Consider the following 43,364-nt stretch of genomic DNA (forward strand, 5'->3'; position numbering starts at 1 on the left):
CCGGCTAGTGCCCCGAATCCCTTACCCGAAGTCCGCTGACCAGCAGCGATGAATGCCGCTGGCCCCGAAACCCCATCAAGAGGTCCAACTCAGGTCTGGGTTGGACTGGCGAAACCCGACTGGAGACCTCCAGCCGCTGCCGCCGACGTGGTCGACGAAGGTGTCGCCGAAGATCGTGATCGTGTACCCGTGGTTGGTGATCGCCGGGAACCCGAGATCGGTTGCTGAGGCGCCCCAACGCCCAGTTTCGTTCGGGCCTGTCAGCTCTTTGACCAGTCGTGCCATCGTCATGCCTCCTGTGTCGAGAAGTCGCCTTGGCGACGAAGTGAGCAACGTCAGTTTGCGTCGTTCACATCCACCGTGCCATGCGGGTACGACACGAAACTGAACGATTAGTTCACGAAGGAGGTGAATCTCGTTAGAGTCCGGGGATCATGCCCGGGTACAGGAAGACGTTGGACGCTGGAGTAGACGATCCAAGGCCCAGAATGGGGCGCAGCTTGTGTGGGTTCCCGGCTTGGTCGGCCTGCCAGCAGTTGTCGTACCCGCGGAACCCGGTACACACGATCTTCGTGGTCGTGCCAAACGGCGAGATGATTCTCGGCAGGCCGATGAAGGGATTGTAGAACTCCAGACGGTCAGGGGTGAGCGCAAAGCTGGTCACGTCGACTGGCCGGACGGGAGATCCCTGCCCGGGATCAACGGGCCAGGCGTCCTGAGCGTTCGCTTGTCCCACACCGACAAGCATTGATGCAGTGGCCAATGTGACGGCGGCGAGCGTGGCAAGGGTGCGGCGCATAATCAATTCCTTGCTGGGAGGGACGGTCTCAACCCGGTTATCGTCGCAGAAGTCGTATGCGTTAACAACGGAGCAAGCTGGCGTTCTCAGGCGCTCAGCGCTACTGGGAACTTGAGGGTGCACCCATCCAGGTGAACCGGTGACCGGTCGGATGGCCAGTTGCACCGCCTCAGGCCTGAAAGCGTAGGTGCCACTCGATGGCGTCGCCCACCACCAGAGTCGTGACGTGGCCGTCCTCGGCCACGAACCGGACGCTGACTCGGGAAAGTGGAGCATCGGACATGCGCCGAGCGTAGCCGCGCCAACGTGCACTTCTCGAAGAGAGCCGTGCCCCCAACATCTCCACCGGCGGGCGTCTCCTCTCTCTCCCCCGCCCCCGATTCCTAAGAACTGCGTAGGCCGTCCCAGTTCCTTGGTTGTGGGACGGCGTCAATCGACCCGCTGTTTCAGGTTGTGAGTCGAAACGCACTACACATCGTGCTTGTTCACGAAGACCAGGTGCGCCGCCGAGAATGAAGGTCAGGGTTGATGACGCGGGCCGCTTGAATCAGTGCGATGGCCAGTAGTCCGTAGATCCACACCGAGTACGACCACGGGCTGTGGGTAACCACGCTGACGCGGGGGTCGTCTCTGGTCCAGTAGGTGCAGCGAACCCCGGCGGGGAGCAGTTCGTACCCGTGGGACCAGTGGAGGTTGGTATGGAATGTGCTGGTCTGTTCCTGCGGGGGAAGCCGTTCGGGAGGAAAGCCGTCCGGCACGTGACCGTCACGAAGGGCGCAGGTATAGCCGGGGTAGTCGTTGTAGTCGTCACTGCCGGCGAAGCCGAGGAACGCGATCGCTCCGCAGATCGATAACACTGCCGAGACCGCGGCCGCGGTTCGTCTGGCGCCTTGCCCGGTCGCCTTGAAGGAAACCCAGACGATGAATGCCCAGAGCGCGAGCGACAGGGCTACCGGGGGCAACAGCGGAATCAGGAATGCCTCCACGGGTGCCTCCTGGACGTCGTCACGCAGTGCGTGGGCGGGACAGGGACAAGGGCGTCAGCTCTTGATGGCTACCGATGAGCCCGCTCATCTCGAGACCTCTCGATTGCAGCGCCATGCGACACATTTCTGCCACAACTGTCTGGCAGCCCGGTGTAGAGCTGCAGTGCCTACCGCGAGCGGGGATCGCGGTAGGCACCGTCGCTACGACTGCGGGAGGTCGCGGACCAGCGGGACCACTTCCCACTGGGTTTCGCTTCGCACCCCCTCGACCAGATCCGGCCTTGTCGAGTAGACCTCAATCCATCCTGTCTCGGGTTGGACCTCGACGAACAGTGTCTCGTCGTCGGACCACAGGAAGGACGGTTCGGGATAGAGCGACGGGTCCGTGAGATCAGTGGGCGAGGCCGCCACCAGCTGGTAGTCGTAGTCGCTGCCGTAAGAACTGTCGTCCACGATATTGATGATGCGCGTGTCCTCGGAGTCTCCGATTGGATCACCCCACACCGTCCAGATCGCCGCCTTCCACTGCTGGACAGACGCGGTGCGAGAAAAGCGCTGCGCGATCTCGATGGCAGGACGCGCACTGCACCCAACCAGACGGTCCACATCCGTCGCCAAGTCCGGGGAGGTGGCGCTGTCGATCATCGCCGTCAAGCCGCGACGGGGCGGATACTGCGCACCCACCCGCTCAGCAACCTCACGCCATGAACACCACCCGGCCTCGTCACGGCCCGCACGGAGCGTGATCGGACACAGGATCCGCACCCCGTGCGAAAAGAGTTCTCGAACCGCGCTCACGGTCCGGGCCTCGAGCAACGCTGCGATGCGCCCCTCGACTCCGCATGGCACCCATCCAGTCACGCCGACAGTCCCCCTCCGGGCGACCGTGCGCCAGTGAGCGCCGATCCGTACTTACGCAGGACAACCGGCGTCGCGATGCTCACCGCGAGGCCGCCCGCCTGGCGTCGACTGCCCGGTAGAGCGCCCAGATGATCAGCCCCACGACGGGCAGGAGGAACGCCACCATGAACCATAGGAACGTCTCGGGCCACGGCGCTGCACGGCGCCGTTCAGCGACGACGATCGCGACCGGGATCAGCAACCACACCAGGCCGGCGAGGAGCCATACGACGTCAAAGGCCAGCGGAATCACTGCATCCGCACTGCTTGCGGCGAAAGTAGTCATGTCGAGTCAGAGCCCCGTGATGCAGTAGTCGCGTTCAATACCAGCTGTCACTATCCCCCACTCACTGCCGCGAACCCGCTCCTGATGCCTGCGGAACGAAGCGGCGTCGTCGAAGACCTCCTCGACGCGCCACACCAGACGATCCTCGGTCCGGGTCACCGAGAACGACCTGCAGCCCTGCTCAGCTCGCGTCAACTCAACATGACATGGCAAGTGGGTGTCGACAAGAGCGGCTTCGCGTTCGTCGCGACACACCCATCGACCCTTCAGATGAACTTCGGTCACAAGTCCAGTATCGGCTGCCCCTCAAGCAGCACGCCCTTGAACAGCGCAACGGGCCGACCATCTGCGGTTACTGTGCGCGGTGCTGGAGGGCGCGATACAGGGTGGAGCGGCCTACTCCGAAATCTCGAGCGATCGCTGACGGCCCCTCCCCCGCCTCGATGCGGGCCCGGGCCTTGTCGACCTGCTCGTCAGTCAGGACGCGTTTGCGTCCCTTGTACTTGCCTTTCGCCTTGGCGATGGCGATGCCTTCGGCTTGGCGTTCTCGGATGATGGCCCGCTCGAACTCGGCGAACGCCCCGAGTAGCGAGAGCATCAGATCGGCGCGAGGATCCTGGACATCAGCAGCGTAGGTGGCCCGTTCGTGGACGAACTCCACACTCGCGCCCTTCGCGGTGACCTCGCCGACGATCTGCTTGAGATCAACCAGCGAACGAGCGAGACGGTCCATCGACGCAACAACCAGCTCGTCACCATCTCGCAGGTATCCGATGCACTCTTCGAGCTCTACCCGATCGGCACGCGAGCGGGCGGACTGTTTCTCGATATAGACCCGGTCGCACTCCCCCACCGCCTCGAGCTGACGCGCCTCGTTCTGATCCGCGGCCGACACCCGCACGTACGCCACCCGCTGCCCGCGAGGACGCGAGGCTCGGCGAGCCGACTTCGAATCCGGCTGTGGCTTCGGCTGGGGCTTCGGCTGGGGCTTACGCTCGATGATGTTCTCCGAGTCCGTCGACTCCACCCGAAAGTTCCAACCCAACTCGTCCCGGCGACGGAACCGAGTCCGCACGCTCCCGCGGCTGACGATGAGCACCTCCTCGCCACCATCACCCGAACGGTTCAGCAACGTCCCGATCCGATCAGCCATCGGAAGACCCTTTCGTCCGGAATCTGTATCAATAGATCCTGGACCCGACGGGCAGACGTTTCATAAAAGCCAAAACGGACCCTGTGACACAGCAGCGATGGTCGGCGGCATATCGTCCCTCACGGGTGTACCCCAGATGGACAGCCTGCTCTCCCTGTAAGGCTGCGGGCAGCTCGGGCCAGGGATTCTGTAGGGAACACCGCCCTATCGGGGCGCTAGGGGTCATGGCGGGGCCGTCAGGAGGGCCCGCCGGGGATGCCTCGACCACGATGACGGCGAACCTCGACGCCGCGAACGAGCGGGCCGAGCGGATCATCGCCGCGACAGCGAAGGTTGAGGCGCGCCAGCTCTGGAGCGCCGCCGCCGCGATGCTCCTCGCGCTCGTGCCGCTCGCGATGCTGGTCGCGGGCGTCTGGATGGCCGCAGCGGGCCTCATCACGGGTGCTCAGTGGGCGCTGGACGTGGACGGGAGCGTGTGGCTCGGCATCGGGCGGTGGCTCGTAGTCGGCGCTGGCCTCGCCGGGGCCGGCTACGCCCTCTTCGCCTCCGCCCGCTGGGTCGTCGGCCTCGCGGAGACGTGGAAGGGCCGCGGGATGCCGTCATGGCCCCGCTGGCGGAGGTGACCCCAGCTCCCGAGGGCAAGCGCGCGGAGCGCGTGCGGCAGAACTCCCCAGAGTGACAATAGGTCAGCCACTACTGTATAGTTCAGTGCATGCTGACTATTGCTTCTCGCCTCGACGTCATGAACCGGCTGGGCCGGGCCATGGCGGACCCGACGCGCTCCCGGATCCTGATGACCCTGCTGGACGGGCCGAGCTACCCGGCCGTGCTCTCGCGCGAGCTGGAGCTGACGCGCTCGAACGTGTCGAACCACCTGACGTGCCTGCGCGACTGCGGGATCGTGGTCGCCGAGCCCGAGGGTCGGCAGACGCGCTACGAGATCGCCGACCCGCACCTCGCGGCGGCGCTCACGGCGCTGGTGGACGTGACGCTGGCCGTGGACGAGCACGCGCCGTGCGTGGACGCCGAGTGCACTGTGCCGGGCTGCTGCGGGACGGGAGCGGGCGCGTGAGCGCGGCGTGCGGCTGCGACGAGCCGGAGACCCGGGTCGGCGAGGAGGCCGAGGAGGAGCGGGAGCGTCCGTGGTGGCGTGACCGCGGGATCATGGTCCCGGTGCTCTCCGGCGTCGCCTTCGGCACGGGCCTGGTCCTGGAATGGACAGGGGCAGAGGTCCCGGCGCTGGTGGCGTTCTGGATCGGCCTGCTGCTGGGCGCGTCGACGTTCACGCCCGGCGCGATCCGCAAGCTGTTCAAGGGCAAGCTGGGCATCGGCCTGCTGATGACGATCAGCGCGGTCGGCGCGGTGATTCTCGGCTACGTCGAGGAGGCCGCCGCCTTGGCGTTCCTGTACTCCATCGCCGAAGCGCTGGAGGACAAGGCCATGGACCGCGCCCGCGGCGGGCTGAGGGCTCTCCTCAAGCTCGTCCCGGAGACCGCGACCATCCGGCGGGACGGCGCGCCCGCGGAGGTCGCCGCGAAGGACCTCCAGGTCGGGCTGCTCATGCTGGTGCGCCCCGGTGAGCGGATCGCGACCGACGGCATCGTCCGCACGGGCCGGTCGAGCCTGGACACCTCCGCGATCACCGGCGAGTCGATCCCGGTCGAGGTCGAGCCCGGCGACGCGGTGTCGGCCGGGGCGATCAACACCGCCGGTGCCCTGGAGGTCGAGACGACCGCGGCGGGCACGGACAACTCGCTGACCACGATCGTGGAGCTGGTCGAGCAGGCGCAGGCCGAGAAGGGCGACCGCGCCCGCCTGGCCGACCGCATCGCCCGGCCGCTCGTGCCTGGCGTGCTGATCCTCGCCGCTCTTGTCGCGGTCATCGGCTCGCTGCTGGGCGACCCCGAGCTGTGGATCACCCGCGCCCTCGTGGTGCTCGTCGCCGCGTCGCCGTGCGCGCTGGCGATCTCGGTCCCGCTGACCGTCGTCGCCGCGATCGGCTCGGCGAGCAGATTCGGCGTGATCATCAAGTCCGGCGCGGTCTTCGAACGGTTCGGCGTGATCCGCCACGTCGCCGTCGACAAGACCGGCACCCTCACCCGCAACGAGCCCGCCGTCACCGCCGTGCTCACCACGGACGGCGTGGACGAGGCGCAGGCGTTGGCGTGGGCGGCGTCGCTGGAGCAGCACAGCACCCACCCGCTGGCCGCCGCGATCACCGCCGCCTCGCCCGGAGCTCCCGCCGCCCTGGAGGTCACCGAGCAGGCCGGGCACGGCATCGAAGGCACCCTCGACGGGGCCCGGGTCACCGTCGGCAGCCCTCGCTGGCTGGACGCGGGGACGCTTAAGGACCAGGTCGCGGGACTGGAGGAGCAGGGCATGACCGTCGTGATCGTGCACCGCGACGGGGTCCCGGTCGCCGCGATCGGGGTCCGTGACGAGCTGCGCCCCGAGGTTCCCGAGGTCGTGCGCACCCTCGCGGCCCAGGGCGTCGGGGTGACCATGCTCACCGGCGACAACGCCCGCACCGCCCGCGCGCTGGCCGCGCAGGCAGGGATCGAAAACGTGCGCGCGGAGCTGCGTCCCGAGGACAAGGCCGCCGCCATCAGCGAGCTGAGCAGGCACGGCTCGGTCGCGATGATCGGCGACGGCATCAACGACGCCCCCGCCCTGGCCGCCGCGGACATCGGCATCGCCATGGGCGCGACCGGCTCCGACGCCGCGATCGAGTCCGCCGACGTCGCCTTCACCGGCCACGACCTGCGACTCCTCCCGCGCGCGTTCGACCACGCCCGCCGCGGCAGGCACATCATCAACCAGAACATCATCCTGTCCCTGCTGATCATTACCGCGCTGCTGCCGCTGGCCCTGTTCGGCGTACTCGGCCTCGCAGCGGTGGTGCTCGTGCACGAGATCGCCGAGGTGATAGTGATCCTCAACGGGCTCCGCGCCGCCAGGACGAGGAAGTAGGAGGGATCATCGAGTGCTATAACTCCGACATGTGCTATGGCGATCCGGTAGGCGCCGCGGGCGCCCCAGTCGGGTTCGCCGAGGCCGGCGACGACGCGGTGCCAGCGCAGCAGCTCGAGGAAGTGCGCCTCGCCTGTCTGGTCGGCCGCGTGTCGGATTCGGTCCACCAGCTCGTCCACGCCGGCACCGTAGCCGGGGCCTCCGACACCGGTTGTCAGTGCAGGTCGCGGGCGGCGATGAGACCGGAGATGAAGTCGGCGGCCCTGTCTGCTTCGGCGTCGGTGAGGTCGTATGCGATCCCCGCAACGAGAGTGCGGGAGGGGCCGAGCGGTTGAAGGCCGAGACTCACTCGAGTGGTGGCCGACAGGGCTGCGCGGTCGGCGATGTACGCAGCGGTGCAACCCAGAGCATCGGCGATGGCTGCGAACTGCTCGCGGTTCATTGTCGGAGGGTGAGCCGGACGGCCTCGGGCGGCGGGGACCTGGCCCCGTTCACAAATGCTCATGTGGCTCCCGCTTACGCCGACGGCGAGCGCCAGCCTGAGCTGCGTCAGCCCGGCTTCCAGACGAACGGTGCGGATGGCCCGCCCCAGTGACCTCGCCTCAGTTGGCGTCATTGCCCCTCCCCCTCCGTGTCGGGTCGGATCTCAGCTACGACCGACCAGTGCCCGTCCTCCTGGGCGGCCGACACCACGGACGCCTCGGCCCCGTCGAGGAATCCGAGGTTTTGCAGGCGACGGTCGAGGTCGATGTGAGCGTGCAACTCACTCGGCCCGGTCCCGATGAGGTACATGGTCGCCATCGTGCCCGGTGCTACGACTGTGCGGGCACCGCTCCTGCCGGGTACGCAGATCTGCAAGCACCCAACAGTTCTAAAATAGTCACATAACGCTACTCGCGGCGGCTGGCACGATCGAAGAACGAGCGGGGACGGTCATGCTGTCCCGTCTCATCGCCTCCGCAACCAGCACCGACGCGGACGCCTCCACCTTCTCCGAGGTGGCCCGGGTGTTTGGTATCGACTGGATACCGGCCGCACGGCTGCCAGAGGGTCTCGACTAGGGGAAGCTCCGGTCAAGCCACAACCTTGCGACCTGACCGTGGGCCCTACTCCAGCCCAGGCACCAGGCCTCGCAGATCGATGATGTCGATGTGGGCAGCGGGCCCGGCGCGGAACTCCGCAACGGACATCGTCGAATCCTCTCCGTACTTATCGGCGAACCGCTGGCGGAGCCGTACTGATGAGCGGCCGAGCATCCAGGCTACTGTGGAAGTGGAACTAACCAGGAACCGATTGGGCAGCTCGCCAACGATGTAGAGCTGCGCCCGGCGGCCGGAGTCATCCAGAGACAGATGAACCAGGTCTGCGACGACGCCTCGCTTGCGCATCGTGTCGGCACCTTTCCACTGGGCGACCTTGAACTCGGCGATGCGCCGATCGGTCTCCAGGTCGTACGGCCTGGTGGGGTCATTGCCGGCACCCAGGGAGGGCCGGTTCACAACCCGTTCGTCGGGCTCGAGGATGTGCGGCAGCGCCAGGGCGATGGTCGTCGCGTGGACGACGTCGTTGAGACGTCCAACTTTCGACCGGACCAGAAGGGTGGCGTCCAGCAACTCCTGGGTGAACCCGTGTTGGGCGGCGACTGCGCCGGCATCATCGGCCGTGGTCCGCACAAGCTCCGACTCGGCCTGCGCCAACTGGGTCGTCAGATTGGCGGTTCCCAGGAACTCCGACAACCATGAACGCTGTCGCAATGTCGTTCGCGGTGCGCGGGGACTCAGCCGTCATGCGCAAATCATGACACCCGACCACGTTGCGAGGGCGGCGGGGTCTTGTCGTTGTCGCTCCTCACCCACCCGCGATCCGGCGCGGCCACCGCCTATTCGCCTCAGCCCCCGAACCACGCCCGGCCGAGCTCCGCGTAGCGGCCAGCGGCCCGCTGGAGCTCCTCGTGCGTGCCGGCCTCCACGATCCGCCCGCGCTCCATCACCAGGACGCGGTCCGCGGTGACCGCCTGGCTCAGCCGGTGCGCCACCACCAGCCCGGCGCGCCCCTTCAAGACTGCAGCGGCCGCGGTGTCGAGCCGCCGGGCCCCGGCGGAGCCGGCTTCGGCAGTGGCCTCGTCGAGGATCACCACGTCCGGGTCGGCCAGCTCCACGCGGGCCAGGGCGATCATCTGGGCCTGCATCGGATCGAGCGGATGCCCGCCCTCGCCCACCACGGTGTCGATCCCGTCGGGCAGGTCGTCCACCCAGTCGGCGCCGACTGTCCGCAGGGCTGCGCGCACGTCGTCGTCGCCGGCCTCGGGGCGGGGCGCCCGCACGTTCTCGGCCACGGTCGTGGCAAAGGTGTGCACCTCCTGCGAGACCATCGTGATGTGCTCGCGCAGCGCGACCGGGTCGACATCGGCGATCGGCACCCCGCCCAGGCTGACGGCGCCGCGGGACGGCACCACCGACCCCGCGGCGACCAGAGCGAGCGTGCTCTTGCCGGCGCCGGTGGAGCCGACCACGGCCACCACCTCGCCGGGAGCGAGCGAGAAGTCGATGTCCACCAGCGCGGGGATGTCCCCGCCATAGGAATGCGAGACTCCGGACAGTTCCAGCGGGCCGGGCTTCGGAACGGCGGTCCGCTCGGGCACCGGCATGGTGATCACCCCGACCATCCGCACCAGCGAGGCGCCGGCGGACTGGACCTGATCGGCCATCCCCACCAGCGCACCGATCGGGTTGAACAGCCGGTGGAACAGCAGCGCGGCGGTGGTCACGGCGCCGGCGGTGATCATGCCCGCATCCACGAGGAAGAACCCCACGACCAGTAGCAACGCCAGCACCGTCGCCTCGGCGCGGTTGTTCCGACTGAAGGCCCGGGTGACGAAGTAGAACACCCGGATCGACAGGTCACGGGCCAGCCCCGAGGCGGCGGTGATCCGTTCGAGCTCGGAGTCCTGAGCGTCGTAGGCGTGCAGGGTCCGCGAGCCGGAGATCCCGCCGAGGAGACGGCTGGCCCGCGTGCCGAACGCGGCCCGCTCCTCCGCGTAGATCGGACCGGATCGCGGCAGGTACCAGCGCAGCGTCGTCCAGTACATGGGCAGCGCCACCAACCCCACCAGCCCGAGCCGCCAGTCCACGGCGACAAGCCCCACGCCGGAGACCACCACCGTGAACAGCGACTGCACCACCAGCGGGATCACCGTGGTGGCGGCCTGGCTGATCTCGCGCGCGTCCTCCGCCACGCGGGAGACCAGGTCGCCGGTCTCGGTGCGCTCCATCTGCGCCGCCCCGAGTCGCAGCGACCGGTCCATCACCATCTCGCGCAGCCGGGCCACCGTCGGCTCGGTCAGCCGCGCGAGCCAGGTCTGTCCGGCCCACGTACACAGCGCGCCAACGACGCCGGCCGCCGCGATCGCCCCGGAGCCCACCAGCACCACGACGCCGTCCCCGGCGTCGGGAAGGACGTCGACCAGCCAGCCGATCACCCACGGCGCCACCAAACCTGCGACCGAGCCGACCAGCCCGGCCAGGCCCACGAGCAGAAGGAAACCGCGGCGTTCCCGCAGCAGCGGCCAGAGCACGGCCAGTGATTCGCGCGCGGTGGCCAGGGGCAGCGCCTCGGCGGCGGCCGGGGTCTCCTGTACAGATGTAGTGGTCATCGATCGACCGCCGTCCGGTAGGTTTTCGAGCTGGCGCGCAGCCCGGCGTGGGTGCCCGATCGCGGCTCACCGTGGGCGGGCAGGTGAACCACCCTGTCGGCCGTCGCGAGGAGAGGGGGCGACGACGACACGATCAACGTGGCCTGCCCCGACCGGCGTGTCCGCATCTCCCGCACGGCCTGCGCGATCTCCCACTCGGTCACGGCATCCACCGCACTGGTCGGCTCGTGCAGCACCAGCACGTCCGGGTCCGCGTGCAGGGCCCGGGCCAGCGCGATCCGCTGCCGCTGACCACCCGACAGATTGCGCCCACCCTCCTGCACTACATGGTCCAGCCCGTCCGGCAAATGCTCCACGATCTCGGCGACCGCGGACGCGTGCACGACGTCGTCGTCGACCTCTACCCCGTCGTCGGCCCCGACCTTCCCATGCCGCAGGGCGATGTTGGACCGGATCGTCCCCACGAACAGATCAACGCGGTGCGGCGCCACCACCAGGTGGCCCGCCAGCTCCGGTACCAGGGCGCTGCGGCGGTGCCCGCCGACCAGGACCGCGTCGGTGTGGTCGCCGTGGCCGGCGATCGCCAGGGTCACCGCGTCGGCGGCGGCCGGTTGCTCGGCCACCAGGGCCATCACCTCGCCGCGCGCCACCTCCAGGTCCAGCGCGCGGCCGTCGGGCAGCGGGAGGTCACGCAGTTCCAGGCGGGATCCCTCGGGAACTTCGGTACCCGACTCGTCGACCGGCGCCGACCCCCGCAGGTCCACAAGGCGCTGCGCGGCGCCGTGGGAGCGCGCGAACACGCTGACCATCATGGTGATCATCCGCACCGGCTCCTCGAAGAACACCGCCACGCCCACCACCGAGACAAGCGTGCCGATCTCCATCTCGCCGGCCACGACGCGGTACCCGGCGGCCACCAGGACCATCACCAGCACCGCGGCCATACCGAGCGACCCGATCCCCGCGACCCGCCCCGACCGCTCCGCGGTGACGATGCCGGCCTCGGCCGCGCCCTGCGAGGCCACGCGGTACTGCTCGGCCGCCCAGCGCTCGCCGCCGCCGGCCTTGAGGACGCGCAGCCCGGTCATGATGTCGGTCGCGCGGCTGCTCGCCTCGCCGATCGCGGCCTGCTGCGCGGTGCTGTGGCGCGAGATCGCCCGGCTCGGCAACGCGACCAGCACCAGGCTCAGCGGCACCCCGACCACCACGATCAGCCCCACGATCAGATCGGTCCACAGCAGGTAGACCGAGATCCCCACGATGCTGATCACCGCCGACCCGCCCAGCGCGACCTGCCGGAAGATCAGCGCGGCCACGTCGGCGTCGGCCGAACACACCGACAGCACCCCGCCCGATCTCGCCCCCTCCATCGCGCGGCGCCGGGCCAGCGGGACGCGCGTGGCCTCGACGCGCAGGTCGTGGGCCTCCTCGTTCAACGCCCGGTTGCTCATCCGCGCGCCGAAGCGGTAACTGAAGCTGAGCACCGTGAACAGCACGACGAGCCCCACCACAGACCACAGCATCGCCCGCCGGTCGAGTGGGATGATCGCGGCGTCGACGATCCAGCCGATCGCGATCGGCACCAGCGCCTCGGACAGCTGCCACAGGGTCATGAGGAGCAGGCCGGGGACCACGAGGCGCCAGCGCCGGGAGATCGCACGCCACAGGAGCCCGTTCGCCGTGGCGGGCGCGGGCGCGGTGTCGTGCGCCGTCGCCTCGCGCGTCACTGTGGGTACCGCCATGTGTGTCAGCTCCCGCCGCCGGTGGTGTCGGCGACCGGGCGTCGCCGCCCCAGTAGGTTAGTGTGACCTAATCTCGCGGCGCCATACCGGGCTTGCCACAGCGCACCCTGGGGATCATCGGGGACGGCGAATCGGCGACGTCACGCGGACCGTCGGGACCGGTGCTCGGGCGCTCAGCGGGGCTGTCGACCGAGAAAGGCGATGAGTCGCTCACCGGTGGTGGCGTCGGCCGGGGCGGGGACCTCCGGGCCGCAGACCCCGTCCATCCGCAGCGCGTCGCCGTTGGAGCGCGCGACCTCCAGATAGTGGGCGGCATCGGCGTCGTCCAGGGCCTCGTGTTCGGTCGCGCCGGCGGCGCGGGCGATGTCCCAGCGGTGCACGAGGAGGTCCGTGCCGTAGAAGCGGTCGATCACCTCGGCGATGGTGGTCGGCCCGAAGTAGCCCTCGAACTGCGTCTCGCCACGCCCGTCGTCCAGGACCTCCTGGGTGAGCGTGCGCACGGACTCCCAGTCGGCACGCAGATCGCCGGTCGCGGGATCGAGCTCGACGTGGCGGCCCAGGAAGTCGCGGTTCGTGTCCACGACGTGCCGCAGCACATCCCGCACGTCCCAGCCCGCGCACGGCGTGGGCGCGGACCACGCGTCATCAGGGACATCGTCGAGCATCTCGGAGAACTGGCGGGAGAGGCGTCGGTAGCGCTCACTGGTTGTGTCGTTCATGGCCTCATCGAAGCACCGAACCGCCGTCCGCTCTTGTACGGATCGGACATGTCCGGAAACGTCGAGAAGTACTCGGACAGCAGCGCGGCCGGGGCCCTCCCCGAGATCCGGCGGCACTCGCGGCCGAGGTGGGCCTGGTCGACGTAGCCCGAGTCCGCCGCCAGCCCGGCGAGCGTCGGCCGTTCCTCTGTGGCCGCCAGCGCGAGGAACCGCTGCAGCCGGAGCAGGCGCGCCAGGGTGGACGGTGCGTAGCCGAACAGGCGCAGGCATCGCCGGTGCAGGGTCCGGGGGTGGGTGGACAGGGCCGCCGCCAACTCGGTGACGTCGTCGTGGGGCGCAGCGGCCAGTCGGGCGAGAATCGCCTCGGCGAACGGATCGGGGCGCTCTGCGGCGTACCGGTCGGACACGAGGCCGCACAGCGCGTTTCGCCTCGAGCCGAGGTCGCCCGCGGCGGCGATCCGCCCGGACCAGCCCGCCGCGGTCTCCTCGCCGAGAATCTCCGCGGCCTCCACGCGCACCTCGCGGTAGCGCGACAGATCGAGTCCGAACAGGGCAGCCGGAACGCCCGGGCGGAAGCGGATGCCGACCGCGGTGGTTCCCGGCGGCAGTTCGAACGACCACGCCGTGGTCTCCGGGCCGCAGAACAGCAGTCGCCCCGACGACAGCCACAGCAGGTCGCAGCACGCGTCGGGGACCAGCAGGTGACGCCCGACGGGGGCGGCCGTCCACGCGCACAACAGCAGGTGCCCGCACTCGTCGGGGGGTTCGACCGGGACGTACCAGCTGGTGCGCAGCATGAGAGCCATCGTAGGCGGGCGCGCCCCGGGAGCCTGAGGGTTACGGCGCTGTGGTCCCCACCGAATACGCCGCGGCCGCGTCCCGCACCTGCATGACGTACTCCTGCGAGGCGTTGTAGGCCAGGATCGCCCGCTGCCAGTTCTCGGCCACCGAGAGGTCGCCCCCGTTCTCGCACAGCAGGCGGGCGGCGGCGATCGCGGCGTCGTCGATCTGGTTGGGGTCGGCCCGCCCGTCTCCGTTGGCGTCGCGCCCGTACTTGCGCCACGACTCGGGGATGAACTGCATCGGGCCCACGGCGCGGTCGTGTTCGGTGTCGCCGTCCCACTCGCCACCGTCGGTGTCGGCGATCTCGGCGAATCCCGGGGAGCCGTCGAGCTTGATGCCGATGATCGGCGGGAGCGCGTAGCCGTCGTCGTTCAGGGACGCCCCGCGATACCGACCGTGACGGGTCTCCACATGCCCGATCCCCGCCAGCGTCGTCCAGGCGAGGTTGCACTCGGGCCGGGTCTGGCGCATCGTCTCGGCGGCGTTGCCGTAGGCGGCGAGCGCGGCGAGCGGAATGTTCATCTGCATGTTGATGCCCTCGGCCCACGGCCGCAGCTGGTCGGAGGTGCGGCCGGGCGCGTGGATGTCCACGGCCGGCACGGGCGCGCCGGCGCCGGGCGGGATCCCTGGCGGGATGGGCGTGGGCGCCTCGCGTGTGGGGCCGTAGGAGCACGACGACGACAACACCGCCAGCACCAGCAGTCCCGCAGTCGCTGTGGTGGCGCGGTGAGCGCGAGTGAATCGAGTGGACATCGCAGGCCAGTCTGCCCGAGCCCGGTCCGGCCGTGCCTCGGGGTCTTCCCGGATCCCCGGCGGGCCGGGCGTGATCTCGGCCTCACCGTCCTGTCGCCTCACCGCACCGCTACACCGCACCGCCCATCCGCGGCCGGGAACTCAGCGCGACCGCGCCCCGAACCCGCCGGCCAGCGCGCTGAACTCGTCGAGCAGGGCGTCCCGACTGATCGGCGGCTGGTCCAGCACCCAGCGCACGGCCACGTTCTCCACGGCCATGACGATCACCCACGCGCGGGCAGCCGGGTCGACCGAGGTCGCGCCCGCGGCGGCGAGGTACACCGCCAGCAGTTCGCGGACCCGCTGCTCGAGCGCGTGCTGCGCGGCCCGGTGACGCACGGCCGGCAGCTCCTCCCACACGATCCGCAGCAGTCCGGCGTCGGCCTCGATCGCGGTGAGCAGCGCGTCGGCGATCGCCCGGACGGTCCCCGGGTTCCGCACGTCGACGGGACCGGAAGCCGCGAGAGAAGCCGCGACCCGGTCGGAGATCTCCGCCGACCAGCGGTTCATCACCTCGGTGACCAGCGCCGACTTGTCCGGGAAGTACTGGTACAGCGAGCCCGGACTGACCGCGGCCTCGTCCGCGACGCGGTTGGTGGTGAACGACTCGTAGCCGTCGCGCACGAGCACGACGCGAGCCGCCTCCACGATCCGCTCGACCATCGCGCGGGATCGCGCCTGCTGGGGAACCCTTCTCATGAACGCGAATTGTATGCGAGTAAAAACTCGCGTCATAGTTGCCTCCATGACCACCACCATGTTTCCGGTCCGTCACCGCGCCGCAGAGGAGCGTTCTGAGCGAATGGGCCGCACGCTGAAGCGCGTGGCCAAGGTCGAGGACCTCGACGAGGAGTTGATGGACCGACTCGGCCGCGGCTTCACCGAGAAGGACCAGCTCGGCAGTCGCCTGGCCAAGGCCATGCGCAAGCGCAAGGGCGAGCCGGGCTCGGTGACCCACCGGCAGCTCAGCGAGGCCCTCGAGATCGGATCTGCCGGCCTGCGTGGGCGCGACGACGTGGCGCCGGTCCTCATCGAGTACCTCGAGACGCTCGAGGCCACACCGGACTGGGTCGACTGGGACCGGATCGCGCGCGGCCAGAAGGCCTACCTGCGGTTCGGGCAGAACGCGGCCGACGTGCTGCTGCAGCTCTCGCTCATCGGCGGCTACCGCTTCGGCGGCCCATCCGACCTGCTGGTGGCCACCGGGGGCCTGACCGGCGGCACCACCCTGCGCCGCCTCGCCGAGACGCAGCACTGGGCCATGAAGCTCTCGCTGCCCGGCGGGCTGGACCCGCACGGTGAGGCCTGGCGGCTCACGGGCCATGTCCGGGCCATGCACGCGGTCGTCAATGACTCCATGGAGCCGCGGTGGGACGTCGATCAGTGGGGCCTGCCCATCAATCAGACGGACCTGGCTTCGACTCTCGGCCTCTTCGACGCCGTGGTGCTCCTCGGCGTGCGCGTGCTCGGCGTGCCGGTCAGCAGGCAGGAGTCCGCCGACATCATGCACGTGTGGCGCTATGTCGGCTGGCTGCTCGGCGTGGACGAGGACATGCTGGTCGAGCGCGAGCGCGAGCGGCACCGCATCAACTACCACATCCTGCAGGCTCAGGCCGACCTCAGCGAGGCCGGCCCACAGCTCACGCAGGCACTGGTGCAGGCGCATCGTGACCGCCACCGGGCGGGGCCGCTCCCCCGCGTCCAGGCGTGGTTCGCCTACGAGCGGCTGCTCAGCATGCTCACCGTGTTTCTCGGGCGCGAGTCGATGCGCGAGTTCGGCTTGCCCGTCCGTCCGCCGTGGGCCCACTTCTACATCGCCGGACTCAACACGCTGCGCTACCGCACGCCGTTCGGTCGCGCCCGCCTCGAGGACTGGGGCCGGAGGGTGTACGCCCGCCAGGAGCGTGAGACGTTCGGCACGGCCAAGGCGGACATCGGGCGTCCCAAAATCGACTGAAACTCGGGACGGGCGGACGCCGACCCCTTCGCGCATCGCCCATCCGCCCGGTGCCCGCGCACGCACCCGCCCACAGGACCCTCGGACCTCAGTTCGCGAGATGAGGCACTTTCGGCACATTTATGACTATGTGGCTATTCCACCTCATGTCAGCAGTGTGTGGCACGATCACCGCATGTACGTGCTGACGATCGACCAGCGACACAGCCGCACCAGCCAGGACCGCGTGCCGCGGCTCCTCGAGGCGCTCGCGGAAGCGGAGGTGCCGTGCGTCGCCGCGTTCGAGCGCACCGCCGGCGACGAGGTCCAGGGGCTGCTCGACGAGCCGGCCGCCGTCCGCGCCGCGCTACTCACGACACTGCGCGACGGCGACTGGCACTGCGGGGTCGGGGTGGGAGAGGTCGATGACGACTCGTTCGCCACCGGCACCCGCGCCGGCCGGGGGCCCGCCTACCTGGCAGCACGTGAAGCGGTGGAAGCGGCCAAGTCGATGACCGGCTCCGTCGCGGTGCGCGTTCCGGGCGATTCCGGCGCGGAGGCGACCGCCTGGGCCGCCGACTGCGAAGCCGTGTGGACGCTCGTCGCAAGGCTCGTGCTCGAGCGGACCGAGGCGCAGTGGCGCGCCGTGGACGCGGTCGACCGCTCCCCCACCCAGGCCGCGGCCGCCGAGGAGCTGGGCATCACACCGACCTCCGTCGCCGGGGCTCTACGCCTGTCACACATCCGGCAGGAGCGGGCCGCCTACCCCGCGCTCGACCGGCTCCTCGCGGGCGCCCACGCCGCCGCGACCGGCGCCGACCCCCGCGACGGCGGCCGCGCTAGCGTCGGATCCGATCCCACGACGGGAACAGGAGCCGACCGATGAGCGCCTGGCCGGACTGGCTCGCCGTGGCCGTGGTGGTGCTGTCGACGCTGGTCGTCTCGGCAGCGATCGGCTCGCCCATCGCCTCGCTCGTCCTGCGCTCGGCGCGCGTGCCCGAGCCACCCACGGTCGAGATCAGCGGAGACAAGCGCAGCCCCGTGGTGAGCCGACGCGAGAGCGCGCCCCCGGACGGCGGGGTCCGCGAGGTGCTGCGCGGCGGGATGTGGATCGGGATCCTCGAACGCGTGGGCCTGACCGCCGCGATCCTCGCGGGCCGGTTCGAGCTGGCCGCCGTGGTGGTGGCGATCAAGGCCCTGGGCCGCTACCCCGAGATCCGGGAGAACCCGGCGGTGAGTGAGCGCTTCATCATCGGCACCCTCGCCTCACTCCTGGTGGCGGCCGCCTGCGGGGCCGCGGGCCTCGTCGTGCTGGGCGCCGTGACCTGAACCGGTGAGCCCGGGCCGGTCGGACACGTACCCTCGGCCACACCATGCTCACGACGATTCTGGTTCTCCTGCTGGGGATCGTGACGATCCTGGTGATCATCGCGGCCAACGGCTACTTCGTGGCGCAGGAATTCTCGTACATGTCCGTCGACCGCAACCGCCTGGCCGCGCAGGCCGAGGCCGGCGACGCCACGGCGGAACGCGTCCTCAAGATCACCGAACGCACCTCCTTCATGCTCTCGGGCGCACAGCTGGGCATCACGGTCACCGGCCTGCTCGTGGGTTTCGTGGCCGAGCCACTGGTCGGCGAATCGCTGGGTGAACTCCTCGGCGTGGCGGGCGTGCCCGCGGCGGTGAGCGTCAGCGTCGGCACCGTGCTCGCCCTGGCGGCGTCCACGATCGTGCAGATGATCTTCGGCGAGCTGTACCCCAAGAACCTCGCGATCGCCGCCCCCGAACCCCTCGCGCGCGCACTCGCCCGCTCGACCCGCATCTACCTGGCCGTGTTCGGCTGGCTGATCATCGTGTTCGACCGCGCCTCCACCGGCCTGCTCCGGCTGGTCAAGGTCGAGCCCGCGGAGGATCTGGACTCCTCGGCCACGGCGGCCGATCTGGAGCGCATCGTCGCCGACTCCCGAGCGAGCGGCGAACTGCCCGTGCAGCTCTCGATGCTCATCGACCGGATCCTCGATTTTCCTGACCGCACCGTCGAGCACGCCATGATCCCCCGCGCCCAGACCAGCATCGTCCCACCGCAACTCACCATGGCCGAGGTCCGCGAACTCATGGCCCGGGGCCACTCCCGCTACCCGGTGGTCGCCGACGACGAACCGCTCGGCGTGATCCAACTGTCCGACCTCCTGCACCACGGCGCCGACCCGGACGCGACCGTCGCCGACCTCATGCGCCCTCCGGTCGTGCTGCCCGCACTCATGCCGCTGCCCGACGCGCTCGCCAAGCTCACCGGCGAACGCACGCAGCTGGCGGCGGTGGTCGACGAGTTCGGCGGATTCGCCGGCGTGTTGACCATCGAGGACATGGCCGAGGAGGTGATCGGCGAGCTCACCGACGAGCACGACGAGCGGTTCGACAACGTCATCGTGGCCGACGGCGAGAACCGCTGGCGCATCGACGGCGGGGTCCACATCGACGAGGTCGAGCGCGCCCTCGGCCACCAACTCCCGCACGGCGACTTCGAGACCATCGCCGGCCTGACCATCGCCGCCCACCGCGAACTCCCCGAGGAGGGCGAGACGATCACCGTCGGGCTGCCGGTCGAACCGCGCGAGTTCGTCGCCTCCGATCCGCGCCGGTACGCCGTGGAGATCACGGTGGCCAGGGTCGAACACCGCGTCCCCGCCGAGGTACTGGTCAGCCTGGTGGAAGTCGACGACGACAACGACGACATCGGCGGTCTGTGATGAGCAGTCCCGTTGTCGTCGTCATCATCACTCTCGGCCTGATCGCGGCGAGCGCGTTCTTCGTGATCACCGAGTTCTCCCTCCTCGGCGCACGCCGCCACCGGCTGGAGGTCGACGCCCCGCGCAGCGCGTCGGCTCGGGCGGCGATCCGCGGCATCGACGAGCTCACCGTGATGCTCGCCGGGGCGCAACTCGGGATCACCGTCTGCACGTTCGCGCTCGGCGCCGTGACCAAACCCGCCGTGGACGCCTGGCTCGGGCCCGCGCTCGGCTCGCTCGGGATTCCCGGCGGGGTGGCCGGCGGCGCGTCGTTCGTGCTGTCGCTGCTGCTGGTGACGTTCCTGCACCTCGTCGTGGGCGAGATGGCTCCCAAGTCGTGGGTGATCGCCGATCCCGAGCGGGCCGCCCGGCTGGTCGGCGTGCCGGCGCGGGCGTTCACCTGGGTGTTCCGGCCGCTGCTGCTGTGGATCAACCGCATGGCCAACAGGCTCGTGTCCGCCAGCGGGGTCGAGCCGGTGGACCGCGCGGCCGTGGGCGGGCAGGACGCCGACACCATCCGGCAACTCGTCGAGCACTCGGCGGCGGTCGGCGCGCTGGAGGCGTCCATCCGCTCCCCGCTGGCCGGCGCCCTCGAACTGGAGCACCTCACCGTCGGCGGCCTCGTGGACTCCGGGCGGGCGCCGACCGCGGTGGCCGCCGACGCCACCGTGGCACAGGTGCAGGACGCCGCCGCACGCACCGACCACATGCGGATCCTGATCTTCGAGGAGCCGGGGCCCGACGGCGGTCGGCGCCGCGATCCGGAGGTGGTGCATGTGCGCGACACGCTGCTCGAACCCGACGACGCCCCCGCCCGACCACTGGCCCGCACCGCGATGTGCCTGGACCGGGCGACGCCCGTGTACGAGGCGCTGGCCAAAGCGCGGGAGCGCAGCGAGCAACTCATGGTGGTGACCGAGGACCGGACGTTCGTCGGGGTGCTGACCGTGGCCGACATCCTGCGAAGGATCCTGCCCGAGCCGCGACCCTTCCTCGACTCCGCCGGGCCCGAACGAATAACCTGAACCGCATGGTGACCATCCGCCCCGCGACCTCAGCAGACGCGCAGACCGTCGCGAAGCTCCTCTCCGAGGCGTTCCGCGACGACCCCGCGTGGGCGATGTCCTACTCCGATCCCGCCACCCGACCGAAGAAACTCGAGGCACACTATCGTCACCGGGTGCGCCGTCACCCCGAGCTCGCCGACGTGGCCGTGGACGGGGATCAGGTCGTCGGCGCCCTGCTGTGGGAGGCGCCCCGGTCCGAATCGCGTCCCACTGCCCTCCTGCGCTCGGCATGGCGGGTCGTCCAGCGCATCGTGAGCCGGCTGCCGGGTGCCCGCGGACTCGCCCACACCCTCGCGGTGGAGGTGTACCGGCCGCTCGAGCCGCACTGGTACCTGCACGACATCGCCGCCGGCCCGCAGGCCCGCGGCAAAGGCGTCGGCTCGGCGCTGCTCACGCACCGCCTCGCCGCGATCGACGCCTCCGCGACGACTCTGGCGGCGCTCGAGGCAACCTCCCCGGGCAGCCGTCGCCTGTACGAGCGCTTCGGGTTCGAGGCCGTCGGCCGGGTGCCCACCCTGCCCGGTCAGGCGTCGACGGTCATGGTGCGCCGACCGGACTGAGCCAGTAGCCCGACACTGGGCTCCACAAGAATGACTTAGGTCAGCCAGCGGCACCCGGCTTGATGGTTCCATCCGGGTTAAGTACACCCGGTACGAACTCGACCCAGCGCGCAGGGCTGGGGGTTCCCATGAAGGTGCAGCGGAGCTTGTTTGGCGACAATTCGCCGATTCTCGACTGCGGGCAGGTATCACCCGGCCGCGGGTCCGGCATCGAGGCAGGGGCCGGAGCTGGCGACGGGACCGGCATTGGCGGAAGACGGAACTCCCACTCAAGTGGGTACGGAAGCGGAGGAAGCTGCCAGATCGGGATATCGAACGGACGCGGAACAATGATGGGGTCGACGACTGACCCGACAGCGGGCTGCGCGCTGGCGGCGGGAGCCAGAGCAATCGCCATTCCAGCGACAACTGGCGCGAGAGCCACGGTGGTGACAAAGCGTTTCACGGGACCCCATTTCGAGCGGCTGTGCACAGTGTTGTAAACATACCCTTAATCGAAAAGGGGGTCCTCTCCCCCGCGACCTGTACTACCTCAAGCCAGCGCGAACCCATGGACTGCACTCGCGCCTGTCGGACTCCGATGGTTTGATAAGCCCTACCGCTCAGAGAAACCGGAGTTTCGATGTCCCGCACTCGCACCACGCTCGCCGCTATCGCGAGCGTGCTCACACTCGGAGTGGCGATCGCCCCAGCGGCGCAGGCCCAGCCTCTGCCCGGCGGTTCGGTCGAGCTTCCGCCGCTGGCTCCATTTGCTGTACCTGTTCCCGCGGGGTCGACAAGTAACCAGTTGCCAGACCTCCCCTACCCGCTCTTTTGGAACGACCCCGTCGCGCCGGCACGATACACCGCTTCGAACTGGGTGATTCCGTTCAGCTACTGCCCTGCCCGCAACCAACGGGCCTTCGCCGAGGACGGGACCCAGCTCTGGTGCACCCAATTGGAACGCACAGATGCGAAGCTCTGGGCCCCGTACACGACTCTCGTGCCGTACCCAGCGCCCGCACTCGCTCCCGGATTACCCACACGTACCGAGGTCGCCAATTCGCTCGCCGCGAAGCCGTGTGAGGATATCGGGACGACATCCATCGACCCCTCCAACGGCCAAGAGGCGTACTGCGACATCAACTGGGTCGATTTTGGCTACGCGGTCTGGCAGTACCAACCCGGTTCCTAGCCGCCTGCGCAGCCGCCCTCCGGTTTGGTCGACATCACGCCCGGCGCCACCGCAGTGGCGCCAACACGTTCCGCAGAGATGCCGACAAGCCAGGCCCGAACATAAAACGGGCCGGGCCGCGCGACCATGAAGTCGCACAGCCCGGCCCCCAACCGATAGTCAGCCCCGAGACGCGCCTGGACGACGGGGCTGCGATACGTCAGATGATCGGAACGCCCTCTTCCTTTGCCTCGAGAGCCTCCTTGACGAAGCCCCGCACGATCACGGCGAGCGTGCCGGCCACGATCACAGGCCAGATGAGTACATAGATCGTCAGCAGAATCGGTGACATCAGTAGTCCGCCTTCCTTTCCTCAGACGTGGATCTTGTCGTCGTCGTCATCGTCCGACCGGCGCGCATCGCGCCCGGCCGACACCGACTCGGAGTGCTCTTCGGCCTCGGCTTCCTCCTCGAGGGCCTCAGCCACCTCCTCGGTGTCGTAGTCGGCGGTGCGACGGGCGATCTTGGCGAAGTCGAACTCCATCGAGCTCCGCGCCGACATCGCGAAACAGACGATCGTGCTCACCGCGTACGCCACGAGCGACGCCGTCAGCGTGTCGTAGTCGCGCAGGAAGCCGAACACGAACGGCGCACTGACCACCGCGGCGATTCCGCCGATGATGAGCGCGGCGCGTGTGCCGAAGAAACCGAACACCATCAGGCCCAACACCACGCCGACACCGACGACGGCCAGCGCCTCGATGATCCAGGGCGCCACGCCCGTGTCCGGGATGAGCCCGAAGCGCGTGGGCAGGAAGACCGCCAGCGCCACCAGCACGGACACCGTGAACGCCGAGTTGGTGACCTTCTTCCAGTAGAAGCTCGCGATCACCGGGAACACCAACGCGCCCCAGAGCGCACCGACGAAGACCAACAAGTCCAGGATGTTGAACCGGATGTTGGCGAACACCAGCGCGGCGACCGTCGCCAGGATCATCGTGACGCGGCCGATCGTGAGCATCGTGCGCGGGTTCGGGGTCCGGCCCCGGCTGCGCATGCTCTGGCCGTAGACGTCCGTCATCGCGATCGACGACATGGCCGCCAGATCCGAGTCCGCGGTCGACGAGAGCGAACCGATGATCATGATGAAGAACACCGCGACCAGCAGGCCCGGCAGGTACTCGGCCGCCACCTGCGGCAACAGGTTGTTCGGGTCGCCATCAGCCGGCGAGATGCCCGCGTACAGCGCGAGCACGCCGACCATGCCGATGCCGATGATCGTGGCGCCGTAGCCGATCGTCGCCGTGATGAACGTCGGCTTGATGAGATCCTCGCGCACCGCGAACAGGCGCTGCGCGATCGTCTGGTTACCGATCGCGTACGCCAGGACGGCGGCGATGTAGGGCGCGCCCTGGTTGAGGAACGCGTCAGAGGAGAAGAACGACTGCTGCTGCGGCGTCAGGTTCTGGGCGCCGGAAGAGAACAACTCGACTCCGCCCAGGAAGAAGAAGATCGACGGCACGATGATGACCACCGCACCCAGCATCGCCAGCACCTGCGCGAAGTCCGTCAGCACCGAGGCGCGGAAACCCGACCACAGCGTGTACAGCAGCACGCCACCGGCGATCACGATGACGCCCTGGATGAAGCTGAACGGGCTGAGCATGGAGATCAGCGCGCCACCGGCGATGAAGTTCGACGTCAACGAGATGACGGAACCGAGGATGTTGGATCCGGCCAGCATGAGCTGGGAGGACCGGCCGTGGCGGGCGAACATGACCTCTGCGAGCGTGTGTGCCTGCGGCGCGACCTTCCGGATCCGCCGACCGAAGGGGTAGATGAACAGGATCATCAGGGCACCCCAGAGCCCGTAGTGAATCGGACCGGACACTCCGTAGAGGTAGCCCGAGTTGACCGAGGCGTACATGGATGACGCCCAGATCCAGGTCGCGGTCATCGACGCGGCCGAGATGCCGAAGCCGATCTTGTGGCCAGCCGTCATGTAACTGTCCGCGTTCTCGTCACGACGCGCGATCCGCATCGACATGAACATCGTCCCGCCATAGAACAACAGCAGGAGAAGAACGACAGCCGTAGCGCTCAATGCAGTTGTGCTGAGCAAACCCATCTGCCCCTTTCCCTCTTAATTTGTTGTACGAACGATCAGAGCATAGTGAAACCTGGGGAGAAACTGAGAACCGTACTGGTCAGACCGCTTTGTCGGAATCTACAAACGCGGCTTCCCGGCCCCGCGCCGCTCGCGACATCTGGACTGCAGCGCACAGACTTTTTTGACGAATTCGCTGGTGGGGCGACCTCGCCCGCGCCGAGGTCGTCTTGGCCGATTCCACAACGCGCCCCCCGCAGGCAGGCATGCGTGCAATGGCAGGTCACGCGCGCGGCCGCGCTTCAAGCGAGCCCGTCAGGCGAGTGCTTCAGGCGAGTGCGTCAGGCAGGGCTTGTCAGGCGGGCCAGGCGGCGCGCCAGTCGGCCGGAGTGGCCTGGGCGGCAGGCACGCGGAGCGCGGATTCGGCGGCGCGAACCCGGTCGGCGAAGGCGCGGACGACCTGCCGGTAGGAGACCTCGGCTGAGCCCGATTCGTGGAAGACGCCCACCGGGTCCACGCGGACGATCCGCATGGCCTCCGGTATCAGGTCGTCGGGGAGGCCGGCCGAGCGGGCGCGGCCCAGCACCTTCTGTCCCAGTGCGAGCGCGGGCTGGTCCCACGAGATGCCGTCCACCACCGAGCGGGGCGGGCGGCCGGCGCGCTCGGCAGCGCGCTTCTCCGCCTGTTTGGCCTCCTGCCACAGCCGGTCCTGTTCGGCGGAGTCGAGGCTGTCCGACTGGTACGTACCGTCACCGTCCGCGTCGGTGAACCAGTAGGGCGCCCGACGACGAAGCTTGTCGAGCAGTGCTCCGGCCACGTCCTGAACGTCGAACGCACCCTCGGTCCGCTCCGCGCCGATCGCGGCGTGGAACAGCACCTGCAGCAGCAGGTCGCCGAGCTCGGAGATCAGCTCGTCGCGATCGCCGTCGGCCACCGCGTCGACCAGCTCCCAGGACTCCTCGATGAGGTACGGCAGCAGCGAGGCATGCGTCTGGGACGACTCCCACTCCCCGTCGCGACGGATCCGGGTCATGAGGGCCACGGCCTCGGCCAGCCGGTCGTGACCCTCGTTGCGGTCCCCCGCCGTCGAGAAGAGTGTTTCGACCACATCGGCCGAGTGATTCTGTGCGAAACCCTCTTCTCGATGGTCGGCGGGCTCGTGGCTCATCGCGCCCCGGGCCCCGACGCCCCGGCCGACGTCGCCATCGGCGCGGTCTCCGGCTGGACGACCGGGTTGGAGCCCTCCGGGTCGCCGGCCATGGCGGTCAGGAAGTCGGCGGCATACTGCAGCATCTCGTCGTCGCGCGCCTTCTCGCCCCCCGCACCAGCTCGCGCGCCCGCCGCCTTGGGCAGCGGCAGCAGCACGGTCTTCTGCGTGGCCCGGTACTGCGCGGCCGGATACATGCGCTTGAGCCGCATCTGCTGGGAATCGAGCAGGTCGAGCGGGCCGACACGCAGCCGGGAACCGGCGATCACGATCTCGCGGACCCGGTACTTCTGCGCCACCAACCGCAGCCGCGCCACGGACACCACACGTCGCGCCTCGACGGGCAGCGGACCGTATCGGTCGACGAGCTCCTCGACCACCGCGTCGATGTCAGCCGGCTCGCGCGCCTGCGAGAGCTTGCGGTACGCCTCGAGCCGCAGCCGGTCGCCGTCCACATACTCGGGCGGGATGAACGCGTCGACGGGCAGCTCGATGCGGATCTCGCCGAGCTCCTCCTCCACCTCGACCTTCTCGCCGTCCGCGATCGCGCGGTACGCCTCCACCGCCTCGCCGACCAGACGGATGTAGAGGTCAAAGCCGACGCCCGCGATGTGCCCGGACTGCTCGGCGCCCAGCACGTTGCCGGCCCCGCGCAGTTCGAGGTCCTTCATGGCCACGGCCATGCCGGCGCCGAGATCGTTGTTCTGGGCGATCGTGGCCAGCCGGTCGTAGGCGGTCTCGGTGAGCGTCTTCTCCGGGTCGTAGAGGAAGTAGGCGTAGCCGCGCTCGCGCGACCGGCCCACGCGCCCGCGCAGCTGGTGCATCTGCGACAACCCCAACTGGTCCGAGCGGTCCACGATCAGGGTGTTGGCGTTGGAGATGTCCAGGCCGGTCTCGACGATGGTCGTACACACCAGCACGTCGTACTCGCGGTTCCAGAAGCCGCCGACTGTCTGCTCGAGCTGCTCCTCCCCCATCTGCCCGTGCGCCACCACCACGCGCGCCTCGGGCACGAGGTCCCGGATCCGGGCGGCCGTGGAGTCGATGGTCCGCACGCGGTTGTGCACGTAGAACACCTGCCCCTCGCGCAGGAGCTCACGGCGGATCGCGGCCGCGACGTGCTTGTCCGAGTACGCGCCCACGTACGTCAGCACGGGCAGGCGTTCCTCGGGCGGGGTGAGGATCTGGCTCATCTCGCGGATCCCCGCGAGCGACATCTCCAGCGTTCGCGGGATCGGCGTGGCGGACATGGTCAGCACGTCCACGTGGGTTCGCAGGGAGGTGATGTGCTCCTTGTGCTCCACGCCGAAGCGCTGCTCCTCGTCGACGATCACCAGGCCCAGGTTCTTCCACCGCACACCCGTCGCGAGCAAGCGGTGCGTTCCGATCACCACGTCGACCGTCCCGTCGGCCAACCCGGCGAGGACTTCCTTGGCCTCGGCATCGGAGGTGAACCGGCTCAGTCCGCGGATGGTCACGGGGAAGCCGGTCATGCGCTCGGTGAACGTGGCCAGGTGCTGCTGCGCGAGCAGCGTGGTGGGCACCAACACGGCAACCTGGGTGCCGTCCTGCACGGCCTTGAACGCCGCCCGCACCGCGACCTCGGTCTTGCCGTAGCCCACATCGCCCACCACCACGCGATCCATCGGCGCGGGCTTCTGCATGTCCCCCTTGACCTCCTCGATCGCACTGAGCTGATCGATGGTCTCGGTGAACGGGAACGCGTCCTCCATCTCCCGCTGCCACGGGGTGTCCGGCCCGAACGCGCGCCCGGGCGCGGACTGCCGCTTGGCGTAGAGCTGGACGAGCTCGGTGGCGATCTCGCGGACGGCCTTGCGGGCCTTGCGCTTGGTGTTCTGCCAGTCCGCGCCACCCATCTTGGACAGCGTCGGAGCCTCACCGCCGACGTAGCGGCTGAGCTGGCCGAGGGACTCCATGGGCACGTACAAACGGTCCCCGGCGGCGCCTCGTTTGCCGGGCGCGTACTCGATAACCAGGTACTCGCGCCGCGACGCACCGTCACCACCGCGCACCTGCCGCTCGACCATCTCCACGAACCGGCCGATGCCGTGCTGGTCGTGGACCACCAGGTCCCCGGCCTTGAGCGCGAGAGGATCGACCTGGTTGCGGCGCTTGGAGTGTCGCGCCTTGGGACGCGCGGTGGCGCCGAGCCTGTTGCCGGTGAGGTCCGTTTCGGAGACGACGACGAGACCGTCACCACCCGCGGCACCCTCACCGCCGGTGAGCGCGAACCCGGCGTGCAGGACCGCCTCGTAGATCGTCACCAACCCGGCGGCTGGCTCGGCGCCGGCCTCGGCCGCGGTGGCCGGGACCTCCGCCTCGGCCAGTCGCTCCTTGACGCGGGCGACGGTGCCGTGGCCCGGGACCACGACCGCCGCCCGGCCTCCGCTGCCGACGAGTGCGCGCAGCCGGGTGAACATGGTCTCCATCTCGGAGTCCTTGCCACGCGGTGAGGGCGGGTCGCCGGCCTCGACGGTGATGGTCAGACCGTCCTCGGCCTCGGTGAGGAAGCCGCTCGGCACGAGCTGCCACCACGGCACGCCGGCCTCCTGCGCCTCTTCGCGGATCGACGAGAACGTGCGGTACCCGGAGCCGGACAGGTCCAGAGTCTCGCTGTCCACTGGGGCGTCGCCGCCCATGGTGGCCGCGGTCCACGAGGCCTCGAGGAACTCCCGGCCGGCGGCCGCCAGGTCACCGGCGCGACGGCGGACCTTGTCCGGGTCGCACACCACGACCCGGGTGCCCTCGGCCATGAGCATCGGCAGCGTGGCCATCTCGCCCGGCACCAACACCGAGGTCAGCGCCTCCATACCGTCGCGCGGGATGCCCTCGGCCAGTGAATCGAGCAGCTCGACCAGCGTCGGATTGGCGTCGTGCTCGGTGGCCAGCTCGCGGGCCCGGGCGCGCACGCCCTCGTCCAGCAGCAGCTCGCGGCACGGGTAGAGCGTGGCCGAGTCCTTCTCGCCCTCCGGCAGCGAGCGTTGGTCGGCCACCGAGAACTCGCGGATCTCGGCGATCGTGTCGCCTTCGAACTCGATGCGCAGCGGATGGTCCGCCGTCGTGGGGAACACGTCCACGATGCCGCCGCGCACCGCCACATCCCCCCGACGGGCCACCATGTCCTCGCGCACGTACGCGAACTCCGTCAACTCCACCAGCAGGTCCGTCGGGTCGAGATCCGCCCCCTTGACCAACCGGACCGGCTTCCGGCGGGCCGCCCCCGGAGAGATGGGCTGCACCACCGATCGCGCCGCCGCCACCACGATCCGCGGCGCGTGACCGGACATCACGGCACTGAGCACCCGCAGGCGGCGACCGATCGTGTCAGCCGCAGGCGAGAGACGTTCATGGGGCAGGGTCTCCCAGCTCGGGAACTGGGCCACCTCGTCGTCGTCATAAATCCCCGCCAGCTCGTCGGCCAGCTCCTCACACTCGCGCTCGGTGGCGGTGACCACCAGCAGCGGCGCCTGCTGCGCCAACGCCGTCACCAGGAACGGCCGCAGCGACTCCGGCGAGCGCACCACCGCAGCGTCCCGGCCCAGCCCCTCACGCAGGTCGGCCAGCGCCGGGTTCGCGAGAACAGCACCCGCCAGACCGGCGAGGGCTGCGGGAGCGCCCGCGGCGGGGATGTTCGTGGCGGTGGCGGTGGTGGTCACGCGTGTTCTGCCTCCGGGTGAGAAACGGTGCGCCGAGACCGACGCACGATCTCTCAGTCTAGAGGCGGCGGCGCGCCGGTACCCTGTGCCTATGCGCGAGACCACAGACGCCGAGCACGTCGACCCCGCCGACGAGCCGGCCGGCCCGGTGACCATCGCCCCCAGCGCCACCGACGAGGCGCCGGCCGACCGGGGCGACGTGGGCTCGCGACTGTTCACCGACCGCTGGATCGGCGTACTGCTGACCATCGGCTCCGCCCTCGCGCTGCTCGCGTCGTTCCAACTCAGCCTGGACAAGATCCGGCTGCTGGAGAATCCGGACTACATGCCGGCCTGCAACTTCTCGATCCTGATGAGCTGCAAGAGCGTCATCAACTCCGAGCAGGGTGCGGCGTTCGGGTTCCCCAACCCGTTCATCGGGCTGATCGGCTACGGCATCGTGATCGCGATCGGCGTGGCCGCCGCGTCCGGCGTGCGGTTCCCGCGCTGGTACTGGGTGGGCGCACTGCTCGGCCTGACGTTCGCCGCAGGGTTCGTGCACTGGCTGGCGTTCCAGTCGATCTTCGAGATCCAGGTGCTGTGCCCGTGGTGCATGGTCGTGTGGGCCACCACCATCCCCATGTTCTGGTACACGCTGCTGCACGTGCTGGGCAAGCTCACCCGCGCCGGCTGGGTGCGGGTGCTGCAGAGCTGGCACCTCGTACCCGTCGTGATCTGGTACCTGGCCGTCGCCGGGATCATCCTGTGGGCTTTCTGGGACTTCTACTGGGCGGACTTCTTCGCCAACCTCTGATCTGGCGGCCTCGCCCTGCGCTCCCACCGGCGTCGGCGGGCGCCCGCAGGCACCGGCGGATACCTACTAGAGTCCAATGCCTCACAGTGGACTGCCGTAGATCCGAATTACGGGCATGATCACTAGGCGTACGGGCTGAGAGCCCGCTGACAGAGAGGTGGAAGCAATGATCACGTCCCTCACCCGTAACTGGTGGGTCCAGCTGATCCGCGGTGTCCTGGCGCTCGTACTCGGCATCACCGCGCTGGTCGCCCCCGGCTCGAGCCTCACGCTCGCCGTGTTCCTCGTGGCGGCGTTCGCGATCGCCGACGGCGCCATGACCATCACCACGGGCCTGGGGCTGCGCGGGCACAGTGGCTCCTCGAGCCTGTTCATCGGGGCCGGCGCGCTCTTCATCGTGCTCGGCCTGGTCGTGCTGTTCTGGCCGTCCATCACCGTGACCGCGCTGGTGCTGCTGTTCGCGATCTGGCTGATCGCCTCCGGTGCGTTGCTGGCCTACGGCGCGTCCACCCTCCGGACGGTCGTCGCCAACGCGTGGATCATGGGTGCGGTCGGCGTTGTGATCGCGGTGGTGGGACTCGGCCTGGCGCTGTTCGGGCCGTCGACCATCGAGAATTTCCTGCCGTTCGCCGGCTGGTTCGGCGTGATCGTCGGTCTGATCATGATCGCGGTCTCGCTCCGCCTGCGCAGCGATGCGGCCAAGCTCTCGAGCGCCCCGGTGGCCGACGAGGTCTGATTCTCGGACTGACCGTTCAGGCAGGGCGTGATTGCCGTCCCTGCTGACACGGATGCCCCCGCTGCCCGCTATTCGAGGGCTGCGGGGGCATCGTTCTTTTCGGCGGGCCCTGTTCTTTCGGCGGGCCCTGTTCTTCTCGGTGGCCACGCCCTCGGCGCCTGCTCCGTCTGCTGCGGGCGTCCTCTCAGCGCCCGCGATACTGAGTGCCCGTGATTCACTGCCGACTTTGTCGTCACCATTGCGATGATCCCGCGTGTCCGCCGCAGTGGTGACGACCAAGATCGCAGTAGTTACGACCAACCGCGGTCGGTCGGCCCGGGGTCTGCGCGATAATCGACCGCACACCGCCGGTCCAGCCACCACTCACGGGAGAATCGCATGTCCTTCCAGGCGTACCTCGACACCATCGAGAAGAAGACCGGGCTCACGCCGCGCGAGCTCGTGGACAAGGCATCGGAGCGTGGCTTCGGTCCGGGGACGAAGGCCGGCCCGATTCTGGCCTGGCTCAAAGAGGACTTCGACCTCGGGCGCGGCCACGGCATGGCCTTGGTCCACGTGATCACCAAGGGACCCGAGATCAGCGAGAAACACGTCGGTACCGGTGGCTCGCACGCGGACGCCTCCGCCACGCTCTGGCTCGACGGCGCGGCCACCAACCCGGATCGGTGACTGCGTGCCCCCTGCGTGCCCCTCACACGATCCGTCTCCGGGTGTGGGATCGGGACAGCTCGTAGGTCTTGACCAGCCAGAAGGTGGCGAATGCGAAGAGCGTCGCCGATTCGACGACGAACAGCGCGGCGGTGGACTCCCACAACCACGCCATGAGCAGGGCGACGGCCGGGAGAAGGACAAGCAGGACCACCAACGTCCGGTAGGTCACGCGGTACCTCTGCTGCACACCGGGATCGGGAAGAGAGCTGATGGTCTCGGACCCGTAGAAGACGATCGACAGTGCTGCCAGGACGAAAAACGCCACCGCGGCCACCGCGTGGATGACGCTCACCGGACTCAGCCCTGGTAGCGCCGGATCCACGGTCGGAAACAGGGCCACGACAATAGCGAGAGTTCCTGCGGCGTTGAGCAGCCGGTTCTCACCGCGCGTATACCCGCGGTACGCCACCAGCGCCACGCCGATCGCCACCAGCGTTCCCACGACAAGGCCGCGCGCCGGCGTGTAATAGAAGGCGCTGATCGAATCCCTCATCGCCAGGTCGGGGTCGACAGCCACCCAGACGAGAAGTGCGACCGGGAGGGCGATCGCGCCGCCGGCGATGACCATCCGGAGGACGAAGTACGTCTCGACGACGTAGTCCGCCGGTGCCTCGCAGAAGGTGGTGGACTCGCCGTGGACCTCGCGTGCGCTCATGGGCCCGCATCACTTCCGGTGCGCTCAGGGCCGGGCCGGCCCCGGGCGCAGATCGCGCCCGGCCGAGTCGCCGGCCGGATGACTGTGGCCGGAGTACTTCGCCATGACGTCGGACTCGAGCGACGGCGCGGGATCGAGGTGCGACAGGCCGTTGAAGCAGAGATTGACGATATGCGCAGCCACGTTCTCCTTGGGCGGAGTGCGCTCGTCAAGCCACCACTGTGCGGTACCGGAGACCATGCCGACCAGGGCCTGGGCATAGACGTTCGTCGTGACCGGGTCGAACCCGCGGGCCACGAACTCCTCCTCGAGGATGTACGTGACACTGGCCGTGGCGTCGTTGAGCAGCGTCGAGTACGAGCCGCCATTGCTCAGCGATGAGTCACGCACGAGGATCCGGAACCCGTCGGTGCGCTCCTCCACGTAGCGAAGCAACGCCATCGCGGCGCGCTCGATGCGGCGGCGCGACCCCTCGCCCTCCAACGCCTCGGTGATCTCGGCACCCAAATAGGCCAACTCGCGGTCGCACACCACCGCGTACAGGCCCTCCTTGCCGCCGAAGTGCTCGTAGACGACGGGCTTGGACACGCCTGCGACCGACGCGATCTCCTCCACAGTGGCCGCGTCGTAGCCGTACTCGGCGAAGATCCGGCGACCCACCTCGACCAACTGCTGGCGACGCTTGGCCGCTGACATCCTGGTACGCGGCGTCGGCTGCGTTCCGGACTGTCCCGTCATGATGCTCGTCCTCCTCGGCGGCAACAGCTCCCCCGCCAGGACTCGAACCTGGAATGTCTGAACCAAAATCAGAAGTGTTGCCGATTACACCACGGGGGAACGGCCCACGGATGAGCCGTCATCAGTCTGACACATGAGATCGGGCCCTCCGGCGTGCACCTGCGTGCCGGAGGGCCCTGGCAGCTCCTCCTGCTCGCGTCAGAAGATCCCGCCGAAGATCCCCACGGCCAGCACCAGCAGCACGATGCCGATGATCGCCAGGACCGCCAGCGCGGGCTGCCGGCCGCGGCGCGGGGTGCGTTCGACCTCCGCGTCGGGCCCGAAGCCGGCGTGCTCGTCCTGACGGAAGTTCGGATCCGGCCCGGGACGGAAGTCCGGTTCGCGGCCGCCATTTCCACCGGGCGTGTTCGGTGCGCTCATGTGAACCGCTCCTCTTCCATCCGTGCGTAGGTCTCCAGCAGCTCCAGCGCGTGGGACCCCGCCTCACCCTCGGCCCGCAGGCCTGTCCGCATGCTCTCCAGCATCTCGCGTCCGTGCGGGAACGGCGGCAGAAGCGGGATATCCGGATCGGTGACGGCATCGATCACCGTGGGCCGGTCCGCCGAGAACGCTGCCTCCAGCGCCGGCGCCACCTCCTCGGCCGTCTCCACCCGTACCCCGCGCAGTCCGAGCAGTTCGGCATAACCGGCCATGTCGAAGCCGGGCACCTCCTGAGACCGCGCGAACCGGGGCTGGGCCTCGGACTCGCGCTGCTCCCAGCTCACCTCCGCCAGATCGCGGTTACTCAGCACCACCACGACCATCACCGGGTCCTCCCACCCGGGCCAGGACTCGGCCACCGTGATGAGCTCGTTGATTCCCAGCATCTGCATGGCGCCATCGCCGGCCAGCAGCGCCACGGGCCGGCCGGGGGCCCCGGCCTTGGCGGCCAGCGCGTAAGGCACCCCGCACCCCATCGACGCCAGCGTGCTGGACAGGTGCGCGGGCACCGAGGTGGGCAGGTCCATCTGCCGCACGTAGTGGTAGACGGAGCTGCCCACGTCCACCGACAGGCGGGCATCGTGCGGCAGACACTCGGCCAGCCGCCGCGCCACCAGCTCGGGGTTCAGCCCCCGCGCGGTCACCTCGGCCCGCTCGCGGGAGATCTCCCGCCACTGCCCCACCCACGTCTCGACATCCGAACGCCAGGTGGAGCGATCCCGGCTGGCGACCCGTTCGGTCAGCGCCCTCAGCGCATACGCCGCCTCACCGACCATCCCCACCTCGACCGGATAGCGGTTGGCCAGATTCGCCGGATCCAGATCGATCTGCACCGCCCGCGCCTGCCCCGGGCGCGGATAGAACTCCGTCCACGGATCGTTCGAACCGACGATCAGCAGGGTGTCGCAGTTCTGGAGGATCCGCGCACTCGCCGTCGTCCCCAGATGCCCCATGGTGCCGCCCACCAGCGGCGACGATTCGTCGACGTAGGGTTTGCCGAGCAAGCTCATCGTGACGCCCGCGTCCAGGCGCTCGGCCAGCTCCATGAGTTCGTCGCGCGCCCCGGCCACCCCACGCCCGGCCAGGATCGCGATCCGCTCCCCCGCGTCCAGGACTTCTACGGCGCGGGCCACGTCGTCGTCGCGCGGGGTCACCACGCCGTGCGTCCACTCGGGCGCGGTCACCACCACGCCGTGCTCCTGGTCGAGCTCGTCACCGAGCTCCGGCGCCGGCAGGTTCTGCACGTCGTGGGGCAGGACCACCACCACGGGCGTGCGATAGGTCAGCGCGGCGCGGAACGCACGGTCGAGGACCATCGGCACCTGCTCGGCCGACGCCACGGTCTGCATGTACGGCCCGGCCACGTCCGCGAACACGGCGGCTAGATCGATCTCCTGCTGGTAGCCGGAGCCGAGCACACTCGTGTGCTGCTGCGCGACCAGCGCCACCACGGGGACGCTGTCGAGCTTGGCGTCGTAGAGACCGTTGAGCAGGTGGGCGGCGCCCGGTCCCTGGGTGGAGCAGACCACGCCCGCCTGGCCGGAGTATTTGGCGTCGCCCACCGCCATGAACGCGGCCGCCTCTTCGTGGCGGGCGCGCATGAAGCGCGGGCCGACACCGGATCGGCGCAGCGCGCCGAGCAGGGGGTTGTTGCCGTCCCCCGCGTAGCCGTAGATCCTCTCGACGTCCCAGGCCGTCAGTCGTTCGACGACGACGTCGGCCACCGACTCCTTCTCTGCGGACCGAGTGTCCTCGGACATGGTGATCCCCTTTCCACCGGCGCACCTGAGGACGCCGCTGCCGGTTCAGGTCGGGCGTGGCCCGAGGTTAGGAAACCTTCAATGATGTCTCCACCGCTCCGGGCTCGCTCGCGGGATGATCGGGTGGACATGCGATGAGGAGGGGCCCATGAATCCAGCCCCTGGAACCACGCCGGTGATCGTCGGGGTCGGGCAGGCGTCGGACCCGCTCGACTCCGCCGATTATCGGTTTTGGTCGTCCGCCGACCTGGCGGCCGCGGCCGGGCGGGCGGCGATCGAGGATGCGGCGGGGTCGCCGGGCAGGGTCTCGACCGCAATCGATGTGCTCGCGGGTATCCGACCGTTCGAGCTGTCCGGGCCGGTCGAGCCACCTCTCGGCGGGGCGTCGAACTACCCGCGCGCCGTCTGTCGACGCATCGGGATCGACCCGCCCCGCGCCGTGCTGGAGATGGTGGGTGGGCAGAGCCCGCAGCACCTGGTCACCGAGTTCAGCGGCCGGATCGCCCGCGGCGACTGCGACGCGGTACTGATCACAGGCGGCGAGGCCCTGTCGACGGAGGCTCACTTCGCCGACAGGAACGACCGGCCGGATTTCGCCGATCACACCGACGGCCCTCTCGAGGACCGCGGCGCCGGGTGGGACTACTACCTCGACGACAACCTGCTCACCCACGAACTGTTCAGCGCCCCGGCCGCCTATGCGCTGGTCGATACCGCCCGTCGGGCCGCGCTCGGCATGGATCCGGCGGCCTATCGCCGCGCGATCGGTGAGCTGTTCGCGCCGTTCACCGAGGTCGCCGCCGGGAATCCGCTCGCGGCCGTGCGGCGGGCGTTCACCGCCGAGAAACTCGCCACCGTCACCCCGGACAACCGCATGGTGTGGTCTCCCTATCCACGTCGGACGATCGCGCGGGAGAAGGTAAACCTCGGAGCGGCGGTCCTGCTCATGTCCCAGGACGCGGCGCAGGCGGCGGGTGTGCCACGGGAGCGGTGGGTGTACCTGCACGGACACGCCGACGTCACCGACCTCCCGCTGCTCGAGCGGCCGAGGTTGGACCGCGGGACCTCGGCGGTGGACGCCGTGTCGACGGCGCTCGACATGGCGGGGATCGGCGTCGATGACGTGACGACCTTCGACCTCTACAGCTGCTTTGCCGCGCCGGTGTTCGCGGTTCTCGACGGGCTCGGGCTCCGGGTCGACGATCCACGCCGCTTCACCGTGACCGGCGGTCTGCCGTTCTTCGGCGGGCCCGGCAACGGCTACAGCACGCACGCGATCGCCGAGACCGTCTCCGCACTGCGTGCGGCAGGTGGCGGATACGGTCTGGTCGGCGCCAACGGCGGGATCCTCGACAAGTACTCGGTCGGGATCTACTCCCCCGACCCGCGCCCGTGGTGCGGCGGCGATCCCGCGCGCGCCCGGGCCCTGACCGGCCCTGCCGCCCGGGTATCGAGTCCCACCGCCCAGGTATCCGGTCCCGCCGCCCGGGTGCCGGACCCTGCGTCCCGGCGGCCGGTCGCCCGGCACGCCGAGGGATCCGCGCGTATCGAGTCGTACACCGTGCACCACGGATCAGGCGGGCCGGATCGCGGGATCATGATCGGCTCCCTGCACGCGGACGGGTCGCGTTTCCTGGCGTTCCTGTCCGAGGAACTGACCGAACTCTCCGTTCGCGAAGAGCTGGTCGGCAGGGACGTCGTGGTGCGGGCCAACGGCCGGCGGAACGTGGCGCGACCGGTTGTGTGAGGAGGGCCACGGTCCTAGCGTGCGGCACATGGATACGGATCTGAAGGCATTGGCGCTGGTCTGCTCGCTCAAGGCCTCGCCCGCGGAGTCCAGTAGCGAACTCATCGCACGACAGGTGCTCGACGAGCTCGCCGGCCACGGGGTCGCCGGGGAGACCGTGCGGGTCGTCGACCACGACGTGCGGCCGGGCGTCGAGGACGACATGGGCGGCGGCGACGAGTGGCCCGCCCTCCTCGAGAAGGTCAGGGCCGCCGACGTACTGGTGCTGGCCACGCCGACCTGGCTGGGTAACCCGTCCAGCATCGCGCAGCGCGTTCTCGAACGGCTGGATGCGCAGCTGTCCGCGACCGACGACGAGGGTCGCCCGGCCATGTTCGGCAAGGTGGCCGTGGTGGCGGTGGTCGGGAACGAGGACGGCGCGCACAAGATCGTCGCCGACCTGTTCCAGGGCCTGAGCGACATCGGGTTCACCATCCCGGCGCAGGGCTGCACCTACTGGAACGGCGAGGCCATGAACCCGGTGGACTACCTGGATCTCGACGAGACGCCGTCGGCAGTGGCCTCGACCAACTCGACGGCGGCGGCAAACGCGGCGCACCTGGCGCGGCTGCTGCGGGGCGCGCAGTACCCGGCGGGCTGAGGCCGGGGCCGCTCAGCCCTTGCTTCCCCGCTCCACCGCACTGCGGACGGTGTAGCGCAGGAACGCCGGGAACGCGACAGCACAGATCACCACACCGATCACCACCAGCACGCCACCTCCCGAGGCGGCGACCGCGGTACCCACCGACGCGGCGGCCACGCCGTGGGCAACGTCGCCGATGCGGGGCCCGCCGGCCACCACCACGATGAACACGCCCTGCAGGCGGCCGCGCATCTCGTCGGTGGCCGAGTCCAGCAGGATCGCCTGGCGGAACGCGGCCGAGATCATGTCGACGGCGCCGCCGAACGCCAGCGCGATGAGCGCCAGCCACAGCCACCACGCCGACCCGCCCGGCGAGGCCGCCGCCACGACGAGGCCGAACGCGACCATCGCCAACCCCCACAGCGCCACGCACACCAGGACCGCCAGGCCCTGGCGTCGCACACGCGGGATCCAGCCGGAGAACACGCCACCCAGCACGGCGCCCACACTCATCGCCGCGAAGAGCATGCCCAGTGCGGTGCCGCCGCTGACCGGGTCGCCGAACGACTCGGTGGCGATCTGCGGGAACAGCGCACGCGGCATGCCGAAGACCATCGCGATGATGTCGACCAGGAACGAGGCGAGCAGGATGCGGCGGGTGGCCAGGTAGACGAACCCGTCGAACACCGACCGCAACCCGACCGACCGGCGCTCGCCCTCGACGGGCTGGGGCGGCAACCGGAACACCGCCCACAGCGTGGCCAGCAGGGCGATCGAGTCGAGCAGGTACAGGGTGTCCAGTCCCACCACAGGGATGAGGATGCCTGCCGAGACGGGGCCGACGATCGCCCCGAACTGCATGACCGTCATGTTGAGCGCGGAGGCGGACGCGAGCTGGTCCGACGGGATCAGCCGCGGGATGATCGCCGCGCGGGTGGGCTGGTTGACGGCGAAGAACGCCTGCTGGACCGCCAGCAGCACCATGACCAGCCACACGTTCTGGTTGCCCGCCGCGGCCTGGAGCCAGAACAGCACCGCGGTCGCGATGAGCCCGAGCGTGGTGATCATGAGCAGCCTGCGCCGGTCGAGCGCGTCGGCCAGGGCGCCACCCCACAGTCCGAACACGATGAGCGGCACCAACGCGAACACGCCCGTCAATCCGACGTAGGCGGAGCTGCCGGTGATCTGGAAGACCTGTTGCGGCACCGCGACGATCGACAGCTGCGCGCCGATCACCGTCACGATGTTGGCGAGCCACAACCTACGGAAGGCCGGTTCGCTCAGCGGCCGGGTGTCCGCGAGCTGCCGTCTGAACACTGACACTCCGGGCACGCTACCCCGCGGGATCAGCCGGAGTACCGCGACCACCCTCTATCCTTGACCGCGGTCCGTACCCTGGGCCGAACCGTCGACCCCACCACTGGGCACCGCCATGCCCGAGGAGACTTGATGACGACACCCCAGACCGACCGCGGGAAGACCGCGGTCATCATCCTGGCCGCAGGGTCGGGCACCCGGATGAAGAGCGACACGCCCAAGATGCTGCACCGCGTGTGTGGTCGGACGATGCTCGGCCACGCCATGCACGCGGCGGCCGGGATCTCCCCGGACGCGATCGTCGTGGTGGTGGGCCACCAGCGCGAGACGGTGTCCGCCGCGGTGCACGAGATCGCCGCCGACCTGGGGGTCCCGGTGTCGACGGCGGTGCAGGTGGAGCAGAACGGCACGGGTGACGCGGTGGCCGCGGGCATGTCGGGCCTGCCGGAGGGGTTCGAGGGAACGGTGCTGGTCACCACGTCCGACATCCCGCTCCTGGACGCGGACACGCTGCGCGAGGTGGTGACGCGCCACGATATGCGGCCGCGGGCGGCGGTCACCGTTCTCACGTCGACGGCGCCCGACCCCACGGGGTACGGCCGGATCGTGAGGAACGACGACGGCGAGGTGCTGCGGATCGTCGAGCACAAGGACGCCACGGAGGACGAGAAGGCGATCACCGAGGTCAACTCGGGCATCTATGCGTTCGACGGGCAGGTCCTGCGGGACAAGCTCGGACAGTTGAGTACCGACAACTCGCAGGGCGAGCTGTATCTCACGGATGTCATCCAGCTGGCCCGGCGCGCCAACGGCCTCATCCGCGGCCACCGCCTCGAGGACGCCGACCAGGTGGCCGGCGTCAACGACCGGGTGCAGTTGGCAGCGCTGTCGGCGGAGATGAACCGTCGGCTGTGCGAGAACGCGATGCGGTCCGGTGCGACGATCGTGGATCCGGCGAGCACGTGGGTCGATGTGGACGTCACGATCGGTCGGGACGTGACGATCCTGCCGGGCACCCATCTGACGGGGGTGACCGAGATCGGCGACGGCGCGACCGTCGGCCCCGACACCACGCTGCAGGACACCACGGTCGGAGCGGGCGCGACCGTCATCCGCACCCATGCGATCGGCGCCACGATCGGGGCTGACGCCGAGGTCGGCCCGTTCGCCTATCTACGCCCCGGGGCCGACCTCGGCGAGTCCAGCAAGATCGGCACTTTCGTCGAGGTCAAGAAGTCGCGGGTCGGCGCCCACACCAAGGTGCCGCACCTGACGTACGTCGGGGACGCCACGATCGGGGAGCACACCAACATCGGGGCCTCGAGCGTCTTCGTCAATTACGACGGAGTGAACAAGAGCCGTACAGTGATCGGCGATCATTGCCGCACAGGATCGGACACCATGTTCGTGGCACCGGTTACCGTCGGCGACGGCGCCTACTCGGGCGCCGGTACCGTGATCAAGGACGACGTCCCGCCGGGAGCTCTCGCGGTGTCCGGTGGACGACAGAGGAACATCGACGACTGGGTGATCGAGAACCGGCCGGACTCCGGCTCGGCGGCGGCCGCCCTTCGAACCCGGAACGACTCTCATAAGGACGGGCGCACGCAGTGAGCGAGTGGATCGACAACCAGAAGAACCTGATGTTTTTCGCGGGGCGCGCACACCCCGAACTCTCCGATCAGGTGGCCGCGGAACTGGGTGTCGAGGTCACCCCCCAGACCGCCCGTGACTTCGCGAACGGCGAGATCTTCGTCCGTTTCGAGGAGTCCGTCCGAGGCTGCGACGCCTTCGTGATGCAGAGCGCCCCGGCTCCGCTGAACAAGTGGATCATGGAGCAGCTCATCATGATCGACGCGCTCAAGCGCGGCAGCGCCAAGCGCATCACGGCGGTTCTGCCGTTCTACCCGTACGCCCGCCAGGACAAGAAGCACCGCGGCCGCGAGCCCATCTCGGCCCGGCTCATCGCCGACCTGCTCAAGACCGCGGGTGCCGACCGGATCATCACGGTCGACCTGCACACCGACCAGATCCAGGGCTTCTTCGACGGCCCGGTCGACCACATGCACGCCCAGGGGCAGCTGTCGGACTATGTCCGCCAGCACTACGGCACGGACAACATCGTGGTGGTCTCCCCCGACGCCGGTCGCGTCAAGGTGGGCGAGAAGTGGGCCGACGCCCTCGACGGCGCCCCGCTGGCCTTCGTCCACAAGACCCGCGATCCCAATGTGCCCAACCAGGTCAAGTCCAACCGAGTCGTCGGTGACGTCGAGGGCCGCACCTGCGTCCTCATGGACGACATGATCGATACCGGTGGCACCATCGCCGGCGCCGTCAAGGTGCTCAAGGACGCCGGCGCGGGGGACGTCATCATCGCCACCACCCACGGCATCTTCTCCGATCCGGCCGCCGAGCGACTCGCGTCGTGCGGCGCCAAGGAGGTCATCACCACGGACACGCTGCCGATCCCGCCGGAGAAGCGCTTCGAGAACCTCACCGTGCTGTCCATCGCGCCGCTGCTGGCCCGGACCATCCACGAGGTCTTCGAGAACGGCTCCGTGACCAGCCTGTTCAACGGTTCCGCGTAGGCAGGCCCGCGATGGACGCCACGATCTACCACAACCCCCGCTGCTCAAAGTCCCGGCAGGCGCTGGAGCTGCTCCGGGAGCGGGGCGTGGAGCCGACGATCATCAAGTACCTCGACACCCCGCCCACCGTCGAGGAACTGCGCACCCTCATCGCCGATGCCGGGCTGACGGTCCGGCAGGCGGTGCGCGTCAAGGAGGCCGAGTTCACCGAGCTCGGCCTCCTCGAGGCGTCCGACGACGAGCTGCTCGCCGCGATGGTCGCCCACCCGCGACTGATCGAGCGGCCGTTCGTGGTGACGCCCAAGGGCACCCGCATGGCTCGTCCCACCGCTGCAGTGGAAGAGATCCTCTGACCCCATGAGAGCCAAGATCTGCGGCATCCGGAACGAGAGCGACCTGCGCATCGCACTCGAGGGCGGAGCCGACGCCATCGGACTGATCTGCGGGATCAACCACCGCAGCGAGGACGAGGTGACCCCGGAGGTCGCCCGCCGCATCACCGCGGCCACTCCCCCGTTCGTCTCCACCGTGCTGGTGACCCACCGGGACACCCCGGAGAGCATTCTCGAGCTGGCAGACCAGACCGGGGTCAACACGATCCAGGTCCACGGCATCGTCACCCTCGAGACCCTCAAGGCCGTTCGCGCCGGCGCCGGCAGCAGGAAGGTCCTCAAGGCCATCCACGTCTCCGGCGAGGAGGCCGTCGACGACGCCGTCGAGGCCGCACCCCACTGCGATGCGCTGCTTCTCGATTCGCGCTCGAAGGACCGGCTCGGCGGAACCGGCAAAACGCACGACTGGTCGATCAGCCGTCGCATCGTCGAGGCCGTCGCCCCGATCGGGACGCCGGTGATCCTGGCCGGTGGCCTGAACCCGGGCAACGTGGGTGCCGCCGCCGAGCAGGTCGGCCCCTACGGCGTGGACGTCAACAGCGGCGTCGACGACCCGAACGGCGACAAGTCGCCCGAACTCTGCCGCGACTTCGTCCGCGGCGCCGCCCGGGCCCTGGCCTGACCGGATTTGGGCAGCCGAACCGGGCGACGGTAGTCTTATCGGGTCATCTCGGCGAGGGAGGGCCGCCCGGCCACTCCGTTATCGACGCGATCACCTCCAGTGCGGTTTTCCGTGAGGTCTCGCTTCGCGCCGGGCCGGAAATACTCACCTAGGGGTCATCGCATGTCCGACAAGAACGCGCTCACTGCCGCCGTCCGTACCGAGTTCGGCAAGGGCTCCGCCCGCCGCGCCCGCCGCGAGGGCCAGGTGCCCGCCGTGCTGTACGGCCACAAGACCGAGCCCCGCCACCTGCTTCTCGGCGCGCTCGAGTTCGCCGCGATCCTGCGCTACGCGGGCACCAATGCCCTGCTGACCCTCGATATCGAGGGCGAGGAGCAACTCGCTCTTCCCAAGCAGATCGACGTGCACCCGCTGACCCGCATCATCGAGCACACCGACCTCCTCGTCGTGAGGAAGGGCGAGAAGGTCGTCGTCGAGATCGCCGTCCTCGTCACGGGCGAGGCCGCCCCGGGCACCCTGGTCACCACCGATGCCGACGTCATCGAGGTCGAGGTCGAGGCCACCAACATCCCCGAGGAGTTCGAGCTCTCGATCGCCGGCGTCGAGGCGGGCACCCAGTTCACCGCCGCCGACGTCACGCTGCCCACCGGCGCCACCCTGATCTCCGACCCGGAGACCCTGCTCGTCAACGTCATCGAGGCGCCGACCGAGGCCGACCTCGAGTCGGACGAGGAAGAGGCCCCCGAGGGCGAGGCCGCCGAGGACGCCGCGAAGGCTGCCGAGGAGGAGTGAGCCTCCCGCGTGTGATGCACGCGGACGCGGCCTGACGGCTGCCTCACCGGACCGGGCCCGGCACGACGATCAC

The 43,364-nt window shown here is 69.4% G+C and carries 46 protein-coding genes and 1 tRNA gene; 21 read left to right on the plus strand and 26 right to left on the minus strand.

What is annotated here, in order from left to right; translation table 11 throughout:
* Nucleotides 1-75: 75 nt before the first annotated feature.
* The 7 genes from ACWIE7_RS13630 to ACWIE7_RS13660 form a co-directional block, all read right to left on the minus strand.
* A complete protein-coding gene (locus tag ACWIE7_RS13630) occupies nucleotides 76-285 on the minus strand; it encodes a DUF4185 domain-containing protein (RefSeq protein ID WP_454069495.1) in 210 nt (69 codons plus the stop codon).
* Nucleotides 286-418: 133 nt separating this feature from the next.
* Nucleotides 419-799, minus strand: coding sequence for a hypothetical protein (locus ACWIE7_RS13635; RefSeq protein WP_017838560.1), 381 nt, complete (start codon nucleotides 797-799; stop codon nucleotides 419-421).
* Nucleotides 800-1,284: 485 nt separating this feature from the next.
* A complete protein-coding gene (locus ACWIE7_RS13640) occupies nucleotides 1,285-1,785 on the minus strand; it encodes a hypothetical protein (protein WP_061230140.1) in 501 nt (166 codons plus the stop codon).
* A 201-nt stretch (nucleotides 1,786-1,986) separates the two neighbouring features.
* Nucleotides 1,987-2,439 carry a hypothetical protein gene (locus ACWIE7_RS13645; protein WP_454069496.1) on the minus strand — a complete coding sequence of 151 codons (453 nt, stop codon included), beginning with the start codon at nucleotides 2,437-2,439 and terminating at the stop codon, nucleotides 1,987-1,989.
* A gap of 286 nt (nucleotides 2,440-2,725) precedes the next feature.
* Complete coding sequence (locus ACWIE7_RS13650; protein WP_156482653.1) at nucleotides 2,726-2,971, minus strand: hypothetical protein; 246 nt, start codon at nucleotides 2,969-2,971, stop codon at nucleotides 2,726-2,728.
* A gap of 6 nt (nucleotides 2,972-2,977) precedes the next feature.
* Nucleotides 2,978-3,256, minus strand: coding sequence for a putative quinol monooxygenase (locus tag ACWIE7_RS13655; RefSeq protein ID WP_454069497.1), 279 nt, complete (start codon nucleotides 3,254-3,256; stop codon nucleotides 2,978-2,980).
* Nucleotides 3,257-3,323: 67 nt separating this feature from the next.
* Nucleotides 3,324-4,124, minus strand: coding sequence for a recombinase family protein (locus ACWIE7_RS13660; RefSeq protein ID WP_454069498.1), 801 nt, complete (start codon nucleotides 4,122-4,124; stop codon nucleotides 3,324-3,326).
* A gap of 269 nt (nucleotides 4,125-4,393) precedes the next feature.
* Between ACWIE7_RS13660 and ACWIE7_RS13665 the strand changes: the two genes are divergently transcribed.
* From ACWIE7_RS13665 to ACWIE7_RS13675, 3 genes are all read left to right on the plus strand, one after another.
* Nucleotides 4,394-4,747 carry a hypothetical protein gene (locus ACWIE7_RS13665; protein WP_017838553.1) on the plus strand — a complete coding sequence of 118 codons (354 nt, stop codon included), beginning with the start codon at nucleotides 4,394-4,396 and terminating at the stop codon, nucleotides 4,745-4,747.
* 89 nt (nucleotides 4,748-4,836) lie between these two features.
* Nucleotides 4,837-5,196, plus strand: a complete 360-nt coding sequence (gene cmtR, locus ACWIE7_RS13670; RefSeq protein ID WP_007633539.1) for a Cd(II)/Pb(II)-sensing metalloregulatory transcriptional regulator CmtR — start codon at nucleotides 4,837-4,839, stop codon at nucleotides 5,194-5,196.
* Complete coding sequence (locus ACWIE7_RS13675) at nucleotides 5,193-7,094, plus strand: heavy metal translocating P-type ATPase (protein WP_031265396.1); 1,902 nt, start codon at nucleotides 5,193-5,195, stop codon at nucleotides 7,092-7,094. Before cmtR ends, ACWIE7_RS13675 begins: the two co-directional genes overlap by 4 nt.
* Before the next feature lie 214 nt (nucleotides 7,095-7,308).
* On the opposite strand, the gene ACWIE7_RS13680 is transcribed toward ACWIE7_RS13675, so the two are convergent.
* Entirely contained in the window at nucleotides 7,309-7,710 is a 402-nt protein-coding gene (locus tag ACWIE7_RS13680) for a helix-turn-helix domain-containing protein (protein WP_007633541.1), read from the minus strand.
* Nucleotides 7,707-7,895, minus strand: coding sequence for a hypothetical protein (locus ACWIE7_RS13685; RefSeq protein WP_096907152.1), 189 nt, complete (start codon nucleotides 7,893-7,895; stop codon nucleotides 7,707-7,709). The genes ACWIE7_RS13680 and ACWIE7_RS13685 overlap by 4 nt, the downstream gene beginning before the upstream one ends.
* A gap of 134 nt (nucleotides 7,896-8,029) precedes the next feature.
* On the opposite strand from ACWIE7_RS13685, the gene ACWIE7_RS13690 reads away from it, so the two are divergent.
* The gene (locus ACWIE7_RS13690; protein ID WP_452100614.1) at nucleotides 8,030-8,155 is read left to right on the plus strand and encodes a hypothetical protein; all 126 of its coding nucleotides are present in this window, start codon (nucleotides 8,030-8,032) and stop codon (nucleotides 8,153-8,155) included.
* A 45-nt stretch (nucleotides 8,156-8,200) separates the two neighbouring features.
* Here ACWIE7_RS13690 and ACWIE7_RS13695 read toward each other — a convergent pair whose 3' ends face one another.
* From ACWIE7_RS13695 to ACWIE7_RS13725, 7 genes are all read right to left on the minus strand, one after another.
* Nucleotides 8,201-8,830, minus strand: coding sequence for a hypothetical protein (locus ACWIE7_RS13695; RefSeq protein ID WP_454069499.1), 630 nt, complete (start codon nucleotides 8,828-8,830; stop codon nucleotides 8,201-8,203).
* Nucleotides 8,831-8,982: 152 nt separating this feature from the next.
* On the minus strand, nucleotides 8,983-10,746 hold the full coding sequence (locus ACWIE7_RS13700; RefSeq protein WP_454069500.1) for an ABC transporter ATP-binding protein: 1,764 nt from the start codon (nucleotides 10,744-10,746) through the stop codon (nucleotides 8,983-8,985).
* Nucleotides 10,743-12,488 carry an ABC transporter transmembrane domain-containing protein gene (locus ACWIE7_RS13705; protein ID WP_454069503.1) on the minus strand — a complete coding sequence of 582 codons (1,746 nt, stop codon included), beginning with the start codon at nucleotides 12,486-12,488 and terminating at the stop codon, nucleotides 10,743-10,745. The genes ACWIE7_RS13700 and ACWIE7_RS13705 overlap by 4 nt, the downstream gene beginning before the upstream one ends.
* A 173-nt stretch (nucleotides 12,489-12,661) precedes the next feature.
* Complete coding sequence (locus ACWIE7_RS13710; protein ID WP_454069505.1) at nucleotides 12,662-13,207, minus strand: TIGR03086 family metal-binding protein; 546 nt, start codon at nucleotides 13,205-13,207, stop codon at nucleotides 12,662-12,664.
* On the minus strand, nucleotides 13,204-14,004 hold the full coding sequence (locus ACWIE7_RS13715) for a helix-turn-helix domain-containing protein (protein WP_452100620.1): 801 nt from the start codon (nucleotides 14,002-14,004) through the stop codon (nucleotides 13,204-13,206). Before ACWIE7_RS13715 ends, ACWIE7_RS13710 begins: the two co-directional genes overlap by 4 nt.
* A 40-nt stretch (nucleotides 14,005-14,044) precedes the next feature.
* Entirely contained in the window at nucleotides 14,045-14,803 is a 759-nt protein-coding gene (locus tag ACWIE7_RS13720; RefSeq protein WP_452100621.1) for a lytic transglycosylase domain-containing protein, read from the minus strand.
* A gap of 141 nt (nucleotides 14,804-14,944) precedes the next feature.
* The gene (locus tag ACWIE7_RS13725) at nucleotides 14,945-15,541 is read right to left on the minus strand and encodes a TetR/AcrR family transcriptional regulator (RefSeq protein ID WP_454069507.1); all 597 of its coding nucleotides are present in this window, start codon (nucleotides 15,539-15,541) and stop codon (nucleotides 14,945-14,947) included.
* Nucleotides 15,542-15,587: 46 nt separating this feature from the next.
* On the opposite strand from ACWIE7_RS13725, the gene ACWIE7_RS13730 reads away from it, so the two are divergent.
* The 7 genes from ACWIE7_RS13730 to ACWIE7_RS13760 all read left to right on the plus strand — a co-directional run bounded on the left by ACWIE7_RS13730 (nucleotide 15,588) and on the right by ACWIE7_RS13760 (nucleotide 22,368).
* Complete coding sequence (locus tag ACWIE7_RS13730; RefSeq protein WP_454069509.1) at nucleotides 15,588-16,799, plus strand: oxygenase MpaB family protein; 1,212 nt, start codon at nucleotides 15,588-15,590, stop codon at nucleotides 16,797-16,799.
* Between the two features lie 175 nt (nucleotides 16,800-16,974).
* Entirely contained in the window at nucleotides 16,975-17,664 is a 690-nt protein-coding gene (locus ACWIE7_RS13735; RefSeq protein WP_454069511.1) for a hypothetical protein, read from the plus strand.
* Nucleotides 17,661-18,107 carry a hypothetical protein gene (locus tag ACWIE7_RS13740; RefSeq protein WP_452100626.1) on the plus strand — a complete coding sequence of 149 codons (447 nt, stop codon included), beginning with the start codon at nucleotides 17,661-17,663 and terminating at the stop codon, nucleotides 18,105-18,107. Before ACWIE7_RS13735 ends, ACWIE7_RS13740 begins: the two co-directional genes overlap by 4 nt.
* A 44-nt stretch (nucleotides 18,108-18,151) precedes the next feature.
* Nucleotides 18,152-19,528: a hemolysin family protein gene (locus tag ACWIE7_RS13745; protein WP_454069513.1), complete on the plus strand. Its 1,377-nt coding sequence runs from the start codon at nucleotides 18,152-18,154 to the stop codon at nucleotides 19,526-19,528.
* Nucleotides 19,528-20,592 (plus strand): CNNM domain-containing protein, encoded by a 1,065-nt coding sequence (locus ACWIE7_RS13750; RefSeq protein ID WP_454069515.1) that lies wholly within the window; start codon nucleotides 19,528-19,530, stop codon nucleotides 20,590-20,592. The genes ACWIE7_RS13745 and ACWIE7_RS13750 overlap by 1 nt, the downstream gene beginning before the upstream one ends.
* A gap of 5 nt (nucleotides 20,593-20,597) precedes the next feature.
* Entirely contained in the window at nucleotides 20,598-21,194 is a 597-nt protein-coding gene (locus ACWIE7_RS13755; protein WP_454069517.1) for an N-acetyltransferase family protein, read from the plus strand.
* A 622-nt stretch (nucleotides 21,195-21,816) separates the two neighbouring features.
* Nucleotides 21,817-22,368 carry a hypothetical protein gene (locus ACWIE7_RS13760; RefSeq protein WP_454069519.1) on the plus strand — a complete coding sequence of 184 codons (552 nt, stop codon included), beginning with the start codon at nucleotides 21,817-21,819 and terminating at the stop codon, nucleotides 22,366-22,368.
* 199 nt (nucleotides 22,369-22,567) lie between these two features.
* Here ACWIE7_RS13760 and ACWIE7_RS13765 read toward each other — a convergent pair whose 3' ends face one another.
* The 4 genes from ACWIE7_RS13765 to mfd all read right to left on the minus strand — a co-directional run bounded on the left by ACWIE7_RS13765 (nucleotide 22,568) and on the right by mfd (nucleotide 29,338).
* Nucleotides 22,568-22,699: a putative transporter small subunit gene (locus ACWIE7_RS13765; protein WP_264887430.1), complete on the minus strand. Its 132-nt coding sequence runs from the start codon at nucleotides 22,697-22,699 to the stop codon at nucleotides 22,568-22,570.
* Between the two features lie 21 nt (nucleotides 22,700-22,720).
* On the minus strand, nucleotides 22,721-24,475 hold the full coding sequence (locus ACWIE7_RS13770; protein ID WP_454069521.1) for a sodium:solute symporter family protein: 1,755 nt from the start codon (nucleotides 24,473-24,475) through the stop codon (nucleotides 22,721-22,723).
* A gap of 334 nt (nucleotides 24,476-24,809) precedes the next feature.
* On the minus strand, nucleotides 24,810-25,622 hold the full coding sequence (locus ACWIE7_RS13775) for a MazG nucleotide pyrophosphohydrolase domain-containing protein (RefSeq protein ID WP_452100631.1): 813 nt from the start codon (nucleotides 25,620-25,622) through the stop codon (nucleotides 24,810-24,812).
* Complete coding sequence (gene mfd, locus ACWIE7_RS13780; protein WP_454069523.1) at nucleotides 25,619-29,338, minus strand: transcription-repair coupling factor; 3,720 nt, start codon at nucleotides 29,336-29,338, stop codon at nucleotides 25,619-25,621. Before mfd ends, ACWIE7_RS13775 begins: the two co-directional genes overlap by 4 nt.
* A gap of 91 nt (nucleotides 29,339-29,429) precedes the next feature.
* On the opposite strand from mfd, the gene ACWIE7_RS13785 reads away from it, so the two are divergent.
* The 3 genes from ACWIE7_RS13785 to ACWIE7_RS13795 all read left to right on the plus strand — a co-directional run bounded on the left by ACWIE7_RS13785 (nucleotide 29,430) and on the right by ACWIE7_RS13795 (nucleotide 31,536).
* Nucleotides 29,430-30,131 (plus strand): vitamin K epoxide reductase family protein, encoded by a 702-nt coding sequence (locus ACWIE7_RS13785; protein WP_454069525.1) that lies wholly within the window; start codon nucleotides 29,430-29,432, stop codon nucleotides 30,129-30,131.
* A gap of 166 nt (nucleotides 30,132-30,297) precedes the next feature.
* Entirely contained in the window at nucleotides 30,298-30,867 is a 570-nt protein-coding gene (locus ACWIE7_RS13790; RefSeq protein ID WP_454069527.1) for an HdeD family acid-resistance protein, read from the plus strand.
* Between the two features lie 378 nt (nucleotides 30,868-31,245).
* Nucleotides 31,246-31,536: a DUF4287 domain-containing protein gene (locus ACWIE7_RS13795; RefSeq protein WP_452100636.1), complete on the plus strand. Its 291-nt coding sequence runs from the start codon at nucleotides 31,246-31,248 to the stop codon at nucleotides 31,534-31,536.
* Between the two features lie 22 nt (nucleotides 31,537-31,558).
* On the opposite strand, the gene ACWIE7_RS13800 is transcribed toward ACWIE7_RS13795, so the two are convergent.
* From ACWIE7_RS13800 to ACWIE7_RS13820, 5 genes are all read right to left on the minus strand, one after another.
* Nucleotides 31,559-32,233, minus strand: coding sequence for a hypothetical protein (locus tag ACWIE7_RS13800; protein WP_454069529.1), 675 nt, complete (start codon nucleotides 32,231-32,233; stop codon nucleotides 31,559-31,561).
* A 24-nt stretch (nucleotides 32,234-32,257) separates the two neighbouring features.
* Nucleotides 32,258-32,971: a TetR/AcrR family transcriptional regulator gene (locus tag ACWIE7_RS13805; RefSeq protein WP_454069531.1), complete on the minus strand. Its 714-nt coding sequence runs from the start codon at nucleotides 32,969-32,971 to the stop codon at nucleotides 32,258-32,260.
* A gap of 27 nt (nucleotides 32,972-32,998) precedes the next feature.
* Nucleotides 32,999-33,070, minus strand: a tRNA-Gln gene (locus tag ACWIE7_RS13810).
* Between the two features lie 99 nt (nucleotides 33,071-33,169).
* A complete protein-coding gene (locus ACWIE7_RS13815; protein WP_295649063.1) occupies nucleotides 33,170-33,391 on the minus strand; it encodes a hypothetical protein in 222 nt (73 codons plus the stop codon).
* Nucleotides 33,388-35,211: a thiamine pyrophosphate-requiring protein gene (locus ACWIE7_RS13820; protein ID WP_454069533.1), complete on the minus strand. Its 1,824-nt coding sequence runs from the start codon at nucleotides 35,209-35,211 to the stop codon at nucleotides 33,388-33,390. Before ACWIE7_RS13820 ends, ACWIE7_RS13815 begins: the two co-directional genes overlap by 4 nt.
* Before the next feature lie 148 nt (nucleotides 35,212-35,359).
* Between ACWIE7_RS13820 and ACWIE7_RS13825 the strand changes: the two genes are divergently transcribed.
* Nucleotides 35,360-36,958 (plus strand): acetyl-CoA acetyltransferase, encoded by a 1,599-nt coding sequence (locus ACWIE7_RS13825; protein ID WP_454069535.1) that lies wholly within the window; start codon nucleotides 35,360-35,362, stop codon nucleotides 36,956-36,958.
* 28 nt (nucleotides 36,959-36,986) lie between these two features.
* Complete coding sequence (locus tag ACWIE7_RS13830; protein WP_454058073.1) at nucleotides 36,987-37,598, plus strand: flavodoxin family protein; 612 nt, start codon at nucleotides 36,987-36,989, stop codon at nucleotides 37,596-37,598.
* 12 nt (nucleotides 37,599-37,610) lie between these two features.
* On the opposite strand, the gene ACWIE7_RS13835 is transcribed toward ACWIE7_RS13830, so the two are convergent.
* On the minus strand, nucleotides 37,611-38,903 hold the full coding sequence (locus ACWIE7_RS13835; RefSeq protein WP_452100643.1) for an MFS transporter: 1,293 nt from the start codon (nucleotides 38,901-38,903) through the stop codon (nucleotides 37,611-37,613).
* Between the two features lie 126 nt (nucleotides 38,904-39,029).
* On the opposite strand from ACWIE7_RS13835, the gene glmU reads away from it, so the two are divergent.
* The 5 genes from glmU (at nucleotide 39,030) to ACWIE7_RS13860 (ending at nucleotide 43,291) form a co-directional block, all read left to right on the plus strand.
* Nucleotides 39,030-40,511, plus strand: a complete 1,482-nt coding sequence (gene glmU / locus ACWIE7_RS13840; RefSeq protein WP_454069537.1) for a bifunctional UDP-N-acetylglucosamine diphosphorylase/glucosamine-1-phosphate N-acetyltransferase GlmU — start codon at nucleotides 39,030-39,032, stop codon at nucleotides 40,509-40,511.
* Nucleotides 40,508-41,485 carry a ribose-phosphate diphosphokinase gene (locus tag ACWIE7_RS13845; RefSeq protein ID WP_295649082.1) on the plus strand — a complete coding sequence of 326 codons (978 nt, stop codon included), beginning with the start codon at nucleotides 40,508-40,510 and terminating at the stop codon, nucleotides 41,483-41,485. Before glmU ends, ACWIE7_RS13845 begins: the two co-directional genes overlap by 4 nt.
* Before the next feature lie 11 nt (nucleotides 41,486-41,496).
* Nucleotides 41,497-41,838 carry an arsenate reductase (glutaredoxin) gene (gene arsC, locus ACWIE7_RS13850; protein WP_230930016.1) on the plus strand — a complete coding sequence of 114 codons (342 nt, stop codon included), beginning with the start codon at nucleotides 41,497-41,499 and terminating at the stop codon, nucleotides 41,836-41,838.
* 4 nt (nucleotides 41,839-41,842) lie between these two features.
* Nucleotides 41,843-42,499: a phosphoribosylanthranilate isomerase gene (locus ACWIE7_RS13855; protein ID WP_454058070.1), complete on the plus strand. Its 657-nt coding sequence runs from the start codon at nucleotides 41,843-41,845 to the stop codon at nucleotides 42,497-42,499.
* A 162-nt stretch (nucleotides 42,500-42,661) separates the two neighbouring features.
* Complete coding sequence (locus ACWIE7_RS13860) at nucleotides 42,662-43,291, plus strand: 50S ribosomal protein L25/general stress protein Ctc (protein WP_452100646.1); 630 nt, start codon at nucleotides 42,662-42,664, stop codon at nucleotides 43,289-43,291.
* Nucleotides 43,292-43,364 lie beyond the last annotated feature (73 nt).

Source organism: Dietzia sp. NPDC055343, assembly GCF_053645265.1.

Coding starts and splice junctions, on each gene's coding strand:
- ACWIE7_RS13630 (WP_454069495.1), bottom strand. CDS start 285: ATGGCACGACTGGTCAAAGAGCTGACAGGCCCGAACGAAACTGGGCGT.
- ACWIE7_RS13635 (WP_017838560.1), bottom strand. CDS start 799: ATGCGCCGCACCCTTGCCACGCTCGCCGCCGTCACATTGGCCACTGCA.
- ACWIE7_RS13650 (WP_156482653.1), bottom strand. CDS start 2,971: ATGACTACTTTCGCCGCAAGCAGTGCGGATGCAGTGATTCCGCTGGCC.
- ACWIE7_RS13660 (WP_454069498.1), bottom strand. CDS start 4,124: ATGGCTGATCGGATCGGGACGTTGCTGAACCGTTCGGGTGATGGTGGC.
- ACWIE7_RS13665 (WP_017838553.1), top strand. CDS start 4,394: ATGACGGCGAACCTCGACGCCGCGAACGAGCGGGCCGAGCGGATCATC.
- cmtR (WP_007633539.1), top strand. CDS start 4,837: ATGCTGACTATTGCTTCTCGCCTCGACGTCATGAACCGGCTGGGCCGG.
- ACWIE7_RS13680 (WP_007633541.1), bottom strand. CDS start 7,710: ATGACGCCAACTGAGGCGAGGTCACTGGGGCGGGCCATCCGCACCGTT.
- ACWIE7_RS13685 (WP_096907152.1), bottom strand. CDS start 7,895: ATGGCGACCATGTACCTCATCGGGACCGGGCCGAGTGAGTTGCACGCT.
- ACWIE7_RS13690 (WP_452100614.1), top strand. CDS start 8,030: ATGCTGTCCCGTCTCATCGCCTCCGCAACCAGCACCGACGCGGACGCC.
- ACWIE7_RS13700 (WP_454069500.1), bottom strand. CDS start 10,746: ATGACCACTACATCTGTACAGGAGACCCCGGCCGCCGCCGAGGCGCTG.
- ACWIE7_RS13705 (WP_454069503.1), bottom strand. CDS start 12,488: ATGGCGGTACCCACAGTGACGCGCGAGGCGACGGCGCACGACACCGCG.
- ACWIE7_RS13710 (WP_454069505.1), bottom strand. CDS start 13,207: ATGAACGACACAACCAGTGAGCGCTACCGACGCCTCTCCCGCCAGTTC.
- ACWIE7_RS13715 (WP_452100620.1), bottom strand. CDS start 14,004: ATGCTGCGCACCAGCTGGTACGTCCCGGTCGAACCCCCCGACGAGTGC.
- ACWIE7_RS13720 (WP_452100621.1), bottom strand. CDS start 14,803: ATGTCCACTCGATTCACTCGCGCTCACCGCGCCACCACAGCGACTGCG.
- ACWIE7_RS13725 (WP_454069507.1), bottom strand. CDS start 15,541: ATGAGAAGGGTTCCCCAGCAGGCGCGATCCCGCGCGATGGTCGAGCGG.
- ACWIE7_RS13730 (WP_454069509.1), top strand. CDS start 15,588: ATGACCACCACCATGTTTCCGGTCCGTCACCGCGCCGCAGAGGAGCGT.
- ACWIE7_RS13735 (WP_454069511.1), top strand. CDS start 16,975: ATGTACGTGCTGACGATCGACCAGCGACACAGCCGCACCAGCCAGGAC.
- ACWIE7_RS13740 (WP_452100626.1), top strand. CDS start 17,661: ATGAGCGCCTGGCCGGACTGGCTCGCCGTGGCCGTGGTGGTGCTGTCG.
- ACWIE7_RS13745 (WP_454069513.1), top strand. CDS start 18,152: ATGCTCACGACGATTCTGGTTCTCCTGCTGGGGATCGTGACGATCCTG.
- ACWIE7_RS13750 (WP_454069515.1), top strand. CDS start 19,528: ATGAGCAGTCCCGTTGTCGTCGTCATCATCACTCTCGGCCTGATCGCG.
- ACWIE7_RS13755 (WP_454069517.1), top strand. CDS start 20,598: ATGGTGACCATCCGCCCCGCGACCTCAGCAGACGCGCAGACCGTCGCG.
- ACWIE7_RS13760 (WP_454069519.1), top strand. CDS start 21,817: ATGTCCCGCACTCGCACCACGCTCGCCGCTATCGCGAGCGTGCTCACA.
- ACWIE7_RS13765 (WP_264887430.1), bottom strand. CDS start 22,699: ATGTCACCGATTCTGCTGACGATCTATGTACTCATCTGGCCTGTGATC.
- ACWIE7_RS13770 (WP_454069521.1), bottom strand. CDS start 24,475: ATGGGTTTGCTCAGCACAACTGCATTGAGCGCTACGGCTGTCGTTCTT.
- ACWIE7_RS13775 (WP_452100631.1), bottom strand. CDS start 25,622: ATGAGCCACGAGCCCGCCGACCATCGAGAAGAGGGTTTCGCACAGAAT.
- ACWIE7_RS13785 (WP_454069525.1), top strand. CDS start 29,430: ATGCGCGAGACCACAGACGCCGAGCACGTCGACCCCGCCGACGAGCCG.
- ACWIE7_RS13790 (WP_454069527.1), top strand. CDS start 30,298: ATGATCACGTCCCTCACCCGTAACTGGTGGGTCCAGCTGATCCGCGGT.
- ACWIE7_RS13795 (WP_452100636.1), top strand. CDS start 31,246: ATGTCCTTCCAGGCGTACCTCGACACCATCGAGAAGAAGACCGGGCTC.
- ACWIE7_RS13800 (WP_454069529.1), bottom strand. CDS start 32,233: ATGAGCGCACGCGAGGTCCACGGCGAGTCCACCACCTTCTGCGAGGCA.
- ACWIE7_RS13805 (WP_454069531.1), bottom strand. CDS start 32,971: ATGACGGGACAGTCCGGAACGCAGCCGACGCCGCGTACCAGGATGTCA.
- ACWIE7_RS13815 (WP_295649063.1), bottom strand. CDS start 33,391: ATGAGCGCACCGAACACGCCCGGTGGAAATGGCGGCCGCGAACCGGAC.
- ACWIE7_RS13820 (WP_454069533.1), bottom strand. CDS start 35,211: ATGTCCGAGGACACTCGGTCCGCAGAGAAGGAGTCGGTGGCCGACGTC.
- ACWIE7_RS13825 (WP_454069535.1), top strand. CDS start 35,360: ATGAATCCAGCCCCTGGAACCACGCCGGTGATCGTCGGGGTCGGGCAG.
- ACWIE7_RS13830 (WP_454058073.1), top strand. CDS start 36,987: ATGGATACGGATCTGAAGGCATTGGCGCTGGTCTGCTCGCTCAAGGCC.
- glmU (WP_454069537.1), top strand. CDS start 39,030: ATGACGACACCCCAGACCGACCGCGGGAAGACCGCGGTCATCATCCTG.
- arsC (WP_230930016.1), top strand. CDS start 41,497: ATGGACGCCACGATCTACCACAACCCCCGCTGCTCAAAGTCCCGGCAG.
- ACWIE7_RS13855 (WP_454058070.1), top strand. CDS start 41,843: ATGAGAGCCAAGATCTGCGGCATCCGGAACGAGAGCGACCTGCGCATC.
- ACWIE7_RS13860 (WP_452100646.1), top strand. CDS start 42,662: ATGTCCGACAAGAACGCGCTCACTGCCGCCGTCCGTACCGAGTTCGGC.